53 protein-coding genes, 1 tRNA gene and 1 pseudogene are annotated in these 53,965 nt (G+C 59.0%); 23 read left to right on the forward strand and 32 right to left on the reverse strand.

Going from position 1 to position 53,965, the window contains the following annotated elements; all coding sequences use genetic code 11:
- Positions 1–130 precede the first annotated feature (130 nt).
- From ACVWVQ_RS09495 to ACVWVQ_RS09505, 3 genes are all read right to left on the reverse strand, one after another.
- Positions 131–2,674 carry a UPF0182 family membrane protein gene (locus ACVWVQ_RS09495; protein WP_457508167.1) on the reverse strand — a complete coding sequence of 848 codons (2,544 nt, stop codon included), beginning with the start codon at positions 2,672–2,674 and terminating at the stop codon, positions 131–133.
- Between the two features lie 4 nt (positions 2,675–2,678).
- Entirely contained in the window at positions 2,679–4,121 is a 1,443-nt protein-coding gene (locus ACVWVQ_RS09500; protein WP_457508168.1) for a TIGR03279 family radical SAM protein, read from the reverse strand.
- Positions 4,122–4,229: 108 nt separating this feature from the next.
- The gene (locus tag ACVWVQ_RS09505; protein ID WP_414373940.1) at positions 4,230–4,517 is read right to left on the reverse strand and encodes a DUF2103 domain-containing protein; all 288 of its coding nucleotides are present in this window, start codon (positions 4,515–4,517) and stop codon (positions 4,230–4,232) included.
- A 77-nt stretch (positions 4,518–4,594) separates the two neighbouring features.
- Here ACVWVQ_RS09505 and ACVWVQ_RS09510 point away from each other — a divergent pair, with 77 nt between their 5' ends.
- From ACVWVQ_RS09510 to ACVWVQ_RS09535, 6 genes are all read left to right on the forward strand, one after another.
- Positions 4,595–5,272 (forward strand): molybdenum cofactor guanylyltransferase, encoded by a 678-nt coding sequence (locus tag ACVWVQ_RS09510; RefSeq protein WP_457508170.1) that lies wholly within the window; start codon positions 4,595–4,597, stop codon positions 5,270–5,272.
- A 33-nt stretch (positions 5,273–5,305) separates the two neighbouring features.
- A complete protein-coding gene (locus ACVWVQ_RS09515) occupies positions 5,306–7,444 on the forward strand; it encodes an FAD-dependent oxidoreductase (protein WP_457508172.1) in 2,139 nt (712 codons plus the stop codon).
- A 765-nt stretch (positions 7,445–8,209) separates the two neighbouring features.
- Positions 8,210–8,548 carry a hypothetical protein gene (locus tag ACVWVQ_RS09520; RefSeq protein ID WP_414329426.1) on the forward strand — a complete coding sequence of 113 codons (339 nt, stop codon included), beginning with the start codon at positions 8,210–8,212 and terminating at the stop codon, positions 8,546–8,548.
- Between the two features lie 84 nt (positions 8,549–8,632).
- Complete coding sequence (locus ACVWVQ_RS09525) at positions 8,633–8,974, forward strand: histidine triad nucleotide-binding protein (protein WP_011432043.1); 342 nt, start codon at positions 8,633–8,635, stop codon at positions 8,972–8,974.
- A gap of 84 nt (positions 8,975–9,058) precedes the next feature.
- Positions 9,059–9,709: a precorrin-8X methylmutase gene (locus ACVWVQ_RS09530; RefSeq protein WP_414329433.1), complete on the forward strand. Its 651-nt coding sequence runs from the start codon at positions 9,059–9,061 to the stop codon at positions 9,707–9,709.
- Positions 9,710–10,023: 314 nt separating this feature from the next.
- On the forward strand, positions 10,024–10,416 hold the full coding sequence (locus ACVWVQ_RS09535; protein WP_457508174.1) for a hypothetical protein: 393 nt from the start codon (positions 10,024–10,026) through the stop codon (positions 10,414–10,416).
- Between the two features lie 103 nt (positions 10,417–10,519).
- Here ACVWVQ_RS09535 and ACVWVQ_RS09540 read toward each other — a convergent pair whose 3' ends face one another.
- The 7 genes and pseudogenes from ACVWVQ_RS09540 to ACVWVQ_RS09570 all read right to left on the reverse strand — a co-directional run.
- Positions 10,520–12,268, reverse strand: coding sequence for a diflavin flavoprotein (locus ACVWVQ_RS09540; RefSeq protein ID WP_457508176.1), 1,749 nt, complete (start codon positions 12,266–12,268; stop codon positions 10,520–10,522).
- Positions 12,269–12,383: 115 nt separating this feature from the next.
- Positions 12,384–14,150 carry a GTPase HflX gene (gene hflX / locus ACVWVQ_RS09545; protein ID WP_457508178.1) on the reverse strand — a complete coding sequence of 589 codons (1,767 nt, stop codon included), beginning with the start codon at positions 14,148–14,150 and terminating at the stop codon, positions 12,384–12,386.
- 46 nt (positions 14,151–14,196) lie between these two features.
- Positions 14,197–14,370: a hypothetical protein gene (locus tag ACVWVQ_RS09550; protein WP_457508180.1), complete on the reverse strand. Its 174-nt coding sequence runs from the start codon at positions 14,368–14,370 to the stop codon at positions 14,197–14,199.
- A 51-nt stretch (positions 14,371–14,421) separates the two neighbouring features.
- Positions 14,422–14,853 (reverse strand): DUF488 domain-containing protein, encoded by a 432-nt coding sequence (locus ACVWVQ_RS09555; protein WP_414400650.1) that lies wholly within the window; start codon positions 14,851–14,853, stop codon positions 14,422–14,424.
- The gene (locus ACVWVQ_RS09560; protein ID WP_011432050.1) at positions 14,850–15,467 is read right to left on the reverse strand and encodes a DUF488 domain-containing protein; all 618 of its coding nucleotides are present in this window, start codon (positions 15,465–15,467) and stop codon (positions 14,850–14,852) included. Before ACVWVQ_RS09560 ends, ACVWVQ_RS09555 begins: the two co-directional genes overlap by 4 nt.
- Positions 15,464–15,958: a dual OB domain-containing protein gene (locus tag ACVWVQ_RS09565; protein WP_414342098.1), complete on the reverse strand. Its 495-nt coding sequence runs from the start codon at positions 15,956–15,958 to the stop codon at positions 15,464–15,466. The genes ACVWVQ_RS09560 and ACVWVQ_RS09565 overlap by 4 nt, the downstream gene beginning before the upstream one ends.
- A 29-nt stretch (positions 15,959–15,987) precedes the next feature.
- A pseudogene (locus ACVWVQ_RS09570) lies at positions 15,988–16,431 on the reverse strand (BMP family ABC transporter substrate-binding protein); the annotation flags it as partial.
- Between the two features lie 401 nt (positions 16,432–16,832).
- On the opposite strand from ACVWVQ_RS09570, the gene ACVWVQ_RS09575 reads away from it, so the two are divergent.
- The gene (locus ACVWVQ_RS09575; protein WP_457508182.1) at positions 16,833–18,107 is read left to right on the forward strand and encodes an amidohydrolase family protein; all 1,275 of its coding nucleotides are present in this window, start codon (positions 16,833–16,835) and stop codon (positions 18,105–18,107) included.
- 3 nt (positions 18,108–18,110) lie between these two features.
- Here the strand turns inward: ACVWVQ_RS09575 and ACVWVQ_RS09580 are convergent, their stop codons facing one another.
- The 4 genes from ACVWVQ_RS09580 to ACVWVQ_RS09595 are packed head-to-tail and all read right to left on the reverse strand — an operon-like array spanning position 18,111 to position 20,423.
- Positions 18,111–18,569, reverse strand: coding sequence for an FxLYD domain-containing protein (locus ACVWVQ_RS09580; protein WP_414332474.1), 459 nt, complete (start codon positions 18,567–18,569; stop codon positions 18,111–18,113).
- A 31-nt stretch (positions 18,570–18,600) separates the two neighbouring features.
- A complete protein-coding gene (locus ACVWVQ_RS09585; protein WP_457508184.1) occupies positions 18,601–19,212 on the reverse strand; it encodes a 5-formyltetrahydrofolate cyclo-ligase in 612 nt (203 codons plus the stop codon).
- Between the two features lie 27 nt (positions 19,213–19,239).
- Entirely contained in the window at positions 19,240–19,704 is a 465-nt protein-coding gene (locus ACVWVQ_RS09590) for an FKBP-type peptidyl-prolyl cis-trans isomerase (RefSeq protein WP_457508186.1), read from the reverse strand.
- Between the two features lie 59 nt (positions 19,705–19,763).
- On the reverse strand, positions 19,764–20,423 hold the full coding sequence (locus ACVWVQ_RS09595; protein ID WP_238376855.1) for a VOC family protein: 660 nt from the start codon (positions 20,421–20,423) through the stop codon (positions 19,764–19,766).
- 97 nt (positions 20,424–20,520) lie between these two features.
- Here ACVWVQ_RS09595 and cobJ point away from each other — a divergent pair, with 97 nt between their 5' ends.
- Positions 20,521–22,440: a precorrin-3B C(17)-methyltransferase gene (gene cobJ, locus ACVWVQ_RS09600; protein WP_457508188.1), complete on the forward strand. Its 1,920-nt coding sequence runs from the start codon at positions 20,521–20,523 to the stop codon at positions 22,438–22,440.
- Positions 22,441–22,456: 16 nt separating this feature from the next.
- On the opposite strand, the gene modB is transcribed toward cobJ, so the two are convergent.
- A complete protein-coding gene (gene modB, locus ACVWVQ_RS09605; RefSeq protein WP_457508190.1) occupies positions 22,457–24,244 on the reverse strand; it encodes a molybdate ABC transporter permease subunit in 1,788 nt (595 codons plus the stop codon).
- Positions 24,245–24,281: 37 nt separating this feature from the next.
- Positions 24,282–25,043 carry a molybdate ABC transporter substrate-binding protein gene (gene modA, locus ACVWVQ_RS09610; RefSeq protein WP_041436131.1) on the reverse strand — a complete coding sequence of 254 codons (762 nt, stop codon included), beginning with the start codon at positions 25,041–25,043 and terminating at the stop codon, positions 24,282–24,284.
- 255 nt (positions 25,044–25,298) lie between these two features.
- Here modA and ACVWVQ_RS09615 point away from each other — a divergent pair, with 255 nt between their 5' ends.
- The gene (locus ACVWVQ_RS09615) at positions 25,299–25,508 is read left to right on the forward strand and encodes a TOBE domain-containing protein (protein WP_414373910.1); all 210 of its coding nucleotides are present in this window, start codon (positions 25,299–25,301) and stop codon (positions 25,506–25,508) included.
- A gap of 28 nt (positions 25,509–25,536) precedes the next feature.
- Here the strand turns inward: ACVWVQ_RS09615 and ACVWVQ_RS09620 are convergent, their stop codons facing one another.
- The 14 genes from ACVWVQ_RS09620 to ACVWVQ_RS09685 all read right to left on the reverse strand — a co-directional run bounded on the left by ACVWVQ_RS09620 (position 25,537) and on the right by ACVWVQ_RS09685 (position 34,519).
- Complete coding sequence (locus ACVWVQ_RS09620; RefSeq protein ID WP_414407054.1) at positions 25,537–27,189, reverse strand: helix-turn-helix domain-containing protein; 1,653 nt, start codon at positions 27,187–27,189, stop codon at positions 25,537–25,539.
- A 343-nt stretch (positions 27,190–27,532) separates the two neighbouring features.
- Complete coding sequence (locus ACVWVQ_RS09625; RefSeq protein ID WP_011430669.1) at positions 27,533–27,790, reverse strand: hypothetical protein; 258 nt, start codon at positions 27,788–27,790, stop codon at positions 27,533–27,535.
- A 99-nt stretch (positions 27,791–27,889) separates the two neighbouring features.
- Positions 27,890–28,216: a ferrous iron transport protein A gene (locus ACVWVQ_RS09630; RefSeq protein ID WP_457502046.1), complete on the reverse strand. Its 327-nt coding sequence runs from the start codon at positions 28,214–28,216 to the stop codon at positions 27,890–27,892.
- A gap of 80 nt (positions 28,217–28,296) precedes the next feature.
- Positions 28,297–28,596, reverse strand: a complete 300-nt coding sequence (locus ACVWVQ_RS09635) for a 2Fe-2S iron-sulfur cluster-binding protein (protein WP_414412557.1) — start codon at positions 28,594–28,596, stop codon at positions 28,297–28,299.
- A 42-nt stretch (positions 28,597–28,638) separates the two neighbouring features.
- Positions 28,639–29,004: a nitrogenase-stabilizing/protective protein NifW gene (gene nifW, locus ACVWVQ_RS09640; RefSeq protein ID WP_414355663.1), complete on the reverse strand. Its 366-nt coding sequence runs from the start codon at positions 29,002–29,004 to the stop codon at positions 28,639–28,641.
- Positions 29,001–29,264, reverse strand: coding sequence for a CCE_0567 family metalloprotein (locus ACVWVQ_RS09645; protein ID WP_414416376.1), 264 nt, complete (start codon positions 29,262–29,264; stop codon positions 29,001–29,003). The genes nifW and ACVWVQ_RS09645 overlap by 4 nt, the downstream gene beginning before the upstream one ends.
- 66 nt (positions 29,265–29,330) lie before the next feature.
- The gene (locus ACVWVQ_RS09650) at positions 29,331–29,786 is read right to left on the reverse strand and encodes a NifX-associated nitrogen fixation protein (protein ID WP_414373906.1); all 456 of its coding nucleotides are present in this window, start codon (positions 29,784–29,786) and stop codon (positions 29,331–29,333) included.
- Positions 29,783–30,199 carry a nitrogen fixation protein NifX gene (gene nifX / locus ACVWVQ_RS09655; protein ID WP_457508193.1) on the reverse strand — a complete coding sequence of 139 codons (417 nt, stop codon included), beginning with the start codon at positions 30,197–30,199 and terminating at the stop codon, positions 29,783–29,785. Before nifX ends, ACVWVQ_RS09650 begins: the two co-directional genes overlap by 4 nt.
- Before the next feature lie 74 nt (positions 30,200–30,273).
- On the reverse strand, positions 30,274–31,611 hold the full coding sequence (gene nifN, locus ACVWVQ_RS09660) for a nitrogenase iron-molybdenum cofactor biosynthesis protein NifN (RefSeq protein ID WP_099887422.1): 1,338 nt from the start codon (positions 31,609–31,611) through the stop codon (positions 30,274–30,276).
- Complete coding sequence (nifE, locus tag ACVWVQ_RS09665; RefSeq protein WP_457508195.1) at positions 31,599–33,005, reverse strand: nitrogenase iron-molybdenum cofactor biosynthesis protein NifE; 1,407 nt, start codon at positions 33,003–33,005, stop codon at positions 31,599–31,601. Before nifE ends, nifN begins: the two co-directional genes overlap by 13 nt.
- Positions 32,996–33,355, reverse strand: coding sequence for a Mo-dependent nitrogenase C-terminal domain-containing protein (locus ACVWVQ_RS09670; RefSeq protein ID WP_011430660.1), 360 nt, complete (start codon positions 33,353–33,355; stop codon positions 32,996–32,998). Before ACVWVQ_RS09670 ends, nifE begins: the two co-directional genes overlap by 10 nt.
- Before the next feature lie 3 nt (positions 33,356–33,358).
- Positions 33,359–33,583: a DUF2949 domain-containing protein gene (locus ACVWVQ_RS09675; RefSeq protein WP_011430659.1), complete on the reverse strand. Its 225-nt coding sequence runs from the start codon at positions 33,581–33,583 to the stop codon at positions 33,359–33,361.
- Between the two features lie 42 nt (positions 33,584–33,625).
- Positions 33,626–34,171, reverse strand: a complete 546-nt coding sequence (locus tag ACVWVQ_RS09680) for a ferritin-like domain-containing protein (RefSeq protein ID WP_457508197.1) — start codon at positions 34,169–34,171, stop codon at positions 33,626–33,628.
- A 54-nt stretch (positions 34,172–34,225) separates the two neighbouring features.
- Positions 34,226–34,519, reverse strand: a complete 294-nt coding sequence (locus ACVWVQ_RS09685; RefSeq protein ID WP_011430657.1) for an Asr1405/Asl0597 family protein — start codon at positions 34,517–34,519, stop codon at positions 34,226–34,228.
- Positions 34,520–35,290: 771 nt separating this feature from the next.
- Between ACVWVQ_RS09685 and nifB the strand changes: the two genes are divergently transcribed.
- The 13 genes from nifB (at position 35,291) to ACVWVQ_RS09750 (ending at position 47,196) form a co-directional block, all read left to right on the forward strand.
- A complete protein-coding gene (gene nifB / locus ACVWVQ_RS09690; RefSeq protein WP_011432078.1) occupies positions 35,291–36,727 on the forward strand; it encodes a nitrogenase cofactor biosynthesis protein NifB in 1,437 nt (478 codons plus the stop codon).
- 25 nt (positions 36,728–36,752) lie between these two features.
- The gene (gene fdxB / locus ACVWVQ_RS09695) at positions 36,753–37,046 is read left to right on the forward strand and encodes a ferredoxin III, nif-specific (protein WP_011432079.1); all 294 of its coding nucleotides are present in this window, start codon (positions 36,753–36,755) and stop codon (positions 37,044–37,046) included.
- Positions 37,047–37,080: 34 nt separating this feature from the next.
- Entirely contained in the window at positions 37,081–38,280 is a 1,200-nt protein-coding gene (gene nifS, locus ACVWVQ_RS09700) for a cysteine desulfurase NifS (RefSeq protein WP_041438416.1), read from the forward strand.
- Positions 38,281–38,336: 56 nt separating this feature from the next.
- Positions 38,337–39,248, forward strand: a complete 912-nt coding sequence (gene nifU, locus ACVWVQ_RS09705; protein WP_414355673.1) for a Fe-S cluster assembly protein NifU — start codon at positions 38,337–38,339, stop codon at positions 39,246–39,248.
- 277 nt (positions 39,249–39,525) lie between these two features.
- A complete protein-coding gene (gene nifH, locus ACVWVQ_RS09710; protein ID WP_011430651.1) occupies positions 39,526–40,404 on the forward strand; it encodes a nitrogenase iron protein in 879 nt (292 codons plus the stop codon).
- A 95-nt stretch (positions 40,405–40,499) separates the two neighbouring features.
- Complete coding sequence (gene nifD, locus ACVWVQ_RS09715; RefSeq protein WP_457465732.1) at positions 40,500–41,963, forward strand: nitrogenase molybdenum-iron protein alpha chain; 1,464 nt, start codon at positions 40,500–40,502, stop codon at positions 41,961–41,963.
- Positions 41,964–42,028: 65 nt separating this feature from the next.
- On the forward strand, positions 42,029–43,564 hold the full coding sequence (nifK, locus tag ACVWVQ_RS09720; RefSeq protein ID WP_457508200.1) for a nitrogenase molybdenum-iron protein subunit beta: 1,536 nt from the start codon (positions 42,029–42,031) through the stop codon (positions 43,562–43,564).
- 253 nt (positions 43,565–43,817) lie between these two features.
- Positions 43,818–45,005, forward strand: a complete 1,188-nt coding sequence (nifV, locus tag ACVWVQ_RS09725; protein WP_457508202.1) for a homocitrate synthase — start codon at positions 43,818–43,820, stop codon at positions 45,003–45,005.
- Positions 44,995–45,144, forward strand: coding sequence for a hypothetical protein (locus ACVWVQ_RS09730; RefSeq protein WP_011432085.1), 150 nt, complete (start codon positions 44,995–44,997; stop codon positions 45,142–45,144). Before nifV ends, ACVWVQ_RS09730 begins: the two co-directional genes overlap by 11 nt.
- On the forward strand, positions 45,141–45,404 hold the full coding sequence (locus ACVWVQ_RS09735; protein WP_011430646.1) for a nitrogen fixation protein NifZ: 264 nt from the start codon (positions 45,141–45,143) through the stop codon (positions 45,402–45,404). Before ACVWVQ_RS09730 ends, ACVWVQ_RS09735 begins: the two co-directional genes overlap by 4 nt.
- Positions 45,401–45,601 (forward strand): putative nitrogen fixation protein NifT, encoded by a 201-nt coding sequence (gene nifT, locus ACVWVQ_RS09740; protein WP_011430645.1) that lies wholly within the window; start codon positions 45,401–45,403, stop codon positions 45,599–45,601. The genes ACVWVQ_RS09735 and nifT overlap by 4 nt, the downstream gene beginning before the upstream one ends.
- Before the next feature lie 152 nt (positions 45,602–45,753).
- Positions 45,754–46,956 (forward strand): L-lactate MFS transporter, encoded by a 1,203-nt coding sequence (locus ACVWVQ_RS09745; protein ID WP_457508204.1) that lies wholly within the window; start codon positions 45,754–45,756, stop codon positions 46,954–46,956.
- Positions 46,957–47,112: 156 nt separating this feature from the next.
- Positions 47,113–47,196: transfer RNA gene (locus tag ACVWVQ_RS09750), tRNA-Leu, on the forward strand.
- Here the strand turns inward: ACVWVQ_RS09750 and ACVWVQ_RS09755 are convergent.
- Positions 47,197–49,386 carry a glycosyltransferase 61 family protein gene (locus ACVWVQ_RS09755; RefSeq protein ID WP_457508206.1) on the reverse strand — a complete coding sequence of 730 codons (2,190 nt, stop codon included), beginning with the start codon at positions 49,384–49,386 and terminating at the stop codon, positions 47,197–47,199.
- A 193-nt stretch (positions 49,387–49,579) separates the two neighbouring features.
- On the opposite strand from ACVWVQ_RS09755, the gene ACVWVQ_RS09760 reads away from it, so the two are divergent.
- On the forward strand, positions 49,580–52,276 hold the full coding sequence (locus ACVWVQ_RS09760; RefSeq protein ID WP_457508208.1) for a phycobilisome rod-core linker polypeptide: 2,697 nt from the start codon (positions 49,580–49,582) through the stop codon (positions 52,274–52,276).
- Positions 52,277–52,596: 320 nt separating this feature from the next.
- Here ACVWVQ_RS09760 and ruvB read toward each other — a convergent pair whose 3' ends face one another.
- Positions 52,597–53,733, reverse strand: a complete 1,137-nt coding sequence (ruvB, locus tag ACVWVQ_RS09765) for a Holliday junction branch migration DNA helicase RuvB (protein WP_011430641.1) — start codon at positions 53,731–53,733, stop codon at positions 52,597–52,599.
- Between the last annotated feature and the right edge of the window lie 232 nt (positions 53,734–53,965).

Genomic DNA, 53,965 nt, shown 5'->3' on the forward strand with positions numbered 1-53,965 from the left:
CGACGTTGGATAACAGTAGTCATGAGGTCAAACTTCCCTAAGGAAGCGCGAAGATTGACAACCTAAACTTAAAACATCCGTTAAGTTTCGTCAACCACCTGCCTCAAAAATGAGGAGGGGATCCCTTTCTCTATCGGCTGCCCCTCGGCAGAAAGAGGGCTTCTAAGGCCTGGCCGAGAGTCGGTTCCATCACCACCCGGTCTTCGTAGGCGGCGATCACCCGGGTGAGCTGGGGCAGGCGGCCCTGTTCTGCTTCGATGTAAAGGGGCTGAACATAGAGCAAAGAAGTCTCGATAGGAATGACCAGCAGCGTGCCCAGGTTCACCCGCGACCCATGCTGGTTCCAGAGGGAAATTTGCTCGGAGATTAAGGGATCCTGATTGACCCGTGCTTCCACCTGTTCCGGGCCATAGATGAGCCGTTGCTTGGAAAACTCGTACACCAGGAGCTTGCCGTAGTTTTCCCCGTCGCAGCGGGCCGCTATCCAAGCCACCATGTTCTGCTTGTTAACAGGGGCATAGGGGGAGAGGAGGACGAACTCAGGAGTGTGGTTTGCAACCCCTTGGGGATCCCTCGGCAAGGTGAGAATGAGATACTGCGGCTGCATGGGAATGCGCCGTCGATTGCGGAACTGGCCGGGGATCTGCCATTGATCCTCGCGGTTGTAGAAGAGGCGGGGATCCGTCATGTGGTAGGTGGCAAACTGCTGCGCTTGCAGGCGGAAGAGGTCTTGGGGATAGCGGATGTGTTGCCGCAGCGGCTCCGGCATTGCCTCCAGAGGCTTGAAGAGGGTGGGGTAGATGCGGGCGTAGGCTTGGATGAGGGGATCCCGAGGGTCGGCAATGTACCAATCGATGCTGCCGTTGTAGGCGTCCATCACCGCCTTGACCGAGTTGCGGATGTAGTTGAAGGGAAAGCCGGGCAGGTGCTCCGAGTAGGGGTAGCGGCTGCTGGTGGTATAGGCATCGAAAAACCAGTAGAGCTTGCCGCCTTGAATGACCAGGTAGGGATCCCGGTCGTAGAGCAAAAAGGGCATCACCCGACGGATGCGCTCGCGGATTTGGCGGCGATAGAGAAAGCGGGTGGCAGAAGACAGCTCGCGGCTGAGAAGGATGCGCAGATCGCCAAAATGCCAGGCGTAGAGAAACCGCTGCCAGAGGTGGGGAATGGGCACGCCACCGCTGCCCTGATAGCTGCTGTACACATAGCGCTCTGCTGCAGGGTAGTCCAATTCCCGCGCCTCAGCGCCCACGAAAACATCGGTGGTGGTCAGCTCGCCATAGTAGAGGGCCGGCTGCTCCACCCGCAAGACGGAGGCCACCTCAGGGTAGCGGGGAGAAACCCGCGGCGGGATATCCGACAGGAAAAAGTCCGGCAGGCCCTCAGGGGTCACCACATTCACCGGGCTGAGGGTGAGGCCATAGCCGTGGGTGTAGAAAAACCGCCGGTTAACCCAGGTTTGGGCGGCGGGGGGCACCTGGGCAAAGTCCAGCTCGCGGGCGGCATGCATAACTTGGCGCAATTCTCCCCCGATGCGGTAGCGATCCACATTCACATAGGGAAATTGGTAGTAGGGGCGGATTTCTTGCAGTTGGCGGTAGGTGGCCAATAGGGGATCCGCATCCCAGAGGCGCACGTTGCTCAGGGTGGATTGATTCTGCTGCAGGATCTCCCAGGTCAGGGATCCCTCTTCTGGGAAAGGGTGCACTTCCACCTGGCTAAGGCCAAAACCGGCGCGGGTAAAGCGGATGTTGTGCTCGATGTAAGGGCGTTCCAGCTCCAGCTCGTTGGGGGCCACCAAGAAAGTTTGCACCAGTTGGGGATAAAGTTGGGTGGTTAGCAGCCCAAACCCCAGGTAGGCCCCCCAGAGGATGGCCGGCGCCAGGAGAGAGCTGGCCCAGGAAGGGCACCAGGACTTGAGGAAAGGAAGGTTGAGGCGGATCCCCTGGCGGGCCAAAGCCCAGAATCCCACCGCCGTCAAGCCCGCCACCCCGCTCATCAAGGTCGTGGCCGGCAAGGTTGCATGCACATCGGCAAAACCGGCCCCAAACACAACGCCGCGGGTGGAATAGAGCAGCTCGTAGCGATCCAGCCAATGGCCCCAGGCGCGAATGAGAAACAGGGATCCCCCCAAGATCAGCAGGTGCCGCTGGGCATAGAGAGAGAGGGCCAAGGTCAGCCGTTGCTCGGAAAGCCCCAGCTCTACCAAGTAGATGAGGACAACGGCAATCAAGGTGAGCAGCACCAGGTTGAAGCACCAATGCTGCAGCGTCTCCCAGAAAGGCAGGCTGAAGAGAAAAAAGCCGAGATCGCGGTTGAAAATGGGATCCGACTCCCCGACGGGCCCCTGGTTCAGCCAGAGCAACAGCGTGAACCAGTGATTGGAAAGAGACCAAGCAAAGAAAACACTCAAACCTGTGGCAATCGCCCAGGCCCCGGTCAAGGTTGCCCCCCGCCAGCAGGAGCAGATGTTGGATCCCGTCACCGCCAGGGCAAAGAGGAAAGCGCCCAGGCCCAGCCCCCAGCGGGCAATTACCCGCGTCCACAGCACCGGCAGGGCATTCAGCTCGGCAAACCAGGCCAGATCTACGTAGAAAGCCGCCAAGCCCGTGATGGCCAGGATCCCCAGCCCCACCCCCAGCAGCAGAAACAATCCTCGCCGCAACCTCTGCATCGCCTCAGGATCCTCGGCTCAAAGCTGTTCTTGGTCGCGTCAGCGGTGCAGTTTCCCTTCGCCCGAGCGTTGCGGAACAACACAGGGTGCCGTAGGCATAGCCCTGTTCTAGCTGTTGCACCGCCTGCACCAAGCCTGCCGGCCCGCCGTCCACCCGCACCACCGGGATCCCCACCTGGGCCTGCAGATCCTGCCAGGTCAGATCGTCCAAAAAGCGCTCCCCATCCTTAAGGGCAATCTGAGGTAGCAGCAGCCCATCGTAGGCCGCCAAGTTTTCCACAGACTTCAGGGCATCCAAGATATCCTGCCCCGTCAGCAGCCCGGTCACCGTCAGGGTTTGGCCCCAAAATCGGCTGGCGATGGGCAGCAGCGTGAGCTGCAAATGGTGGATGCGATTCAGGCGCTGCACAATGGGCTGGAAGGCTTGCCCCACGGCATTGCCCACCACCCAAAGGGCCTTTACCGGAGAGGCCAAGCCGGCAGGCAAACTCACCTGCTCAAACTGGCTCAAAAATAGGCGCAGGGATCCCACGCCATTCCCCAGTTGGGGGTAATCTTCATAGTGCTCTGCCGGTGGCAGTTCCCGCCCGGCCAGCAGATACCACTCATCGGCCAGCCAGGCAAAGGTGGATCCCAATGTTTGCCGAAACCCGACCTGCAAAGTTTCCACCTGCTGGATCACTTCTCGGGCCTTGGCCGCATCGACAGGAACCAGCTCATCACCAGGGGGGCGAAAGCGCGTCAGCCCCATAGGCACCACTGCTGCCGAGAGGACGGTGGGGATCCCGTCTACGGGCCGGCGAAAGGCGGCCAAATCGAGGAGTGTGCGGGTGAGGTGATCCCCATCGTTCCAGCCTGGGCAGACCACCACCTGCGCGTGCAGTTGCAAGCGATGCTGGCGAAACCAGGCCAACTGCTCCAAAATCAGGCCAGCCCGCGGGTTTTTGAGCAAGCGGCTGCGCAGCTCCGGGTCGGTAGCATGCACTGACACGTAGAGGGGAGAAAGGCGCAGGCGAGCGATGCGCTCCCATTCGGCAGCAGGCAAGTTGGTGAGGGTGAGGTAGCTGCCGTAGAGAAAGCTGAGGCGGTAGTCGTCGTCCTTGAGGTGCAGCGTTGCCCGCATTTCCGGAGGTTGTTGGTCGATGAAGCAAAAGGGACAAGCGTTGGCGCATTGGATCAGGCCATCGAACAGGGCCGTTTCAAACTCCAGCCCCAGATCCTCGTCGATCCCCTTCTCCAGCTCAACTGTGCGCGGGATCCCTTGGCTATTCAAGATCTCCAGGCTTACATACTCCTCGGCGATCAGGAAGCGGTAGTCGATGAGATCGCGGGGGCGCTCGCCGTTGATGCTGACCAGGGCCTCTCCAGGTTGGATGCCCACTTCTGCTGCCAGGGATCCGGGTAAAACAGCGCTGATACGGGCGGGCTTGAGACTAGCACGAGACATAGCTAACTCATCCTCAACTGATGTGCCATTTGCCCCAGCAGGACGAAGTTCTGGGTCGGGACAGCGTTGTGTAGCAAGAACGAGGCTCGGTTGCGTTGCCAGAAGAGCTCACTGCAAACAGCGAAGAATGGCTGCCTCCAGCTCGGTTTGGCTGAGATCCGTTACCACAAACACCTCTTGCACGCTGCTTCCCTTGCGGGCCACCAGCTTGTACCCGCCCCGGATCGGCACCGAAACCCGCAACTGCAACTGGGGGATCCGCCCACGGCTGCAGGACAGAGCGCCCGGCGTCACGGTTTTAATGCCCGCCTGCCGGGTCAGGCGTTCCAAAACAGGGATCAACCCTGAGATATGGGTAGAGTGGTTCCAAACCAGACGACCAGAGGGCTCAGACATAGCGGCTAGAGTGAGGAGAGGATGGGATCCCTATCCTATTCCTCCACAAATACCTGCTGCTCGTTGTGGAAAACTGGATGTCCAAAATGCCTGAAGATTCCCCGCCTGCGGTCGTGGCTCTGATCTTGGCCGGGGGCAACAGCCGCCGCATGGGATCCGACAAAGCCCTGGTGCTTTGGGATGGGATCCCCCTGCTGCGACGGGTGGCTCAGGTGGCAGCAGCCTGCGCCGACGCGGTTTACATCCTCACCCCCTGGCCGGAGCGCTATGCGTCGGTGGTGGATCCCGGTTGGCATCTCTGGCGGGAAAACGTTCACAGCCGCGACAGCGTTGCAGAGCAACACCGAGGCCCGCTGCTGGCCTTTCAAGAGGGGATCCGGCGGCTGCAAACCCTGGCCGTTCCCCCGGAGTGGATCCTGCTACTGGCCTGCGATCTGCCCTGCTTGCAGGAGCAGGTTCTTGGGGATTGGCGACGGCGCCTTGCCACCCTGCCCCCTCAGACGGTGGCCGCCCTGCCCAAAAGTCAGCGGGGCTGGGAGCCCCTGTGTGGCTTCTATCGCCTGGCGCAGCTAGGTTCTCTGGAGAGTTTCTTGCAGGCAGGAGGAAGATCCTTTCAGGGCTGGTTGTCCCAGGTGCCAACAGCCATCCTGCCCCTGACCGTTCCCGACAGCGGGACGGAGTCCCTTGAGAGGATGCTCACCAATTGCAACACCCCTGCAGATCTGCAGCTCGGGGAACAACTGGGTAGAGGGTGATCCCCGGGATCGGCAAGGGGAAGGGATCCCCTCATGTCACAATGGGTAAAGATTTGCTCGGTTTCTTATCTCGGCGCCGTGCTTACTTCCCTTTACTACCGCGAGATCCCTTGCCCCGATAGTGCTCAAGTGCTGCGCTGGCTACAGGAGTGTATCCCCCTGCCCCAAGGCAGCCAGAAGGTTCTTACCCCCACGGGCCTGCGCCTACAGGGATCCGGCGCTGAGCTGGCCCTTTTCTTGTGGTCGGGGCTGAACACTACCTATCTCAAGGTGTTCCAGTGGTCGGAGCAGCCCTTCCCCCGCCAAGCTCGCTGGCTGGGAGAGCTGGAACAGGCCATTCAAAGCCAATTTCCCCACCGCTACCCGCAGTTGCCCCAGATCGACCTGAACCGGGGATCCATCTTCGATCAGCTTGAGCCTTTCTACCCGCAAACGGTGAAGTATTTTCGCCGGATCCCCAATGGCGAGTTCGACCTACAGCGGGTGTACTGGTGGGAAAAGCGCTGGCGGGAAGAAGTACAACATTGCCACGCAGCCCACCGCTCTGCTCAGCCGGTCTTGTTTCGCCAGCCTGCCCCTGAGCCGGCCCCGGTGGAGTGGGATCTGGCCATCGTGGGAGGAGCGCTGGGAGCCATCTATGGAGCGGCCATGGCTCGCTTGGGCTACCGCGTGGCCTTGGTGGAGCGACTCCCTTTTGGCCGCATGAACCGCGAGTGGAACATCTCCCGGCGGGAGCTGCAAACCCTGGTGGATTTGGGCCTTTTGAGCGCCGAGCAGATGGAGAGCTTGATCCTGCGGGAATACACGGATGGGTTCAACAAGTTTTTTGACGGCAATAGCCCGGTTCGCGCTCCCGTTTTGCACACGCCGACGGTACTCAATCTGGCCATTGACGCGGAAAAGCTATTGCAGCTCTGTGGCCAAATTCTCACTTCCTGCGGGGGAGCTATCTACGAGCGCACCGAGTTTCAGCGGGCCTATGTTGGCGAACAAGGCGTCACGCTGGTTTTGAAGGATTTGCCCACCGGCGAGGAGTTTCGGCTGGGATCCCGCCTTGTGGTGGATGCTATGGGAACAGTCTCTCCCATTGCCCAGCAGCTTTACCGCCATCGGGCTTTTGATAGCGTCTGCCCCACGGTGGGGGCTACCATTGCGGGGGGGTTTGAGCCAGGGGTATGGGATCCCCAGTTTGGGGACATTCTGGCCAGCCACGGGGACATCAGCCGCGGTCGGCAACTCATTTGGGAGCTGTTCCCCGGCCCAGGCGAAGATCTTACCTTTTATCTGTTCCACTACCACCAGGTGCATCCGGAAAACCCCGGATCCCTGCTGGAACTGTACGAAGATTTTTTCACCATTCTGCCGGAATACCGCCGCTGCGACCCAGAGCGCTTGCAGTGGAAAAAAGCGACCTTCGGCTATATCCCCGGACGATTTGGCCAGCCCCGGCACCCTGTTGGCGGCAGCGGGGCGGAGTCCTCGGAACCCTTTGACCGGGTGCTGCTCATTGGGGATGCGGCGGCTATGCAATCGCCCCTTAGCTTTACCGGCTTTGGATCCCTGGTGCGCAATTGCCCCCGCCTGTGCGATCTGCTGGATACGGCGCTGCGCCACGACCTGCTCAGGGCGGCGGACTTAGCCCAGATCCGGGCCTACCAGGGCAACTCGGCCGTCACCTGGCTCTTCTCGCGGGGGATGATGGTGCCCACCGGCAAGGTGCTGCCCCCCGAGCGCATCAATGCCACTCTCAACAGCTTTTTCGGCATTCTCGCCACCGAGCCGCCGGAGGTGGTGGACGATTTCATCAAAGACCGGGCTGGCTGGCTGGCCTTTAACCGCATGGCCATCAAAGCTGCCCTGCAAAACCCACGGCTGCTGCTGTGGATCTGGGAGGCCGTAGGGGCCAAAGGCTTTGCCCAGTGGCTACCCACCTACCTCAGCTATACCGGCCTGGCCTTGACCTCTGCTTTGTTCAGGGGCTGGCTTCCAAATCTGCTGCGTCGCCTGCAGCCCTGGCTAGAAGCGCGTTACCCCCGCCTGTGGCTGCGCTGCCTGCAGTGGAGCTACACCCTCACCTATGGGGTAGGGCAGCCGCGCATCCAGTTTCAACTCCCCCCCACTCAAGAAAAGGCCCAAGACGCAATACCGACTTGGGTAGAGGAGAGGGCTTGAGCTGGTGGCGCGGTCGGAGAATGCGGCCACGCCAGTTTTTTGATGCCTGTGCTTTTGCTTGCCTCAAGTCACAATCTTCAATGTCTGCTTCAATGTCTGCAGAAAAGGCAGGTGACAATACAGCCTGTTCACAAACTGGGGGATACAAAAATCGTGTTTCCGAGGCTTGACCCCAACGAGGTTTAAAACAAGCAGGTTTATAGTCATTTTAAACAGAACTGAAAGATTTCTGTTGTATTGCTTCCTAACTCCCCTCTCCCTTTGGGAGAGGGGTTGGGGGTGAGGGATGACTCCCTCTGGGAAAGGGGCTGGGGGTGGTCGCGGCAGCGGCGCGGAACGCTTGGGGAGTGTCTCAATTAGCCTAGAATGACCATACAACCGTATCCCGTGGTCCCTTAGTGGGCTGTAGTTGTGTAGCTAAAGCCAATTAGCAAAAGATCCCATTGGATGCTAGCAGTCCTCACTTGTGTTTGCTAGCAGCTTTACCTCTTATCTGCACAGATTTCTGCACAGATTATTTACACAGAGCTGAACGAGGGAGTGCCCATCAGGCAAAGCCTTCCTCTGTGGCGCAAAAGTATTTCGCCACGCAGGGATCTGCCTGTCCTTTGCCTTGGCATTTTGCCCAAGTTGAGTATAATCAATACCTAACATCCAGGATCAGATCGAGGATAGTTGGGAAGGGATCCCAACCTTGATTTGGTTGTGAGACTGCTAGTCCCCTTTTTAGGATCTTTCGCAAAAAACTCTGTAGGACTGAGCCCAATGGTTTACACCTTCGAGATCATCGGCATCGCCCCTGCTCTGCAGTTCTTTCATCAGCAACAGAAGCTGGCCCAGCGGCCCTGTGGGGTGGAATACCTGGGTACCAGCTCCTGCACCCTCGATGCGTTGCTGGGATCCGTGGAGGAAGTGCCGGCCCGGCGCGGCTGGGACTTGGATCAGTTGGTCGATGCTGTTATCCGCTTTTGGTGCAGCAACCCCGATTTGGTGAGTTTGTGGCGCTCTCGTTTTCGCGATGCCGGGCGAGATGCGCTGTTGGTCTCGCGAGTGGGGCATATTCAATCACTGCGGCAGGAATTTGAATGGCTGCTGAAGCAGTAGGTGCCGAGCGCCACTCTCGCCACCTGGGTGGGAGAATGTGCGGTTAGCAGGTAGGCTAAGGGCAGAACTAATTTGTGAGCACCCATGAGCGACACAGTTTTCGGCAAGATTATTCGCAGGGAGATCCCTGCACAAATCGTTTACGAAGACGATAGAGCCCTGGCCTTCAAAGATATTGCCCCCCAAGCCCCTGTCCACATTTTGGTGGTGCCCAAAGAGCCCATCCCCGGCATTTCCCAGGCCAAGCCCGAACATGAGGCATTGCTGGGACATCTCCTGCTGACCGCTCAGCGGGTGGCTGCCGAGGCAGGTTTAAATAAAGGCTACCGATTGGTGATCAACGAAGGAGAGGACGGCGGGCAAACCGTCTTTCATCTCCACATTCACGTTCTGGGCGGTCGGGGGATGGGCTGGCCTCCGGGCTAAGCAATGGCTTTTCCCACCAACTGAAGCCTCTGCAGGTACAATCCTGTCATTACGGAGGTAAACAGCGGGTGGGGTCTGGAACCGATGGAGTGGCACGTAACCGATGCAGAGAGTTTGATGATCATCGACCAGGAGGTGGGCAAGCACGAGCTTTCTCCTGCTGAGTATGAGGTGGTTCGTCGGGTTATTTATGCTACTGCCGACTTTGAGTACTTGAACCTCATCCGTTTTGGTAACGAAGCCTTACAGGCTGGGGCGGCGGCCTTGGCAGCGCGTACCACCATTGTGGTCGATGAGCCGATGGTGCAGGTGGGCATTGCCTGGGCTGTTCAGAACACCTTTTCCAACCCCATCTATTGCAGCAGCGAAGCCATTACCCGTCCCCAAAGGGACAAGACCCGCTCCGCTTGGGGCTTGGAAACCCTGGCCCAACGCTACCCTGAGGCGATCTTTGTGATTGGCCAATCCCAGACTGCCCTCTCCACCTTGGTGCAGCTGATTAGAAAGAAGGAGGTGGCCCCTGCTCTGGTCATCGCCACGCCGGCTGGGTTTGTGAACGTGGTGCAAGCCAAGCAGGAGCTAGCCGATTCCATGGTGCCCCACATCCGCACTGAGGGACGCAAAGGAGGCCCGGCAGTGGCTGCAGCGGTGTTGGATGGCCTGCTGGACTTGGCTTGGCACGCCTATGTACGGGTCAGCAGCGCAGACTATCCTGGCAAATCCGCCGTTTCTTGACATGCTCCTTGCTCTACTGGCTGGCTAAGCCAAGGCAAACTGCGCAGCGGTAGAGCAGGGCTTTAGACCCCATTTCTAGAGTAGGTCTGCTGATCTGATCGAGATCACTCAACTGGGGGGATCCCGAGCACCCGGCCTTCAAGTCGGCATCGGCAAGATGGGAGCTGTGCTCTCAGTCCTGCCCTTGAAAAATGGCCTGAGAGACGACTGGGTTGGGCCTATGGAGGGATCTTCCCATGCGGTGTGCCATCTTCTTTTGCTGGCTTGCCTGGGTTTTTGCGCCGGGGGCTTGGGCACAAGCTGAGCCATGCCCGATGGTCGTCCTTTCGCCCTCTTCACAGTTGCAGTTGTCAGAATCGTCAACACTTGCCTCTACTCTCTCGACAGCCCAGAAAGTGCTCCACACTGCTACTGCACTCGACAAGGCAGAGGTTATCGCTACGCAACATTTTCGCGAACCGGTCAGCCCCTACCAGCGCTGGCGACAGAGGTATGCCCCCTCAGATCCCCTCTCTTCGGGTTTGGGCAGCGTCCCTTATCGGCCAGCCCAGCAGGGATCCCAAAGGATTCAACAGGGAACAGAGGGGCTGCCCTTAGGGCCTGCGACCCGCCAAGGGGAACAGCTGGAGCAGATCGGGATCCGCCTGGGAGAAGACAGCCCTTTTTTCCTACATCCCGATGGCTTGGTCTATCGGCAGTCCTATTGAATTTGTGAGTCTGTTCGCTACAGGGATCCCAGCTTCCCCAGGGAGAAGGGCTGGAGGTGAGGGATCATCTCTCACTTCTCCCTTCTCACTGCTCACGCCTCAATCAGTAATGATTCCCCACCTTGCGGTGGTGGATGGCGGTGAGGCCCTCTGGGCTGGAGACCCGACCAGCTTCTAGGGTGCTGTACACCACCCAGTGATCGCTGGTTTCCAGGCGGCTCACCACACGGCACTCCAGGTAGGCCAAAGCATCGGCCAAGATGGGGGATCCGTTGGCAGCAGGGTAGGTCTTGATCCCGGCAAAGCGGTCGGCTCCCGGTGGAAATCGCTTCAGGAAGTGGCGCATCAAGGGTTGGTAATGGCCTTCTTGCAGCACATTTAACACGAAGGTATCTCCCACCTGCAGGAAGGATTCGATGGCCCGATCCTTGGCCACCGCAATGCTGATCCCTGGCGGATCGGTGCTGGCTTGGGCTACCCAGGAGGCAAGCATGGCGCTGGTGGCTTGCCCTTTGCGGGCAGTGATGATGTAGAGGCCATTGCTAATGCGGCCCAGGGCGCGATCCAAGTCGGCATCCAAGGCTTTCATCTGCTGAATGTTGCGATCCCGCGTCAGCCACTGCCCCAGATCGGTACCTGCTTCTTCGGCCAGTTGCAGCAGAGCCTCGCCGGCAGGCTGCTTAAGCAGAATGGGGGCAAACACCTCTTTGGCGCCGATCTCCTGCAGGGTGTTGCGGCAGAGGTACACCGACTCATCATCTTCGCCGCCCGACTCAAACAGACCAAAGCCTTGCTTGCTGTGGGCAGAGGCCAAAAGGGTTTTCAGCAGCACTTGAGTGGTGGCGGCCTCAGGCCCCGATTGGGGCGGCATGCCTATCACCACACCGGCGGCCAAGCTCATCAGCTCCCGCACCTCGTGGGCATCCACCAGCCGCAAATCTGCCAGCTCCACCTGGATGCCGGTTTTTTGGATCCCACGGGCAATGGCCTGGGCCAACGCTTCCGCCTTGCCATATCCCGACAGGTAGAACACTGCCACCATCCGCTCGGCTTTGGCCTGCTCGAGGCTCCAGGTGCGATATTGCCCCACCCAGTCGGACAGGTGATGGCGCAGTAGGGGGCCGTGGCCGGTAGCAATGGCAGCGATGGGAGGCAAGGCTTCCATGCGCTTCAGGGCAGACAACACCGAGCGGGCATTGGGCCCCATGAGGCAGTCGTAGTAGAGCTTAAAGTCCGCCTGCAGCAGATGGGGATGCTCATCCCAGGCAAAGTCGTCGCAGTAGTGCATCCCAAACACGTCGCAGGTGTAGAGGATCTGGGTGCCGTGGTCGTAGGTGAGGATGGTGTCGGGCCAGTGCAAGTTGGGGGCCGAGATGAACTCCAGAACGTGCCCTTTGCCCAGATCCAAGCGATCTCCCTGTTTCACCACCAGCCGCCGGAAGGGCCGATGCACCAGATCTTCCAGAAATTGCATGGCCACCTTGGAGGCCACCACCGTCATCTGGGGTGCCAACTCCAGCAGATCACCGACTAGGCCGCTGTGATCTGGCTCGGTGTGGCTGACCACCAGGTAGTCGATCGCAGTGGGATCCACGATCCCTTGCAGGCAATCCAAGTACAACTGGCGAAACTTCTCGTGGGAGGTGTCGATGAGGGCCACCTTCTCGCCGCGAATCAAGAAGGAGTTGTAGGTGGTGCCATTTTCCAGAGCAAATTCGATGTCAAATCGATCCCGATCCCAATCTTGGGAGCGAATGGCAAGGGTGTCGGCCCCGATGGGCAGAGTTTGCAGCGTCAGATGGGGCTGGGCCAGGCGAGGTGCGACTTGAGGTGCAACTGCAGTGGTGGCCATGTTCTCTCCCTAACTTTAAGTCGGGTCACAATCCTGATCTCAATGTAACTGAATGTTTATGTTGACGGCGGATGAAGATGAGCTATGCAGGTTTGGAAATCCTTATGGAATGCTTTTAGGGATCTCTGGGTTCCTGACTATCGAAGGGGTTGGGGCTTAGAACTGCAGCAAATTGGGCCAGGGTGTGGCGCAACTGATCCAGGTTTTGGCCGGTGGCGGCGGAAACAAACAGGGCCTTCGGGTAGAGCAGGCGCACATCCTCTACCCATTCGGGATCCAGGCGGTCGATTTTGTTAAACACCAGTTGCCGGGGACCAGTGGCCAAGGGCATCTCGTCCAGCAATGTTTCCACCGCCTCGATTTGCCCCTCCCAGTTGGGGTGGGAGAGATCCACCACATGTAGTAGGGCATCGGCTTCCGTCACCTCTTCCAGGGTGGCTTGAAAGGCATCCACCAGTTGGTCTGGCAATTCGGTTAGAAATCCCACTGTGTCGGTCAGCAGGACCGCCTGCCGGTTGGGCAGCTCCAGCCGCCGCGTGGTGGGATCCAAGGTGGCAAAGAGTTGGTCGGCCACGTAGACCTGGGCATGGGTGAGGGCATTGAGGAGGGTGGATTTGCCGGCGTTGGTGTAGCCCACCAGGGCCACCACGGGAATTTGGGATGCCTCGCGCCGTTGGCGCAGCCGCTGGCGGTGGCGGCGCAGCTCTTCCACCTCTTGCCGCAGCTTGCTGATGCGCCGCTGGATGGCCCGCCGCTCCATTTCCAGTTGGGTTTCCCCCGGGCCACGGGTGCCGATGCCCCCACCTAGCCGAGACATGGTGCGACCGCGACCGGCCAAGCGAGGCAGCAAATACTGCAGTTGGGCCAGCTCCACCTGCAATTTTCCGGCCCGGGTTCTGGCCCGCTGGGCAAAAATATCCAGGATCACCTCGCTGCGATCCACCACCCGCACTCCCAGGGCCTCTTCCAGGGTGCGCACCTGGCTGGGGGTAAGTTCCCGGTCGAACACCACCAAGTTAGCGCCCAGATCCTGGACCAGCAGAGCCAGCTCTTGCACCTTACCGGATCCGATTACCGTGGCCGAATTGGGGCCTTCCCGCCTCTGCCAGAGGGCTTGCAGCACCTGTCCGCCGGCACTCTCCACCAGGCGGCTCAGCTCCGCCAACCCATCCATGAGATCCTCGTAGCTCTGCCCGGACTCCTGCAGCCCCACCAGGATGGCCCGATCCTGATCCAGATCCACCTGGCGGGCGGTCAACTGGCGCCGAAAGCCATCTTCTAGCTCCGCCACCAGCTCCTGCAGATCCTGTTCTGCCAGGATCCCCAAAGGCAAAGGCTCAGAAACCTGCCAACGGCGCTCTCCCTCCGGCAGCAGATGGGCCAGATAGGCCCGGTGAACAAAGCCCGTAGCCGCTCCTCCCCGGCGTCGGTGCCCTCCTGACTTGGACACGGAAAGGGTGATGAGGGCATCCAAACGCTGCAAAGCCATGGCCGTCAGCGCTTTTTGACCGGGGCCCCCCTCCCCCATTTGGGTGGTGATGCAGCGGATCCCGGATAGGCGCTCGGCCCCCTGGCGGGGCAATTCCCAAGCGGGAATCTGGGTTTCAAAAGGGGATCCCACCCCTACGCGGATCACCTGGCCGCGCCGGTTGAGGTAAACGCTGATGGGCCGGCCTTCCAACTCTTGGGTCAGGGATCCCAGCCGTTGGGCAAACTCCACCGTCACCAAGCGGTCGGGGGGTAGGCGCAGTTGATAGAGCCGTTGCAGTTGCTTTTGTTGGTGGGGCTTTAACCCTTTGGCCTGTTCGCGAAAGCCTCGCGTAGCGATAGCAGAGCTGAAGCGGGGGTCGGTCTGATGGCGAGAGGTGCTAGCCCTGGGCATAGGGACGGGGAAAGACCCAAAAACAAGCTTTCATCTACCATACACGCTAGCTGACAGCAGGAACTTGGGATCCAAAAGCAACGGTGGCAAACACTGGCCCAGTGTTGGAGCTGCCCAAGCGGGGATCCCTGTATTGAGCTTGCTGTCGGTGAGAGAGTTTCCAAATCGGTTGGGCAGTCAGGGATCCCTTTCGCTCCGTGTTGCCAGAACCCTGCTGCAACTTGGAATAGCTGCATAAATCGGAAAAAGCCGTAGTGCCAGCTCTTGGTTTTTATAGATGCACGATTTCAACATCACCCCATTTTCTGCGCAAATATTCAGCAACCAGCCTACGATGACAGTGCTCAGGTGTAGCTTCACTACAAAGCAGACATCCTCCATCGAGAATACTTTTATCCACTTGATCTTCAATGCGACGCTCGGCCATCAGCGACAAAAACTGTCTCTCGTAGTTAGACCATTCACCACTGGCTTTGTAAGCATCGAGAATCTCTTGAGTTGGTGCAAGTTCCGGCAAATGAACATATCCAAGCTTGCAGATCTCGTGAAGAAAAAACTCTAGATCCCTCTTTTTCGTGAATCCCGCCAGTTGCGAGGTGTTATTAAGTCGAGTATCAACAACTCGAACCAGACCAGGCTGTTTTAAGCGATTAAAAAATTGCTCTGCACTTTTCTTCGTAAACCCTATCGTAAATATCTTCATGGCCTCGCGCTCCGCTCATCACTTTTTGACATTTTCTCATCTCGATAGGCGACACGCCTGCCTTGAATGAGATAGGCTTCGGCTATAAACTCTTCCCGACTTCTAAACAAGTCCCCCTCTGGAAGTTTGCAAAGGGCAAGAAGACGAGATTCTAGAGCCTCATGAGTCTCCAAAGAGCCATTGGCCAAGATGTGGTTGACCGGAATCCCACTTTGAAAAAGTTTACGCGCCACCAGCAACGATCTATGACATTCAATAGGGTCTTTCTCAGCACACATCAGTGCGATCCGATACCGACTAGAACCTTGGATCAGACGGTCGATCCCTTCGAGGAAGGCTGGCTCATTTGCCAGTCGTTCATACTGAATCCTACCCTGATCATAGCAGCTCGGATTTTCGCTACGTCCTCCCAATTCTTTGCCCAGAAAGACGTAAGCAATACCTGCTGCCGCTAAAGCACTTTTCAACTTTTCTTGTGAATATTGAGGGACGTAACGGCTATATGGACGTGAGCGAACGTCGCCAATACCGGTGATGTTGTACTGGCGCAGTAAGTCTATGAAAAAATCAATCTCGTGGTTTGAGTGACCAATCGTGTAGATCTCTGATTTCATATGAGTCGACCTGAGTAGAGAACAGCCGCTATCAGCTTGTAGTAATAGCCCAAGTAGGGATCGCTAAGGCTAACACACAGCACCGGATCGGGGATGTCATATTGACCGTCTTCGCCCATTAGGAAATCCCGTTCAATCACAGGATCGGTAACATCCATGCAGTATTTTACTCCCTTGTATACAAACTCGCCGCGTACTCTACGCTTAGAATTCGGGTATCCTGGTGCCTTGTAACCAACCAACAGACGCAAATGCTCGACCGGTACAAGGTAAAGAGAAACTCCGCTTTCTCGCCCGACACTTAACCGGTTGTTCCACCCAGCATAGCTGCTCTCGCCAGTGCCCCAGAGATTCTCAGGGTTGTCTAGCCAACTGTTGATATCCTCCCAAGGCAGGTGGCCAACTTTTTTCCAGCGGTGCTTTGGATTGATAACGTGGTTCTCCCTCTGGTGAGGCAGTGGCTGAGGTGTATCACAAGAGACACAGAGAATATCAAGAAGTTCTGGGTCGCCACCGCTTAGGAAGGCTCGTGGATGTAGTTGTCAAACACGGCAAAATTGCTCAGGGCAGGATCCGGCTTGAGGCTGGATCCCATCAAAAAGCTGACCTTAGGATAGTCTTTGGCCACCTCCCGCGCTTCCCGCTCCACCCCAAAGACCTCACCCACCAGCAGTTGGACGCCGCTCTCGGCATACTGACGCAGCACCCGTGGGTAGTCGGTGTTGGAAACTGACTCCGACCAGGTATAGTCAATATCCCCCCGCTCCTGGGCGGTCATCAAGGCTTTATGGATCCGGCTCACCCACTGCTGCTCAATGGGAACCGTATAAACCCCAGCCACTTTCAGCTTGGTTCCTTGAGCCACCGCGGCATCGCGAACCAACCAGCGGCTCCCCATCAGGCCAGCCACAAAAGCCCCAGAACGCAGGCAGAAGTCCCGCCGGGAGAGTTCTAAACGTGCCATAGTCGCTTCTGTTGAGGTTAGTTCGAGATCGGGTTACTGACCGGTTTATCGTAAAGGGGGGATCCCTGAAAATATGTGTCCTGAAATACAATTTTTTGAGAAGGAGCTTGTTTGTAATGGACAACGAAGTTTCGCTGACGGTTGGAATGGATGTAAGGGCCAAGTCCTCTCAAATCAGCTCTCGATAGATTATCCCTCTGACTACTTGGTTGATATCTTGCACAACCGGATGCTGTTGGGGACTACAGCCCTCTTTTATAAAGTGAGCAATAACCCAATCAACTGGTTTCCTAAATTCGGGCTTTGAGGTAATTTAAGACATCTTTATCTGATTTGGCCTATCATTCAGTCAACTGTAGTTGCTTCTTTCCATCCTAAGTTCAAACAAATAGCCACAACATATGGATCTCATTTTGCGCCGGGCCAATTTGCCGGATGGCCGCAAGGGAATCGATATCGGTATCCAGGGGGATCGCATTGTGGCTCTGGAAAGCAACTTACAAGCCACTGCCCCCCAAGAAATTGATGTCAGCAACCGCTTGGTGTCGCCCCCCTTTGTGGATGCCCACTTTCACATGGATGCCACCCTCACCTATGGGATCCCGCGCATCAACCAATCGGGGACGCTGTTGGAAGGGATCGCCCTCTGGGGGGAGTTGAAGCCGCTGTTGACCCCCGAGGCGGTGATGGAGCGGGCCTTGACCTATTGCGACTGGGCGGTGGCTCGTGGGATCCTGGCCATCCGCACCCATGTGGATGTGTGCGATCCCAACCTGTTGGCGGTGCGGGCGCTGCTGGAAGTCAAGCAAAAAGTGGCTCCCTACTTGGATTTGCAACTGGTGGCTTTTCCCCAGGATGGCTACTATCGCTCGCCAGGGGCGGTGCAGCTCCTGGAGAAGGCTCTGGATTTGGGGGTAGAGGTGGTGGGCGGGATCCCCCACTTCGAGCGGACGATGGCCGAAGGGACGGCTTCGGTGCGGGCCCTATGTGAAATTGCAGCAGCGCGGGGTCTGCGGGTGGATCTGCACTGCGACGAGACCGACGATCCGCTTTCGCGCCATGTGGAAACCTTGGCCTACGAAACGCTGCGGCTGGGCTTGCAGGGGCGGGTAGCCGGATCCCATCTAACTTCCATGCACTCGATGGACAACTACTACGTCAGCAAACTGATCCCCCTGATGGCCGAGGCAGAGCTGGGGGTGATCGCCAACCCGCTGGTCAATATGGTCATCCAAGGTCGCCACGATACCTACCCCAAGCGGCGGGGGCTAACCCGAGTGCCTGAGCTGATGGCTGCAGGCTTGACGGTAGCCTTTGGCCATGACTGTGTGATGGATCCCTGGTACCCTTTGGGCAGCGGCAACATGCTGGAGGTGGCCCACATGGGGATCCACGCCGCCCAACTGACCGGCTATGAGCAGATGCGCCAGTGTTTTTTGGCGGTTACGGAAAACCCGGCCCGCATTCTGGGGTTGGAAGGCTACGGCCTGAAACCCGGCTGCTATGCCGATTTGGTGGTGCTCCAGGCTGCTGATGCCGTCGAAGCCATCCGCTTGAAACCGGCTTGTTTGTATGTCTTCCGGCGGGGACGGCTGATCGCCCAAACGCCACCTGTGGTTGCCCAACTCCATCTGCCTGAGCGCCCCACCCAGGTGGAGTTCACCCGCCAGCTTTAGACGTTAACGACGCACGGTGCCGCTGAAGCCGCTGGCTTTGAATTGCTCCAGGGTGAGGGGCAGGGGGCTGGTTATGGGCACCGAGATGCGAATTGAAAAAGGGCTCTCGCCGGGAGGAACTTCTGCAATGGCCCCCAGGCGGGTACGCTCCGGCAGAACCTCGTTGCCGTTGGCATCGTAAAGCCGACCGAAGACATCCGCGTTCAGCAGGGTATTTTTGGAGCGGTTGACCACTGTGCCTTCGACGAACAGGCACCTGGCCGGTATGGGGTTGCCGTTGCTGGTCACCAGGTTGGTGTATTCGGGGGTATCGGGACAGGGGGTGACGTGGAGATCCTTCAGTTGCAGGGGGATCGCCCCAAAGCCCATCAAGAGCACCGCCAATGCCACACAGCCAAAGCTCATGCAGACAAGACGCAGCTTTTGGGTTAGCCACTGCGCCGGCTTCCAAACTTGGCTCATCGTTTTTCCTCCAAGGCCCACCCTCTTTAGTCTAGGGGATCCCCGTCTCGTAGAACCTCTCCTCGGTTTGGATCCCATCCAGGCGCTGATCCCAAGGATCCTGAGGTAGAGGCTGCTCCAGTAGGCAGGCTTGGGGGACAATGCCCCACTTGGGCACACTGGGATCCGGCAAAGCGGCCAAAAAGCGGTCGTAATAGCCGCCGCCATAGCCCAAACGCCTTCCCCACCGATCGCAGGCCAGGGCGGGCACCAGGATCAAATCCGCCTTGCCAGGGTCGATAACTGTGCTGCCGGGAGAAGGCTCCAGCAAGCCCCAGCAGTTGGGGACAAGCTCAGCCGGCTGGTAGCGGTGCCACTGCATTTGCCGCCGCGGCAGACAACGGGGGATCCCCCACTGCTTCTCTGGAAAAAGGGCAAACAGGGATCCCAAGTCCACCTCGGAGCCGAAGGCCACATAGGCCAGGATGGTTTTGGCGGCCAAAAGTTGGGGGCAAGAGGCCAAATGAGCCACGATCTTCTGGCTGATAAGGGATCTGTCCAACCTCTGCCGTAGCTGGCGAAAGTGCTGCCGCAGTTGAGACTTCTCTGAGGCCGGATCAAATCCCTTAGATCTCTCTGCTGGGACGGGCTGCACGGCTGGCACAGGGGATCCCTCAAGCACCGTTCCAGCCTACTGAATGCTTAGGAGTTCCACTTCAAAATCCAAGGTGGCGTTGGGGGGGATCACCCCGCCTGCCCCGCGGCTGCCATAGGCCAACTCCGGCGGAATGCGCAAGTAGCGCTTGCCCCCCACCCGCATGGTGGCCAGCCCTTCCTCCCAGCCACGGATCACCTGCCCTACTCCGTAGGTGAAGACAAAAGGCTGATTGCGCTTGTAGGAGCTATCGAAGATGGTGCCATCCTGTAACTTGCCCACGTAGTTGACCACCACCGTTTGACCCGGCTGAGGCGAAGGCCCACTGCCTTGAGTGATGTCGTAGTATTGCAATCCCGACTCGGTGGTGATGAAGTCCTTGGCTGGGGATTGCACGCTCACCACCGGATTGTCTTTGGCCCGCGACAGAGCCACGGCCGGCTGGCCGCCCCACACCCCGAGCCACAGCAAACACAGCACCAGCAGCAGCACCCGTTTCATCGTTGGCATCCCCCCGCCGCCGACTTTTGGCTTTCCTTTACCAATCTTAGAGGATCCCGTCAGCCTTTCAGTTCGGCAAATTCGATAATCTGACCCTGGTGATCCCGCACCCAAAAGACGAAGGGCTTCTCGGAGCGAATGCTGTTGCGGATCCCTTGTTTGTTGATTCGCTTCAGAAGGGCCTTAAGGGACTCCCGCTCATAGCTGACATGGCGATAGCGAACGCCGCTGCTGCGGCCCGCTGCCGGTACAGTCCCGTAAGCAGAAGCAGATGAGGAGCTAGGCCTAGAGGCGTTGCCGTAGGAACCGGACCCCGCATAGGGATCTGTAGAGCCAGGGATCACGTGCAATTGAACATTGTCGGAGAGTTGGTACCAAAGTCCGGGGGTATCCAATTGGGTGGGCCCAGAGGTGGGACGGGCTTTGGCATCGAAGCGGGGACTGAGGCCAATATCCCCTGGAAAGTAAGCGGATCCTAGGCTGTAGCCGACCATGCTTTGCTCGTAGCCGTAGTAGTACTGCAGGGGCAGCTCCGCTTCCGGCAGTTTCAACACCTTCTCGTAAAACCCTCTGGCCTGCTCCAAGTCCGGCACGATGATGGTGTGGACGCGGGGAGCGCCGCTTAAGAATGTCCACATGGCCCCCCCATAGGCCGATAGCAGCAAAAACATCAGCCCCTTCGTGGAGAGCAAAACCTCCAGGGGGATTAGGGGCAGCATCAGTCCAGGTGGGATGACCATCGGCACTTGTCCCTTCGCGGGTGGCTCTATGTCCAGTATAGGATCCGGGGAGAATCCTGGCCTTGGCCCACGCTCGATGAAGCTTGCTCTGTTTGCCCCCAGCCCGCGCGCCCGCCGGTTGGCCGACTCCCTGATCCCCCTCCTAGGCAAGGAGGTCATCTGCTGGAGCAAAGCTGAACCGCAGGGGCTGCCCTCCCCCTGGCAAGCCTACGGGGATCCCAAGGATCCCACAGCGCCAGGCTCCCTAGCAGAAGCCGTTGCCCAAACCTGGCCCCAGGTGCAGGGCTGTCTCTTCATCTTGGCCGCAGGGTCGGTGGTGCGGCTCATTGCCCCTCTCCTGCAGGACAAGCAGCGGGATCCAGCGGTGGTGGTGGTGGACGAAGCCGGTCGCTGGGCCATTAGCCTGTGCGGGGGACATGTGGGGGGGGCCGATGCCCTGGCGCGGCAGGTGGCCGCTACCTTGGGAGCCCAGCCGGTTCTCACCTCTGCTTCCGAGGGGCTGGGGATCCCGCCTTTGGATTTGCTGGGGGATCCCTACGGCTGGCGGCGGGGCGCTGGAGATTGGAACGGGGTGGCAGCCGCCTTGACGCGGGGAGAGCCGGTGGCCGTTCACCAGACCTGCGGCACGCGGCTTTGGCGACAAGCTTGGCCGGCAGATCATCCCCTAGTGGCCTCCTCTCCTCCCCATCCCGTTGCCCAGATCTGGATTGGGGAATACCTCTCCCCTCCCACGGGGATCCCGACAGTGCACTGGCATCCGCGGGTGCTGTGGGTGGGGGTGGGCTGCGAGCGGGGCACCACCCGCGCTTGGCTAGAGGGATCCCTGCGCCGCCTGCTGCAGGCCCATGGGCTGGCGTTCGAGGCCATTGCCGGCTTGGCCACCTTGGAGCTGAAGCAAAACGAGCCAGGTCTTCTGGAGCTGGCCCAAGCCTATGGCTGGCCCATTGAGTTTTTCCCGGCAGAGGCTTTGGCTGGGATCCCGGTTCCCCACCCTTCGGAGGCCGTTCGGCAGGCGGTGGGCACCCCCTCGGTAGCGGAGGCGGCTGCCCTCTTGGCAGCTCAGACTTGTCAGACTTGGGGAAGAGGTGACAAGGTTCCTGAGAGGCCATCCTGTGTTGCGGAGAAGGTAGAGCCCTTTGGGGGAGCAACCCTCCTCTGCCCCAAGCAGGTCTTCACCTCGAAAACCGAAGGGGCCTGTACCCTGGCCATTGCCCGCGCTGCCCGGGAATATTCCCCTCGCAGCGGCCACCTCTGGCTCATCGGCACCGGCCCTGGGGATCTGGGTCAATTGACTTTGGCTGCCCGTATGGCTTTAACTCAGGCCGATGTGGTTGTTGGCTACCAGCTTTATCTGGATCTGGTGGATCCCCTTTTGCACCCCGGCCAAATCCGGGAGGCCTCTCCCATTACCCAAGAGCTGCAGCGGGCCAAACAGGCCATCGCTTGGGCGCAGCAGGGGCTGAAGGTGGCGGTGATTTCTTCGGGGGATGCGGGCATTTACGGCATGGCGGGGCTAGTGTTGGAGTGCTTGGTCCGCTCTGGCTGGGATGGGATCCGCCCTTCTCTGGAGGTGCTGCCGGGGATCTCTGCCTTCCAGGCGGCTGCTGCCCGGCTGGGGGCTCCGCTCATGCACGACTTCTGCGCCATTTCCCTCTCGGATCTGCTTACCCCTTGGCCGGTGATCGAAAAACGCCTGCAGGCGGCTGCCCAGGCGGACTTTGTGGTGGCCCTCTACAACCCCCGCTCCCGGCAGCGGGTGGATCCCTTCCTCAAGGCTCTACAGATCTTTTTGCAGGCCCGGCCCGCCCATACCCCTGTGGCTTTGGCCCGCAACCTCTACCGCCCTGGCGAAACTCTCCGCCTTACCACCCTGGGGGAGCTGGATCCAGAGGAGGTGGACATGCTTACCCTGGTCTTTATCGGCAACTCCCAGACCTTTCGCCATGGGGAGCGGCTGATTACCCCGCGGGGCTACCGCTTGGGCGAGCCCACCTGACTCCTGGGCTCCAGACTCAAAACACCCTCAGATGCCGGGGATCCAACTGTAGCCACCAGGGGGATCCCCAACCTTCCACCTCTCGCCAGCGCTCCCGCCACACCTCGGCTTGCAGGTGGTAGTCCTGGCTGTGGGCAGGAGGGCTGCCCAGCTTAAAGAAGAGGGTCAGCCGGTGGGGGGTCTCGCTCCACTTCACCAGCCAAGCGGGAAACGTGTTGGGCAGCTTCCCGTCGGTCCGGAAGGTGAGGTGGTGGGCGCGGATGGCGATGTATTCTCCCGCTGGGGATCCCTGTACCTGCAGCTCACAGCCCCAATCCAAGGCCAGCACCCGTTGAGGGCCCAGGAGCTTGGCCCGCGAGATGTTTTTGCAACCCGTCAGTTGCGCCACACTAAGGCAGGGGGGAGCCTCAAATAGCTGACGCTTGTCCCCCTGGGCAATGATTCGCCCCTGCTCCATTACAGCCAGATCCCCGCAGAGGCGGAAGGCTTCCTCAATGTTGTGGGTTACCAAAAGCGTGACTCCCTTGTAGCCCGCTAGGATTTCCCCCATCTCCTGCTCCAGTTGGCTGCGCAGGTGGGCATCCAAAGCAGAAAAAGGCTCATCCAGCAGCAAGATCTCCGGCTCAGAAGCCAAGGCTCGCGCCAGGGCCACCCGCTGCTGCTGTCCTCCGGAGAGCTCCGTGGGATAGCGGTTTTCCCAGCCCTTCAGCTTGACCAACCGCAGCTGGGCCTGGATCCGCTCTTGTTTTTCCGCTTCGCTCAAGCCCGCAGGGATCCCAAAAGCGATGTTCTGGGCGACGGTGAGATGGGGAAACAGAGCGTAGTTCTGGAAGATCACCCCTACCCGTCGCTGAGCGGGGGGCAGCCGGATCCCCTGTTCGGCGTCAAACAACGCCCGCTCGTTGAGCAAAATGCGCCCACCATCCGGGGTTTCGATCCCGGCAATGCAGCGCAAAAGTAGGCTTTTGCCGGATCCAGAGGCCCCCAGCAAGCCCAGGGGTCGCCCATCGCAGCTCAGTTGCGCCTGCAGCTCAAATTGGGGCAGCTTCTTGTCAATGTCCACCCAGAGGCGGGGGGCCGGAGTTGAGAAATCCAGATCCCTTCTGGCCAGAACCCGCAGGGGGCGAGGGGGAAGCTGCTGCAGAGGCTGTCGCTGAAACCAAAGGTTAACTGCCGTCATCACCCCCAAGGACAACCCCAAGACCAGGGCCGAGCTGATGGCCGCCCCCCGCATATCCCCCGCCTGAACGGCAAAGAAGATGGCCATGGATAGGGTTTGCGTGCGGCCTGGGATATTGCCTGCCAGCATCAAGGTGGCGCCGAACTCCCCCAGAGCGCGGGCAAAACTGAGGGTAATCCCCGCCAGGATCCCTGGTAAGGCCAAAGGGATCAGCACCTGCGTAAAAATCTTGGCCCTGCTTGCCCCCAGCGTGCGGGCTGCCGCCACCAGCGTCGGGTCAATCTGCTGGAAAGCTCCCAGGGCCGTGCGGTACATCAGGGGCAGGGCCACCACCGCTGCCGTGATCACCCCGGCATACCAGGTGAAGATGACCGACAAGTTCAGCGAGGCCAAAAGTTGTCCCAGAAGGGTTCGCCGGCCAAACAGCAGCAACAATAGGAACCCCACCATGGTGGGCGGCAACACCAGCGGCGCCAACAAGAGGGCCTCGATGAGAGAGCGCCAGCGACCTCGGTAGTGCAACATCCCGTAAGCCGCCAGCGTCCCCACCCCAAAGGTGATGCCCGTGGCCAAGCCGGCAATCCGTAGGGAGATCCAAAGCGGGGATAGGTCGTAGTCGCTCATTTGGAGTAACTCATCCGCGCCATTGCAGAGGGATCCCTCACAGGCGGATAAAGCCGTACTTCACAAACACCTCTGCCGCTTCCCCTGAGGTCAAAAACTCCAAGTAAGACCGTCCGGCGGGAGTATCGCGCACCAATGCCACCGGGTAGATAATTGGCGTAATGGGATCCGCCGTAGCCACTACTCGCACCCGATTTGAAAGCTGAGCATCCGAGGTAAACAGGATCCCGGCGTCGGCATTGCCCTGCTCCACCGCCGTCAAAATTTCCCGCACCGTGCTGGCAAACACCATCTTGGGCCGCAGCGTCTCAAACACCCCCGCCTCGGTGAGAATTTCCTGGGCATAGCGTCCGGCGGGCATGGCCTGCAGATCCCCAATGGACAGAACCCGGATCTCTTCCGCCACCAAGTCGGCAAAATCCTGAACCTTGGTTCTGGCATTGGCAGGCACAATTAAAGCCATGCGGTTGCTGAGAAGATCTCGCCGGGATCCCTCCACCAGCAGGTTTTGCTTGGCAAGGGCGTCCATAAAAGAGGCGGCTGCGAAAAATACCACGTCCAAAGGAGCCCCCTGCTCCACCTGTTGCTGGAGAGAGCCGGAATTGGCGAAGTTGTACTCAACCTTGATGTCGGGATAGCGGGCGGTGAACAACCGGTCGATTTCCGTTAAAGCCGGTTGCAAGCTCACCGCAGCCCCCACCAAAATGGGCTGAGATTGCGCCAAGCCGGGAGCCGACCCCCACCTCAAAGCCAGAGCGGCCAGGATCCCCAGGAATAACATTGCAGTTCTTCGTTTCATAGCCATTCTTCTTTGACCCGTGACGACTTTCAGAACAGGAAAATCCACCAATCGCTCGGTACTTTGACCATTAGAGGTTGCAGTTTGTATCCCTAAGATACATAATCTAGACTATTGGCAGCCCTTCCTCCCCAGAGGCAACGATAAGCATCTGATAGTATTGAAACCAATGTTGAATGGCCATCTGCCGAGATCCCTTCTTGTTCAGTTTGGTCAACACCCCTGTTGCTTTAAGTGTTCAACAAAGGAGAAATCATGCAAATCAGCACTCGCAACTTGTTTAAAGGAACTGTAAAAAGCTTCCAGGTGGGCATGGTCAATGCCGAAATTGTTCTGGAAGTTGCACCAGGCATAGAAATAACAGCCATTATTTCTAAGCACTCTGCCGAACGGTTGGGTATAGCAGTTGGAAAAGAAGCGTATGCTGCCATTAAAGCCTCAGATGTGGTCATCGCCGTGGATTAGTGGTGGATTAGCAAATTGAGTGACTGTCCTAGACTTGCTGTTGCCTGGGATCCAAATACAGGGCTTTGATAAGGCGCTGGCGATCGTTTAGGCTGATCTGAAGCCGCCCATTCTCTACATCCCGCACCCAGCTCTGGCTGCGCCCCAGCCTCTGGGCCAATTCCCGCTGGCTGATTCCCTTTTGCTGGCGTGCCGCCGAGATATCCGCTCCACGCAAAGCTTTGCTTGAGGGGAAGTCTTTTGGGTTTTCGGGAGGGCCAGGGAGATCCGAGTCTGTTGCAACAGGCGCAGACTTTGCCCTACGCTGCCGCCGAGATCCCGATTCTCGGGTTGGGGATCTGGCTTCTTGAACTACTCGACGATGCCAGTCGGAGGGCAGATGAAATCGTTGAATGCGAGCCTGCATCAAGAGTCCCCACTTGCCCCGCGGCCCGGCAGCCGTCAGCAAGCCACCGTTGTTGGCATCTTCAATCCAAAAGTTCAATGCCTCGTCCGCATCCTCGGGCACAGCTTCCAGGCGAGCCCACAGGGGTTGAATGGAAGAAGGATAGGTGAGGGGATCGAACTCCGGCTTGAGGCCGTAGTGGTTGAGAACCTCCAGATCGCTTTCAAAGGTGCGCACCAGCCGTTTGCGTTCTTGGAGATTGAGATAAGCTTCCTGCAGTCGCTCTTCCCCGTAGGCCACTCGCATCAGGGTGGGCACCGTCAGACGCTGTTGCCGCCCCATCCTCACTTTGAACAACAGCCACAGCAGCAGGCGCATGGCTCCTTCATGGTGTTGCCAATGGCTCATCACGGCCTGCAGCAGGGATAGGGGCAGGCTGCTGTACTGATAAAAGGCTTGCCCCTGGCGGCACCCTTGTCGATTGAGAAAGTACCGTGTCCATTCGCCGGGCTGAATCGCCCAAGTCAGGCCCACCAGATGGTTGCAGCCCTGCTCATCTTTTTGAAAGTGGCGATGCATCTTGAGCAGCCTCCACAGAGGGCCAGCCGGTACCGAAAACCCCTTCACCCGCCCCTGATCCGGCCAATCGATGGAGACTTGAATCCGACAGAGCTGCTCTATCCAGGTCATGAACAGGTGGAGACGGGTCATCTTGCTCAGATCTTTACGTTTATCCCAGCCCAAATAGGACTCCAATTGTGAGTCGGTGAAAACAAAGGATTCCTTCCAGGGGCTATCCAACCCGGCGGCATAGGCAGCAAAAATAAGATGCAAACAGGCAGTTCGCACATCGATCGGAGCACTTTGTGGGATCCCGTCCAAACATAGAGTTAGGGTCAGAGATCCCTGGTTGTGGCCAACAGATTTCTGATAGCAAACCTGGTTATCTCCCTGCTTTTGCAGATTGAGAGATTGAAATTGAGATAGGAAATTGCAAGCTTCCCAGACCACAATTGACGAAGCAAAAGCCTGGCTATGGCCGTTCAAAAATAGAGGTGGACTGCTGCGAATGCGGGCCGTGACCGTGCGGTTGCGCCCCTTCATGGCTTCATAAGGCTGCGGGGCAGAACCGGGACACAGGCTAACGCACTGAGGTTCTGGGAAGAAACCTTCGCAGTCATTGCACAACAGAGGATTAATCCAGTATTCCCCATCCTGAACAACAATAGCTTTCGTAGGACAGCTATCTACACAAGCGTTGCAACCGATACAATCCCCTGAGATTTGATAAGCCATAGCCCTCAAACTCCATAACGTTTCCCTGTAGCTCTCCCTCGTTCACACCTGCTATCGCATCTGCGCAACCCTAAACCCGGCCATGGAGACCTTCCTCGCAAAGCCGTGGCAGCCCGGCGAGAGACCTTAGTTTAAGGTCTGTTTCCTAAGCTCAATTCGTGAACTGGATTGAACGATACCTCAAAAGATCCCCGGCAGGCCAGGGAGATTTGGTCTAGGGTGAACCTTCTGGAAAGCTTTGTTTTCTCTTAACTTCTAATGTTTGCAGTGAACTTTTGAGATGGCTTTGCAGGCTACTCCTCCCCCCTTGAGAGCCTTTTAGGGATCCGAACTGCAACAAGTGTCAGGCGAAACGCTCAATAACCAAGCCGACACAAGGTCGTCCGCCCACCCAATACGCCGATTCATCGGCCAGGTTGTGGCTTGGCTCCAGATGCCAACCCAAGGGATTGGGTTCTAGCTCCAGCGCCCGCACGATTTCCTCTGGGCTGAGCCCTGTGCAGAGTTGAATGTGTTGCAACTTGGGAAATGGCTTTTCCACAAGGCTAAGCTCTTCAGCAGCTTTAAGGATGGAGCCCAGGTGCAACAAACAGGTGTTCATGGCTTTGCTCCCAAATCAAGATAGGTTATGAAGAGATGAGCTTCCCTTACTTTGAGTGTCCCTCATTACAGGTTAAAAATTGGGTAAATAGACTACATTTTAGAAGGCTCTTGGCAAATTTAAGATTGTTTTCTTATTCGGTTCTTGGGGAGGCGCTAGGGTGCAACGGGGATCCATGTAAACCCAGATGGGTTTAGCTAAATGAGCAGGAAGGGAAAGTTGGCCACTGGGTAGGAGTAGGATCCACTCAGGGTGACGTTGGATAACCTGGAGATAGGTACCTGGAGTGAGACCCATTTGCTGCAATTGGGCGCAAGCAGCTTCGGATCCGCGCAGTTGGTAGATGCGACCTTCTTCTCCAACCTTCATGAGTTGGAGAGGAGATATGGTTATTGAGATCTTAGGGACGGTGGGCGGTGCCAACATATAGGGATCCCTAATTCTAGAAAAAAATAGAAAAAAGGCTGCTTAAGCCTATCGGCGAGCAACTGGAGAGCAGCCGTCTATCAAACCAAGTAAGCTTCCTGGTGAGTGCGAATCGTACAATTGGAGCGAGGTCTGGCCACGCAGAGCAGCACAAATCCTTTGGCTATTTGCTCCTCATCCAGAAAGGTTTGCTCCGATTGATCGACTTCTCCTTCTACCACTTTGGCCACGCAAGAGGAACAACTACCGGAGCGGCAGGAAGAGGGCAAGTCCACATCTTGATCCTCAGCCGCTTCTAGGATGGTTGAATCTTCATCTACTGAGATATAGGTATCAAGCTGTCGTTTTGGGTTAACCAAGTGAACTGTGTAGGTAGCCATGATGGAGTCTCCAGAGAGCTGACGAGGGGTAAACAAGGGAGCTTAGGCAGGGATCCCAGGGCTGCATTCGCCCCGCTCTCCCAAAGAGCTGCAGCCGGCACAGCCGCCGACAGCATCTGGACAACCGTAGTCTTGAAAGACTCGGAATAGCTTCTCCTGCTGCGGAGTAGAGGTGAGAAAGGTTTGGTACGCTTTTTCCAGCGCTTGCCGAGCTTGCTCCAATCGCTCTTCTTCGCTGCCCTGGAAACACTCCAGAGGGCCTAGATACTGAGCGAATTTGCGTAAGATATGCAGGCGATTCACGTTGACCACCCGCGGATCGTAGGGGAGCTCGAAAAAAGCGAAATAATCCTCGGCATTGACTAGGGCTTGGAAGTCTTTCCAACGGCGGTTGTGGTTCCAACTCATCGGCAGGTCTCCAGGGTTTTCAAGCGTTGTCTGAGGGTGTGCAGCCGGGCAAATAGGGCGTAAGTGCGGGCTGCCAAGTCGGGGAGTCGCTCGAACCCGTCGGGTAGCCCCTCGGCCAGATCGTGCAGATCCATTTTCAGTTGGCCTGCTTTGCTGTTTAGGCGCTTGATCTCGCTGCGGAGCTGGTCGGCAGAGAGGTGTTCGAAGGGCTCGAAATCCAGGTCGTTCACAACATTCTCAACGTCACTCTCATTCAACATGGGCAAGGCACTCCTAATTGCTGAAGAAAAAGAAGAAAAAATGGCTGCCGGGACGGAGACAAGCGGCTACAGTCGGCCCACCTCAGGGTAGGTTCGGGCCAGTTGGATCCCTTTGTCGATAAGGGCAGTAGCTTTTTCAGTGAGCTGTTCGAGAGACTCGAAACCGAAGCGATGGGCGTCTCGCAGGGTGTTGACCACCAACAACAGCCGCCCTGAGAAGACCAGCACCCAACCAAAGCCTTCGCTGTTGAGATCCAGCACCACCTGAGCTAGGAGGCCCGTTTCCTTTTCAATCAGGGCGGCAATGGCGCGGTAGTAGATGAGAATGCGGCTCCGCACCCCGGGATCCACCTCCCCTTCGAGGGATATCTGGCGTTTTTGGGCTTTGGTGACGACAAAGGGCTTGAGCAGCAACTCATCACTCCAGGCGCGGTAGGTGCCGTAGGGATCCGCCGCCCGCATCTGGCGAACGATCTCTTGCAAGATGGGGCTGGTCGAGGGAGAGAGAGGGGTGACGGTCATGGCTGAGCCTCCACAACTGGAGTTGAGGACTCCGGTCTGCTGACGCGCTCGGCCAAGAGCACTTTGCGCAGCCAGGGGGGAGGGTTGTGCAGGGTGGATACCAGGCGCTGCAGCAAGCTCTCGATGGATTCTTCTTCCGACTGCACTTTGATGGGGGTGATGCGGCGGTTGATCAGGCGGGCGGCGGCACTGCTGCCAATGGCAGCCACGTAGATGAGGGTGACATCGGCCAAAGCCTGCAGCTTGGGCACCAGCTTGTCCTCGTTGCCATCTGCCTCCAAGTTGCCCCCAAAGGTGAGGGTCTTACAAAATCGGTAGCCTTCGGGGGTGACTTCGTAGAGGTCGATCTGGTTGGCCCAGCCAAAGTGGGCATTGACGTGCTTGCCGTCGCGGGTTGTAAAGGCCACTTGCATAGGCGTTCTCCTTAGAACCGTGAACTTGAGGGTTTAGGGGAGCTAGGGGGATCTAGCTCGAAGCTCTGGATCCCTTAGAATCCATGCCCAGAAACCTGGGGTGGGCTGGGGTGACGGGCTTCCTCCTGCTCCATCAGCAGGTTGCCGACAGCAAACAGTTGGGATAGGGTGCCGCGATAGCCCACCTGACAGATGTGGTTGGCCCCCAGCCGGTCGAAGATAGGGATCCCCATTCGATGCACTGGGATCCCCAGCCGCTTGCCCAGGCGCGCCACGTGGGAGTTGCCCACCAGCAGGTCAGCCCCGGGTGCCAGCTCCTCCAGATCCCCCAGATCTCCCACCCGCACTGCCTCAATGGGAAGGGTGGTCAAGTGGGGATCCGGTGTGGGACTGATGGCCGCCTGGATCTGACAGCCCATATCCAGCAGCCAGTCCACCCACCCCCAGAGCAGATCGGCTTCCAGGGCCAGGGCAATCCGCTGGTTGCCGAAGAAAAAGTGGCAGTCCAGGAGGGCATCCTGGACTTGGCTGCGCTGGCGGCGGTAGCGCAGGGGCACCGGCTGTTGGCTGTAGTCGGCCAAGGTTGCCAAAAAGGGATCCACAGCCTTGAGACCGGTCAGGTGGGGGAAAACCCGATAGGGGGTGCCAAAGCGCTGGGCCAGGATCTGAGCGGCAGGGCGCATGCTCTCGCCGACAGCTATGGTGAGGCCGGAACGCCCGAGCTGGCGCAATTGCTCAAGGGTGGTGCCGCCGTCTGGGGTCGCCCTAAAGCCGGTGCCCAAGTGTCCGTCCAGGGAACCCGCGGGATCCGGCACCAGGATCGGCTCTAGGCCAAAAGCCTCTGCCATTTCTTTGATCTCCTGGGCGTCGGCAGGGGTGAGGGCAGGCCCGCACAGCACCGTTACCTGGGCAGGGCGGACGGATCCCGACGGCGATTCCGGCAGGGTGCTGACCAAGCTGTTGACGGCGATGGCATAGCCGTCTTGCAGGGATCCCTTAAAGTCAGGCGTGGAGGCCAAGACGATGGGCAGATCCTGCAATTGCGGCTGGCGTCGGCGCAGCTCCCGCAGGATGCGCGGCATATCGTCCCCGCGGGTTTCCGTGAGGCCGGTGGTCAGAAGACCAATCAGCTCCGGCTGGGCCTTCTCCACCAAGGTGAGGATGGCAGCTTCGACATTCTCCTCCCCCCCCAAGATGGTGTCCACTTCGGACATGGCAGTGGTGGACATGGGAATGGCCTCGCGGAAATGACGTACCAGCAGCGCTTTGGCAAAGGCCGTACAGCCTTGGGAACCGTGGAAGAGCGGCAGACAGCCCTTGATCCCCAGAAAGGCCAGGGCCGCCCCCAGCGGAGCGCTGAGTTTGAGGGGGTTGACGCTGAGGGGCTTGCGTTCTTGAATCAACTGGGCCATCCTCCCACCTCCTTTGCTGCTGAGGTCTCCCAGGGGGCAGGCCGTCGCAACTGCTCCCAAATGGGACTGTGGAGGGCGGCATCGATCTCCCGCGCCAAGTTCACCAGGCCGCGATAGCCGGCATAGGCATGGTGCCGCTCCTGGTTGATGTCCAGAAAGGGGATGCGGGCCTTGAGGGCGGTGTACTGGTTGCGTCCGCCGGCGATGAGCAAGTCCGCTTTCGTGCGCTCCACCACCTTGAGCAGCTCTTGCGGGCTGCCCTTGTCCAAGAGAATGCCATCCTGGCCAAGCAGCTCGCGGATGCGGGCTTTGTCTTCTTCGGTGCTTTTGCGGGTGCTGGTGGCCGTTACCTGCATCCCCAGATCTCGAGCGGCGGAGATGATCGACCAACTTTTCACCCCGCCGGTATAAAGGACAACTCGTTTGCCCGCCAGCCGCTGCCGGTAGGGGGCCAAAGCCGCCTCGGTGGCGCGAGTTTCCCGCTCGATGAGGGCCTCGGTACGCTCCTGCAGTTCGGGATCCTTCAGCCCTTGGGCAATGGCCCGTAGGCAGTGGTTCATCTCCTGCAGCCCGTAAAAGGAAGCCTCAATGTAGGGGATCCCGTAGCGCTCCTGCATCTTGCGGCCCACATTGAGCAGGGCTTTGGCGCAGATGAGGACGTTCAGCTTGGCCCGGTGGGCGGTACAGATCTCGCGGTAGCGGCCATCGCCGGTGATCTTGGCCAAGATGCGGATCCCCAGCTCGTCAAACAGAGGCAAGACATCCCACAGCTCGCCGGCAATGTTGTACTCGCCGATGAGGTTAATGTCGCGGCGGGTGGTGTATTCCGGGGAGGCCGTGCCGATCACATAGTCCAGCAGGGCTTCTCCGGCCAGACGGTTGCCTAGGTTTTTGCTGCCCACAAAGCCGGGCGCATTCACCGGAATGACCGGGATCCCAAGCTGGCGGCTGGCCCGCTGACACACGGCCTCCACATCGTCGCCAATGAGGGCAGTTATACAAGTGAGATAGACGAAAATGGCGGCAGGCTGGTATTTGGCCTGCAAGTCAAGGATGGCCTGGAACAGCTTCTCCTCCCCTCCGAAGATGATCTCGTTCTCGCTCAGATCGGTGGTGAAGCCCACCCGATAAAGCTGGGGGCCAGAAGAGAGGCTGCCCCGCGTCCCCCAAGAGTTGCCGCTGCAGGCGATTGGCCCATGTACTAGATGGGCGGCATCGGCGATCGGCACCAGGGCAATCGAGGCCCCGTCAAAGGCACAGCCTCCCTGCGCTCCTCCGGGCTTGGCCTGCTCGGCACAGACTTTGTTTTTGCCTTTGCCGTCTTTCTTGTGGTTGTGCTCGCAGGCGGTCTCGTTGAGCAGCTCCGCCACTTTGGTTCGGCTGATCATGGGCATGATGGGATCTCCTGAGAAGAGGGGGGCTGGGGTTGAGCCGCAGCTTCGGCCAGATAAGCCGCCGCCCGTAGCCGCAGGGCGATGATCTCCTCGTAGAGGGGGTTGATGCGACAGAGGGCCGGAATGTGGACGGTGCGGGATCCCAGTCGGATATCCCGCTCAAAGGGACAGGAAGCCGGGATCAAACGACAAATCCAACGGGCCTGCCGGGATCCCCGAATTTCAATGCTGTTGAGCCAGCGGCGTGGCCACTTCAGGGCGGATCTGAAAATTGAGTTCAAAACCAGGCCGAGCCATCCCAAAGGGTTGCCGACTCTGGGAAAGGGAAGAGAAGGGTAGGGATAAGTCATGGCTTAAACCTCCGAATGGGTAGAATTGGTAACAAGAGGAGGGGGAGCACACCATTCAAAAATCTGCTCCAGTTGCTCCAAGGAAATCAGCCCGTAATGCCAAAGAATCATGGGCAAAGGGCCCTGTTCACACCCATGCCGTTTCAGGGCGAAGGTGAGGGCGGATTCCGGGATCCCAAGCTCGACTTGCAAAAACTGCAGCAGCGGCGCCCGATCGGGGGTAAGCATGGCAGAGTCTCCCAAAACGAGGGGTGGGCGTAGATGGGCAAGCTAGGATGGGGACAAGCCCAAAACCAAGCTGTCGGCAGCCAGAAAGTGGGCCAGGTGAAAGGCCCGTTCTTCCGTCCGCAGCAAAATCTGCTCGTAGAGGTGACGGGTGGCGCGATCCCCAACACTTTCCGCCAGAGCCGCCTGGCGACGCAGCAGATCGATTAGGCTTTGCTCGGCCCGCAAATCCGCTTCCAGCATGGGCCGCACAGCCAACGCATCGTCCCCTTCTGGGCTGAAGCAGCACAGCTCCGCCAGCTTGGCAAAGCTGGAGGCCGGGATCCCACCCAGGCCGTTCAGGCGCTCCCCCACCTCATGGGCGTGGTTCTGAACTTCCTGTAGACTTTCGTTGAAAAATTGGTGAATTGAGTAGAACTCTGCTCCTTCGACAACCAGATGGTGCTTCAGATACTGCAAATACAGCCCCTGAAGACTGGCCCAAGCCAGGTTGAGGCCCTCGCAGATGGGAACCGTGATCTCCCGTCCCAGGTGAACGGGGTTGTCTCGGACTTGTTGGAAGGAGCGAGTTGAGGGGGATGGAGTGCTCATTGGCGCTACCAAAACGAGGTGAACAGGAGAAGCAAGAAGGCAAACGGCAGAGGTTCAGGGGTGGTCATCCCCTCCTGCAGATCTCTCAGGGGGATCCCAGGTTTGGAGAGACCAGCAGCGATCCAACCAATTCAGCCAGCCAGAGCGGTCAAGGGCGAAAAGGCGGAGCACACTGTGGACGAGGAGGGCTTCGGTGGGGGTGCGAATCATCACCCACAGTTGGCCGGTCGGGGTACAGCCACAGGTCAAATCCAGCTCCTGCAGACGGTAGAGAATCCGCCAGCGATCGCAACGGGGCACCTGCAGCACTTCAGCCGTTTTCGGTGGGGGAGAAACAAGGGGGGACATAAGCTCACCGGTTGGGAAGCAGGAGGGAGTCTCAGCAGAGGGCAGAACCGTTGGGTTTCTGTTCCCCCGCTTATATCCCCCGCTTATAGCAAGCGGCTGCAGGGGCTCAGGCTTGGCAGCGGGCGATCAGGATTGATTGAGTTATTGCCGATGTACTCAAACCCTGGAAGCTTGGCCCAGAGGGCAAAAAAAGTTTTTCTGAGGGCAGGGGGTTGAGTCTTTTGCCCGCAGGGATCCGGTATTTTTGGGGAAGGGTATGGGTATTTGAGCGAGTACATCCCCCCTGTCACAACAAGAAAGTCCGACGGCCTGCCGCCGCAATAGTCTTCACTTCCTTGGCGAGGACTTTGCCCCAGGGGGATCTTTCCTCAAACTCAAACGGCTATTTTCAATACACTTTTGGGCTGATACGATATTAAATCGTAGCAATTGATGCAAAACGCAGCCGAGGCTGCGGCGCTTGAGTGCATCTGAGCAGATTTTTAGTATTTCCTAAGCATTGCCCCAAGCCCTTGTCGAATCAGGGATTCCGGGGATCCTCCCCACAGCCGGATCCCCCGCCCCTTTGGGTCAAAATACGGCATCCCCGGCCTTGAAAAACCAGACCCTTGACCCCTAAAAAAAGTTGGATTTGGCCTGCCATCAGGCTTTGCAGGTCTTGAGTACAAAGCCAATAAACTCGATCAGTTCTACCGGGCTGAGTGCAACGGAGCGGGCAGAGGGCGGTTGATATAACCGCCAGTAACGTTCTATCCCCTGGTTGACCCCACTATGCCGCCCCTTTCAACTCCGCCCCGCCAGGGATCCCCCTTCCCATCGGCCTGCGCTTGCAGCAGCAGCCCCCGCCAGGCTCTCCCCCCTCATCTGCAGCAACGCATCGCCACCCATCCCTGCTACAGCGAAGCAGCTCACCATCACTACGCCCGCATGCACGTGGCGGTAGCCCCCGCCTGCAACATCCAGTGCAACTACTGCAACCGCAAGTTCGACTGTGCCAACGAGAGCCGGCCCGGTGTGGTCAGCGAGCTGCTTACCCCGGCGGAAGCCGCCCACAAAGTGCTGGTGATTGCCGGCAAGATCCCGCAACTGACGGTGGTGGGCATTGCTGGGCCTGGGGATCCCTTGGCCAACCCCAAGCAAACCTTCGAGACCTTTGCCCGCATTGCCGAGAAAGCTCCGGATCTCAAGCTTTGCCTTTCCACCAACGGCCTGATGTTGCCGGACTACATCGACGAGATCAAACGGCTGAACATCGACCACGTCACCCTGACCATCAACATGGTGGATCCAGAGATCGGAGCCAAGATCTACCCCTGGATCCGCTGGCGGCGCAAGCGCATTCGAGGGGTGGAGGCAGCCCGCATCCTGCACGAGCGGCAGATGGAAAGCCTGGATCTGTTGCGGGAGGCAGACATCCTCTGCAAAGTCAACTCCGTCCTGATTCCCGGCATCAACGACACCCACCTGCTGGAAGTGAACCGGGTGATTCAGGAGAAAGGGGCTTTCTTGCACAACATCATGCCCCTGATCTCGGCGCCTGAACACGGCACCTACTTCGGCCTTATCGGCCAGCGGGGCCCCACCCCTCAGGAATTGAAAGCCCTGCAAGATCGGTGCTCCGGCAACATGCGGATGATGCGCCACTGTCGCCAGTGTCGGGCGGACGCGGTGGGCCTTCTGGGGGAAGACCGCAGCCAAGAGTTCACCAAGGAGCGCTTTATGCAGATGACCCCCGAATACGACCCCGAAAAACGCCGCCAGGTACAGGCAAGCATTGCCCAACTGCAAGCTCAGCAGCAGGCAGCCCCGACCCACTGGACAGCCGACCTGCCTCCCGACAGCCCCTCCATCCTGGTGGCCGTGGCCAGCAAAGGCGGTGGCTTGGTCAATCGCCACTTCGGCCATGCGCGGGAGTTTTTGATCTACGAGGTCAACGCCCGTGGGGCGCAGTTTGTCGGCCACCGCAAGATCCCGCAGTACTGCCACGGGGGATCCGGGGAGGACAACAACCTAGAGCAAATCCTGGATCTCATCAGGGATTGCCGAGCCGTGCTGGTCTCCAAGATCGGCGATTGCCCCATGAAGCGTATTCGCGAGGCCGGCATCGAAGTGGTGGAAGACTACGACCTCATCGAAACGGTGGCCCTCAAGTTTTACCGCACCTGGTTGGTCAACCAGGCCCTGGACAGCAAATCTTCCCGATCTTGAGACCTCATCTTTTGGAGACGCGGCCATGGCTACTGTAACTGCTCTCACCAAAGGCGGACTGCCCTGGATCCCACAGTTTATCGAAAGCCTGGATATCAGCCGCTGCCTCGGCTGTAGCCGTTGCCTCAAAGTCTGTGGCCGTGGTGTGTTTGCCCTCAGAGCCCTCAACGAAGACGGCGAGTTTGTCGACAACGAAGAGGAAGAGGAAAGCGAGCGTAAGGTGATGACCATCCTCAACGCTGCCCTCTGCATCGGCTGTCAGGCTTGCGCCCGCATTTGCCCAAAGCAGTGCCATTCTCACGCTCCGCAAGCCGTTTAACTTTGCCCAACCCCTATCTTGTACCGGAGCCTGTATGAACCCTGTGATCTACCTGGACAACAACGCCACCACCGCTGTGGATCCCCTGGTTCTGGAGGCGATGCTGCCCTATTTGCAGACCTTCTACGGCAACCCCTCCTCGATGCACAGTTTTGGCGGCCAGGTGGGGCGTGCCCTCAACCAAGCCCGCGAACAGGTGGCAGCCCTTCTGGGAGCCGACCCGACGGAGATCGTCTTCACCAGTGGCGGCACCGAAGGCAACACCACGGCCATTTATGCAGCCTTGGCAGCCCAACCCCAGAAGCGCCACATCATCACCACGCAGGTAGAGCACGCCTCGGTGCTCAACGTCTGCAAGCACCTGGAAAAACAAGGCTACCGCGTCACCTACCTCTCGGTGGATGAGCAAGGCTGCCTGGACTTGCTGGAGTTGGAAGCAGCCCTGACCGGCGATACTGCCCTGGTGAGCTGCATGGCCGCCAACAACGAGACGGGCGTGCTTTTCCCCATCGAGGCAGTGGGATCCCTGGCTCGCAGCTATGGGGCTGTTGTCCATGTGGACGCAGTACAGGCGGTGGGCAAAATCCCCCTCGATCTGCAGCGCCTGCCAGTGGATCTCCTCACCCTTTCCGGGCACAAGCTGCATGCCCCCAAGGGGATCGGCGCCCTCTATGTGCGGCGGGGCTTGCGCTTCCGTCCTTTGCTGCTGGGAGGGCATCAGGAGCGAGGCCGCCGCGCCGGGACGGAAAATGTGCCGGGCATCATCGCCCTGGGCAAGGCAGCGGAGCTGGCCCAAGCCCACCTGGGGGATCCCCATGAGCGGCTGCTGCGGGATCGCCTGGAGCAGGGCTTGCTGCAGCGGATCCCGGATGTCCAGGTTAACGGCCACCCCACTCAGCGGCTGCCCAACACCACCAACTTGGGCTTCAAGTTCGTGGAAGGGGAAGCGATCCTCTTCTGGCTGAACAAATACGGCATCTGCGCCTCCTCCGGCTCCGCCTGCACTTCCGGATCCCTGGAACCCTCCCATGTGCTGCGGGCCATGCGCCTGCCCTACACCGTTTTGCACGGCTCGATCCGCTTCAGCCTCTCCCGCTTTACCCAGCCGGCAGAGGTGGAGCGGGTGCTGGAGGTTTTGCCGGGGATCATCGAGCATTTGCGGGCCATCTCCCCCTTCAGCCACGAGGCGGAAGACTGGCTGCAACAGCAGGAACGGGAACTGGCTCGCCGCTGACCCCCCTCAAACTCATCTTCCCTCGACCGTTAGCATCCTCAACTCAGGATCCAGCCATGTGGGACTACAGCGAAAAAGTTTTGGAACTCTTCTACCACCCCAAAAACCAAGGGGCAATGGATCCCAGCTCCGAGCCTGGTGTTCGGGTGGTGGTTGGAGAAGTGGGCAGCATCACCTGCGGCGATGCCCTGCGGCTCTACTTAAAGGTGGACGAGGCCAGCGAGCGCATCTTGGCTGCCAGCTTCCAAACCTTCGGCTGCACCAGCGCCATCGCCTCTTCCTCGGCTCTGACGGAGCTGATCACCGGCCTCACTCTGGATGAAGCCCTGCGGATCGACAACCGCCAAATCGCTGACTACCTAGGCGGCCTGCCCCCCGCCAAGATGCACTGCTCGGTGATGGGGCAAGAGGCTCTGGAGGCAGCCATCTACAGCTATCGCGGCCTTCCTCTGCCTGACCACACGGATGATGACAGCGCTTTGGTCTGCTCCTGCTTTGGCGTCAGCGAGCAAAAGATCCGCCGCTTGATCCGGGAAAACCACCTCACCTCCGCTGAGGAAGTAACAGCCTACAGCAAAGCGGGTGGTGGCTGTGGTTCCTGCCTGGCCCAGATTGAAGACCTGATCGCCGCTGTTCTGGCCGAGACTGACGCAACCCCTTCAGAAGATTCAAGAAATTCAAAAGGGAACTCCCAAAACCAGACAGAGCCCTCTCCCGCTGCTCCCTCTCCCCTCACCACCTTGCAAAAGATCGCCCGCATTCAGGCCGTCCTGGAGGAGGAAGTTCGCCCGCTGCTGTTGGCCGATGGCGGCGATGTGGAGCTTTACGACCTGGAAGGGGATCAGGTGTGGGTGCGCCTCAAGGGATCCTGCACCACCTGCCCCAGCCAGCAAAACACCCTGCGGTTGCTCATCGAAACCCGCCTGCAAGAACAGGTGTGGCCCACCTTAACCGTGCATGCCCTCTAGTTCCCCATTCTCGATAAGCCTGAGAGCCCTATGATCTGCCCCACTGTTACTCCCCGTCGCTTCCCCCATCTCCTGCCTCGATTCGGGAGAGCCCCACCGTTCAACCGGTTTGCTTTTGGATTCCAAGGGATCCAAGGCTGCCTTCCCGCGAGCTGAAATCCTTTGCAGTAAGGATCCCGTCTCGCTAATGCGACCAGTTGCGCCCATTGGCAAGAGATTTCTAACCCTTAAGTCGCCCTCAAGTTTTTCCTCAAGTCTTCATTAGGAGAACTGAACCATGAGACAAATTGCATTCTACGGCAAAGGCGGTATCGGCAAATCCACCACCTGTCAGAATACCGTTGCCGGTATGGCCGAATTGGGACAGCGGATCATGATCGTCGGCTGCGACCCGAAGGCCGATTCCACCCGCCTCATGTTGCACTGCAAAGCCCAGACCACCGTCCTTCACCTGGCGGCTGAGCGGGGATCCGTAGAAGACGTGGAGCTGGAAGAAGTGGTTCTCACCGGCTACAGAGGGGTGCGCTGTGTGGAGTCTGGTGGCCCCGAGCCTGGCGTTGGCTGTGCCGGACGAGGCATCATCACCGCCATCAATTTCTTGGAAGAAAACGGTGCCTACGAGGATCTGGACTTTGTCTGCTACGACGTGCTGGGGGACGTGGTCTGCGGCGGTTTTGCCATGCCCATTCGGGAGGGCAAGGCCCAAGAGATCTACATTGTTTGCTCCGGCGAAATGATGGCCATGTATGCGGCCAACAACATCGCCCGCGGCGTGCTGAAATACGCCTACTCTGGCGGCGTGCGTTTGGGTGGCCTGATCTGCAACAGCCGCAAGGTGGATCGCGAGATCGAGCTGATCGAGGCTCTGGCCGAAAAGCTCAACACCAAGATGCTGCACTTCATCCCCCGCGACAATGTGGTTCAGCACGCAGAATTGCGCCGCATGACGGTGATCGAGTACTCCCCCGACTGCAACCAAGCTGACGAGTATCGGGCCTTGGCCAAAAAGATCATCAACAACACGGATCTGAGGATCCCCACCCCCATCTCTATGGATGAGCTGGAACAGTTGTTGATAGAGTTCGGCGTTTTGGACGACGACCAGAAAATCGCCCACCTCATCGGCAAAACCGAAAAAGAGCTGGCCCCTGTCTGATCCCCGAAAAGACGGGCTGGGGGTAGCTGGTTTCCTCCCTCAGCCCCCCTTCGCACTGTGGCTTTTATCCATGACACCCAATAGCTGAGGTTCTCATGACTACTCTGAAAAGTACCCTCAAAGAGGAAACCCGGAAAATCGTAACGGAGGTTCTGGAAACCTACCCCGAAAAAGCTCAGAAAAAGAGAGCTAAGCACCTCAACGTCTATGACGAGGGCAAAGCAGATTGCGGAGTAAAATCTAACATTAAATCCATCCCCGGCGTCATGACCACCCGCGGCTGTGCTTACGCCGGTTCCAAAGGAGTGGTGTGGGGGCCGGTCAAAGACATGATCCACCTCAGCCACGGCCCCGTGGGCTGCGGCTACTACTCCTGGTCGGGACGGCGCAATTACTACGTGGGAATCACCGGGGTGAACACCTTCGGCACCATGCAGTTCACCTCCGATTTTCAGGAGCGGGATGTGGTGTTTGGGGGGGACAAAAAACTGGCCAAACTCTTGGTGGAAGCCAGCGAACTCTTCCCCTTGGCCAAAGGCATTACCATCCAGTCCGAATGCCCCGTCGGCTTGATCGGGGATGACATCGAGGCAGTGGCCAAGAGAGTTTCCAAAGAAATTGGCAAGCCGGTGGTACCGGTGCGCTGCGAAGGCTTTCGGGGGGTCTCCCAGTCCCTGGGCCACCACATTGCTAACGATACGGTGCGGGACTGGGTTCTGCCCATTGCTGACAAGAAAGCGAAGGAGGGATCCCTCAACTTTGAGCCCGGCCCTTATGATGTGGCCCTGATTGGGGACTACAACATCGGCGGCGACGCTTGGTCTTCCCGGATTTTGCTGGAGGAGATGGGCCTGCGGGTAGTGACCCAGTTTTCCGGCGATGGCACCTGGAACGAGATGCTGCTTGCCCCTCGGGTGAAGCTGAATCTCATCCACTGCTACCGATCCATGAACTACATCTGCCGCCACATGGAGGAAGCCTACGGGATCCCCTGGCTGGAGTTCAATTTCTTTGGCCCTACCCAAATTGCCAAATCCCTGCGGGCCATCGCCCAGCGGTTCGACGAGACCATTCAGGCCAAGGCGGAGCAGGTGATCGCCAAGTACCAGCCCCAGAGCGAGGCTGTCATTGCCAAGTACCGTCCCCGCCTGGAGGGCAAGCGGGTGATGCTGATGGTGGGCGGACTGCGGCCCCGCCACGTCATCCCGGCCTTCCGGGAGCTGGGCATGGAGGTGATTGCCACCGGCTACGAATTCGGCCACGGCGACGACTACAAGCGCACCACCCAGTACATCGACGACGGCACCCTCATCTACGATGACGTGTCCGGCTACGAGTTTGAAGAATTCGCCAAGAGGTTGAAGCCAGATCTCATCGCCTCCGGCATCAAGGAGAAGTACGTCTTTCAAAAGATGGCTTTGCCCTTCCGCCAGATGCACTCTTGGGACTACTCCGGCCCCTACCACGGCTACGACGGCTTTGCCGTGTTCGCCCGCGATATGGATCTGGCCTTGAATAGCCCCACCTGGGATCTGGTCAAAGCCCCCTGGAAGTCTTAGCTTGCCGCCGGGATCCCAAACGCGAACGGCTCTTCCTTCCCCTGCCCCTCATTAGGAGACCGACCATGCCGCAAGATATCCAAGACATCAAAGATCACGCCCGCCTGTTTCAAGATCCGGAATATCAGGCGCTTCTGCAGTGCAAGCAAACCTTTGAAGATCTCCCTTCCCCAGAAGAAGTGGCCCGGGTGGCCGAATGGACAAAATCTTGGGAATACCGGGAGAAGAACTTTCAACGGGAGGCCCTGACGGTAAACCCCGCCAAAGCCTGCCAACCCTTGGGGGCCATCTTCGCCGCTGTCGGCTTCGAGGGAACTTTGCCCTTCGTCCATGGATCCCAGGGGTGCGTGGCCTATTTTCGCACCCATCTCACCCGCCACTTTAAGGAGCCCTTTTCGGCGGTCTCCACCTCGATGACGGAAGATGCGGCGGTGTTTGGCGGCCTCAAAAACCTGATCGAGGGACTGGAAAACGCTTACACCCTCTACAAACCCAAGATGATCGCCGTGTGCACCACCTGCATGGCAGAGGTGATCGGGGATGACCTGGGGGCCTTCATCACCACGGCCAGAAATGAGGGAGTTATTCCCCACAACTTCCCGGTGCCCTATGCCCACACGCCAAGCTTTGTGGGATCCCACATCACCGGCTACGACAACATGCTCAAGAGCATTCTCAGCACCCTCACCGAGCCGGTGGGCCGCACGGGTAGCAATGGCTACATCAACGTCATCCCCGGTTTCGATACCTACATGGGCAACTTGCGGGAGATCAAGCGCATCTTCGGCTTATTCGGGATCCCGCTGACCCTGCTGGCGGACAACTCCGACTATTTGGATTCGCCCAACGACGGCACTTTCCACATGTATCCCGGAGGAACCCCTTTGGAGGCGGCTGCCCAATGCCTCAACGCCGAGGCTACTTTTTCCTTCCAGCGCTACACCACGCCCAAGACCCTGGAGTTTCTAGCAGAGGCCTCGGGTCGGCCCACCCTGACGGCGCGGCCAGTGGGTATTCGGGGCACGGATGAGTTTTTGATGCAGCTATCCCAGTTAACGGGCAAGCCCATTCCCGCCGAGCTGGAGATCGAACGGGGCCGGGCGGTGGATGCTTTCACGGACTCCCAAGCGTGGATCCACGGCAAGCGGGTAGCCCTGTATGGGGATCCGGATCTGGTGATGGGCTTGCTCAGCCTGTTGCTGGAGCTGGGAGCGGAGCCGATCCATGTGGTGGTGACCAACAGCAACGAGGAGTTCGAAGCCGAGGCGCGGGCACTGCTGGCCTCCAGTCCCTATGGACAGGGGGCAACCGTCTGGGGGGGCAAGGATCTCTGGCATCTGCGCTCTCTGATGTTCACCGAGCCGGTGGATCTGCTGATCGGCAATTCCTACGGCAAATACCTGTGGCGGGATACGGGCACGCCTTTGGTGCGCATCGGCTACCCCATCTTCGACCGCCACCATCTGCATCGCTATCCCACCTATGGCTATGTGGGGGCGCTCAACCTCCTTAACTGGATTGTCAACACCCTTCTGGATGAGGCCGATCGGCGCAGCATCATCCCCGGCAAAACCGACATCTCCTTCGACTTAATTCGTTGATGGCCAGAGCAGCGGGATCCCAAAGGCCGGACTTTGTCGGACTTTGTCAAGGATCCCCTGCTCCAAAGACTCCACCCCGCTAAGAGGAACAGCCAAGCCTTACAGGAATCTGATGAATTCTGCGGCAACTTGGTTGAGCTTTCTACCCTGGACATGATTGCCCTGACGCAACCGGGGTCCCGCTAGCGGTGCGGAGCACCATCGACGGTTACCGATTGCCTAGGCGGGCCGTAGGTCTTGGAGGATGGATCCCATGAATTCCTCTATCACCATCAACGACACCACCCTACGCGATGGGGAGCAAGCGGCAGGGGTAGCCTTCCAAATCCCCGAGAAAATCTCCATTGCCGCCCTCTTGGATGCCATTGGCGTACCCGAAATTGAGGTGGGGATCCCGGCCATGGGCGCCGTGGAAACGGAAGCCATTCGCGCCATGCTCAGCCTGGGGCTGCGGGCTCAGCTGCTGGGGTGGAACCGGGCTGTGCCCAGCGATATCCTCGCCTCTATTCGTTGCGGCCTCAAGCGGATCCACATCTCCGTGCCGGTCTCGGATCGGCAAATCGCTGCCAAGTTCCAAGGGGATCGCCCTCGGCTGCTGCGACAGTTGCGCCAATGCGTGGAGATGGCCTTGGAGCAGGGGCTGTGGGTCTCGGTGGGGGCAGAAGATGCCAGCCGCACCCCCCTGGAGCAGGTGATCGAGCTGGCCCAAATGGCCCAAAGCTGGGGCTGTCGGCGCTTCCGCTACTGCGATACGGTGGGCGTTTTGGATCCTTTTAGCACCTACAAGCAGATTCGCCGTCTGGTGCGGGCCATCGATATCCCTGTGGAGATGCATACCCACGACGACCTGGGCATGGCCACTGCCAATGCCTTAGCCGGAATCCGCGCCGGCGCTCAGTCGGTGAACACCACCGTCAACGGCTTGGGGGAACGGGCCGGCAATGCCCCCTTGGAAGAGGTGGTGATGGCTTTGCGCTACACCTTGGGGATCGATGTTGGGGTGGATACCCGCCGTTTGCGGGAGCTGTCTCAACAGGTGGCGCGGGCCAGCGGTGCTCCCCTCCCCCCCTGGAAGGCCATCGTTGGCGACAACGCCTTTGCCCACGAGTCGGGCATTCATGCGGCGGGAGTGCTGCGGGATCCCCAGACCTATGAGCCTTTCCCACCAGAAGCCGTGGGCGGCCAGCGGCGGCTGGTGTTGGGCAAACACTCCGGCCGGCATTTGCTGCTGCAAATCCTCAAGGAACACGGGATCCCTGTCGAGCAGATCCCACCTGGCCAACTGGAAAAGCTCCTGGAACAGGTGCGGCAGCACGTCACCCACTGCAAGCATCCGATCCCACCGGCGGAACTGGCCCGTTATTGCCGCGCAACGCTGACGCAATGGGCGCAACACACTCCAGAACCCATCCCAGAGGAGAGCCATCCCGATGTTGTCTAACCGCTTGTCCGGAAAGGAAACTTCCAAATCTCAGGCCATTTTGGCAGCCGTGTCTCGACGGGCGCGCCAAGTAGGCCGCAGCCTAACCCGCCAAGAGCTTTGTCAGGTGCTGGCAGAAATCACAGGAGGTACCCCATGAGCGACGAACTGGAGCTGGATCGCCCTCCCCAATTTGAGCTGGGCGACAAAGTCCGCATCCGTAAGGTCATCCGCAACGATGGCACCTTCTTCGGCCAGCCGGTGGGGAAAATCTTGGCCGTTCCCGGCGACGAAGGTTACGTGATTTCCATTGGCACCTTTCTACAACGGTTTTACGTCTATGCCGTCCACTGCTTGGCCAAAGGCTTGGTGGTGGGGTGCCGTGCCCAAGAGCTGGAACTTGTGGAGAAAGGGCTATGAAAGTCATCCTGCACGAAAGTGCCTACGGGCATTTGATGGTCTACGTTCCCAAAAAAGATCTGGAAGAATCGGTTGTGGCCACCCGTTCAGAGGCCGGGGAAACCATTTTCACCTTGAGCAACGGTTGGGAATTGTCCATCCCGGAGCTGCCGGAGCCTTTGTCTCTGCCCAAGACGGTAGAGGCCAAACGCCTCTAGCCAACGGTTGGCTGAACAATTCAAGCAATTCTATTCCTATCGGCTCATCCCCGAAAGGGCTGAGAGAATGGGTTGAACTCAGCTCCAACAAGCTCTAGATACCCATGAAAAGGGTTGGATTCCCCGTTACTTTGTATGGACAACCGGCCCATATGGGGAGATGGCTTTTCATCCTCCAGGGGCTCCTGGTTCTTCTTTGCTTGGGAACCGTCTATTCCTGGAGCATTTTCCGCAAGCCTCTGGAAACAGAGCTGGGGATCGGGGCCAGTGAGAGCCTGCTGCCCTACACCGTTGCCCTCGTGTTTTACGCTACCCTCATGCCCATCACAGGGTTTGTCATCCCCCGCTGGGGATCCCGCCGAGTACTGGCTCTGGGGGGCAGCTTGGTGGGCCTGGGCTATGGGCTGGCCAGCTTCGCCCCCTCCATTGGGTGGATTGCCCTCTGCTATGGAGTCATTGCCGGCAGCGGTGTGGGAATAGCCTATGGAGTGCCAATGGCCGTGGCAGCCCGTTGGTTCCCGGATCGCAAGGGATTGGCCGTGGGATCCACCATTGTCGGCTTTGGCCTATCTCCCCTGCTCACTGCTCCCCTGGCCAACTGCTTGATCGAGGCACTGGGGGCTCGGCCTACGCTGCTGATTTTGGGGATCCTCTTTGCAGCGGTGATCTTGGGGATCGCAACCCAACTGAGATTTCCTCCTCCCGATTGGATCCCTTCCTCACCTTTTCCAAGAAAATCCACGAATGGCCCAGATCGCTCTCCGTTGACTTCTCGGCGCTCTCTCCCTCTGCTGAGGAACCCCTCCTTCTATGGCCTGTGGATCTGCTACGCCATCGGCACCCTGGTTGGTTTAAGCGCCATTGGGATTTCTGGTCCTGTGGGGGAAGAGCTGATCGGCCTGGATCCCCCTGCGGCTGCCAACAGTGTGGCTCTCTTCGCCCTTTTCAACGGGCTCAGCCGTCCTCTGTTTGGCTGGTTGGCCGATCGATTACATCCCCATCAGGTCACTACGGGCTCCTATGGGCTGATCCTGCTGGCCTGTGGGCTAATGCTCCTGCCTCCTCAGGGATCCCTTCTGGCCTACTGGGTAACTTTTTCCTTGCTTTGGTTTTGCCTGGGGGGGTGGCTGGCCATGGCTCCCGCCCTGACCCTGCGCTTGTTTGATCCCGAACGCTACGCCCAGAACTACGGCATTGTGTTTACCGCCTATGGAGTTGGGGCCTTGGTGGGAACGATGATCACGGGGCAAATTCGCGATAGGCTGGGCAGCTATAGCTATACCCTTTATGGGATGGCCGCCTTGGCGGTGGTGGGGATCTGGGTGGCCAACGTTTTTTTGAAAGAGAAGTTGTAGGAGCTTCAAGCCAGCGGGCACAGCAGGGATCCCATCAGCAGGGGCAGCAATCCCCTACTTCATACCCTCCACTGCAGGGCTGGGTGAACCAACTTAAAGACTTGCCCCCCCAAGGCAAGCAGTTTGGTAGAGTAGTACGGCTATTGCCGACAGATTGGGATCGTGGCGGAATGGTAGACGCTACGGACTTAAAATCCGTTGTTCCTCAAGAACGTGAGGGTTCGAGTCCCTCCGATCCCATCATCCCTTGATCCCTGTCTGTTCCAGCACATTCAGCAAGTCCGGGATCCGAACCCAGGCATCTTCTCGATCCAAATCGGGGCTGGAAAGAAGAGCCACCAAAGCCGGATCGCAAACAGGCGCCACCAAGGGGAAATACCTTAACCCTGCCACCTGAGCAATACTCCAAAAATAGGGAAGCACTGCATTGCTGGGCAAGATCTCGATGACGGTGGTGCCGGGTTGACAAAAGGCGAGGTTGGTTAGGCCCGCCCCGTGGATCCCGATCACCGCCTCTGCCCCTTGCATTAGGGCTATTTGCTCTTGAAGAGAAAGGGTTTCCATCGGCACCGGTGCAAATCCCCAAGGGTGCAAACAGGCTAGCACCTCCGCTTCGTTGATCACCCGCCGCCAGCGGGCAGAGCGACGGCTGATGTAAATCCGCCGCGGCTGCAGGGGGTCGATGGAGAAACTCGGCTGGGCCAGTTGCCGCAGCACCTCCAATCCCCTAGGCGTCAAGCACCCCACCGGAGCGCCTGCTGAGGGCACGATCAGGTTTTGGGCTTGCAGATGGGATCCCCCCAACTGCTCAAAGCTGAGGATGCGCTCGACTGGGATCCCCAAAGCAGCCAAGCTCTGCACCTGAAAGGGCTTTCTTTGATACCCGTGGATCAAGATGGGAATGTCCTTTTCCAGGGCGCCCGACCGCTGCAGGATATCGAGGGCCGGCAGAGTATCCACCATCCAGTGAAAGTAATTAACTGCCCCCAAGGGCAAAAGGGCAACGGGGCCATCCAGTGGGATCGGTGGGGGGAGATGGGGCAAGCCCAGCAGGGGGTGGTGTCGCAGGTGATCTGGCCTGTAGTCCCAGTCGAGGAACTCCGGCGGCGGCAAGCTCAGGGATAGATCGGCGAGCAATTCTCCCCGGCGGGTGAGCACCCCGCTGGCAAAGCTGGCGTAGAGGTGGCGGGGATAGTGGCCCACGTGGACGGATCCTCGGGGGATCTGGGCGACAAAGGTCTCTGCCAAGGGGATGCGCTGCGGGCGCAACTTTTGCAAAATGTCGGGATCAGCGGCAGGGGGCGCTTTTAGACAGAGAACCCCCCCTGGATCCAGCAGTTGGTAGTCCCCTTCGCCCGTGGCCTGATGCCACTGCCGGGTGGTGAGGTAGCCTTGGGTTGGCACCGGCCAGAAGTCGGTTGTAGGGGGGGTGTTCTGGGAAAAGGAGTCTGCTGGAGGGGCAACGCCTTCTGGAGCCCAACGCTGCCGCCAAGCCGAGTACAGCAGGCAATCGGGGCCCTCCCCTCTGCATGCCTGCTCCAGTCCAGATCGCAGAGGGCTTTCTCTGCCACTGCCCTCGCACCACGCCTGCACCCAATTCTGTTCCGCTGCCACCGCTCGGCAAACCTTCTCCCAAGCCGCCTCAGGGTGAGCCAACCGCACTTCCGCTTCCGCCCAGTAGCTGTAGAGTTGAGCTGTCCCGGTGCCCCGCGCCTCAGCCGCCTGGAAACACCCCACAGCCTGAACTGGATCCTGCAGATCCAGCCACGCCAAGCCCATCTGTACCCAGGGATCCCCCCACTCAGGGCGCAGCCGCGCAGCCTCCTGCAGAGGGGAAATCGCCTCTCGCAAACGGCCCAGCTTCATCAGGGCCAAGCCCCAGCGCCAAAAACTCTCTGCCGCCGTCGGATCCTGCTGGCAAGCCCGCTCAAACCACTCCGCTGCCGCAGCCCACAGCCGGCTCCGCTCTTGGGTCAGGCCAATGCGGTGAGCAGCCAAAGCCTGGCCAGAAGACAGCTCCAGCCCAGAAAGCCCATCCCCCACCTCCAGAAGCTGCCGATACAGAGCTGCTGCCTGCGGCCAATGGCCCTTCTCCCACAGGCTTTCCGCCAAAGCCTGCAAGCTCCTCAGCAGGTGGTAGACGGCCTCGGATTCGGCCACCCCCCCCGCTTGCAGCATCGCCAAGCCCTCTTGCCACACCAGCTGCGCCTCCAGTTCCCGACCCAGCAGGAGATAGGCGGCTCCCAGCTCCCAATACAGCTCTGGAGAGGGGGATCCCTGCTCGAGCTGTTGCTGTAAAACCTGGGTAACGCGTTCGTAATGTCCCTGCTCCCAATCCTCAAGGAGAAAAGCGGAAGACAACAGATGGGAGGGTAGAGCTGGGTTGAGAGCCATGTCTTTGTGGATGAGAAACAGTGTTACAAACTGCAACAACCTCCCCACTCTGGGCCCGTGCCCCTAGTATTCTAGGCTTGGCTTCCCCCTCAGGGATCGGGCATCGATCCTTCTCAGCTCAGAGAGGGATGCTCCTCCAGTCGTGGGTCAGCCTCTTCACCCCCTTCGATGGCACTGTCCTCGGCCTTTGTCGGCAGTTTTTTCGATCAAAACGGAGTTTAAAAGATCGATGGGTATCAACGTATCCGCTGGCGCAGTCGTTTCCAACCCCCGTCTCTACCAAACCGTGCCTGTATCGACCATCTCCCAGGCGGAACAGCAGGATCGCTATCTGGGACGCACCGAGCTGGATCGCCTCGAGGACTTTTTCTCCAGCGGCCTGAAACGGCTAGAGATTGCCGAGGTCATTGCGGCCAATTCGGAAATCATCGTCAGCCGGGCAGCCAACCGCATCTTCACAGGGGGCTCGCCCATGGCCTATCTGGAGCGGCCAGAAGCGACCCAAGACGAGAAAGAAGCCTTCAAGCTGGGTACTGCCTTCTACGTGGAATCCACCGGCGGATTCATTGAGGCCATCCGCAACATCTTTAGCGCCAGCGGTGTGGAGATTCCCCCCAATTTCCGCCCCATCAACATCTCCCGCTACGGAGCTGCCAACATGCGCAAATCGCTGCGGGATCTGAGCTGGTTTTTGCGCTACGTTACCTACGCCCTGGTGGCCGGGGATCCCAGCATCATCGCCGTCAACACCCGCGGCCTGCGGGAGATCATCGAAAATGCCTGCTCCGCCGAGGCCACCATTGTCGCCATTCAAGAGATGAAACGGGCGGCGGCTGGCTACTTCCGCAAAGATGCCGAAGCGGTTGCCATCATCAACCAATATTTCGATGTCTTGCTGAGCGAGTTCATCGCCCCCGCCCCTTCCGACAAGCTGCGGCAGCGCAATGCCAGCACCGCCGACGGGATCCCTCTGCAAGGGCTGCAGCTACCCCAGATCTACAACTTGGCTGCCGAAAAAGTTCCCGTTTTTGCCATGAAGCCGGGGCTGTCCAACGCCGAGAAAGAAGAAGTCATCAAGGCCGCCTATCGACAGGTGTTTGAGCGGGATATCCGCCGCGCCTACGGCCTCAAGCTTTCCGACCTGGAGTCGAAGGTGAAAAACGGCGAGATCTCCATGAAGGAGTTCATTCGCCGCCTGGGCAAATCGGAGCTGTATCGCAAGCAGTTCTACGAGCCTTACATCAACAGCCGCGTCGTGGAGCTGGCCTTCCGCCACTTCCTGGGGCGGGCCCCTGAAACCCGCGAGGAAGTGCAGACCTACTTCTCCATCGTCTCCAGCAAGGGCCTGGCCGGCCTGGTGGACGCCCTGGTGGACAGCCGCGAGTACGGGGACTACTTCGGCGAAGAGACGGTACCCTACCTGCGCAAGCTGGGGATAGAAGCCCAAACCAGCGCCAACTGGGGAGCCAAGTTCGACCTCTACACCTACGCTGCCCCCCGCCGCAAGGTGCCCCAGTTCATTACCCTCTTTGCCCGCTACAACCGGCCTCTGCCGGATCAGCATGCCTATGGCTCCGGCAACGACCCGCTGGAGATCCAATTTGGGGCTATCTTCCCCAAGGAAACCCGTTCCCTCAGCGCCCGCCCTGCTCCCTTCAACAAAGATGTCAAGCGCATCCTCATCCGGCGCGGCTTTGCCCTGACCAACGAGCGCACCAATCCCAGAGCAGCAGGGGATCCCGGCAGCCTTGGCCCGAAGGTTTTCAAGCTCACCCAGACTCCGGGAGATCGCAGCCGGCGGCTAGGGGTGCGGGCGGGGATTGTTGGCAGCGAAGTCTCGACGCAAGCGGTGATCCGCGCCTGCTACCAGCAGGTGTACGGTTACATGCCCTACGAAGGCCAACGGCTAACCCGTTGGGAGATCAAGCTGGAGTCGGGGGAAATTCCTGTCAAAGAGTTTATTCGCCAACTGGCCAAGTCGGATCTCTTCCGCAACAAGTACTGGTCCAGCTTGTATGTCTGCAAAGCCATCGAGTTTATCCACCGCAAGCTGCTGGGCCGACCCACCTACGGGCGCCAGGAGATGAACCGCCTATTTGACATCGCCTCCAAGAAAGGGTTCTACGCCGTCGTGGACGCCATCCTCGACAGCGAGGAGTACCAGCAGGTCTTCGGGGAAGATATCGTGCCCTATGAGCGCTACCTCACCCCCGGCGGCCTGGCGCTGCGGCGGATGCGCCCCGGCTCCACCGACATGGCTGTTGCAACCAAGCCCATTCGCACCGACGACGACATCCCTCTCTTTGTCAAGTTGGGTCAGCCTCGGGATATGCCTTCCGGCGAGCTGGAAATCCAGCGGCGGGCCCAGCAGGGGGTGCCCAAGGTACGCCAAGAGATCCCTGTCTTCAAGCTCACCAGCCTGGCCAACAAAGCGGAAGTCAACAACCTCATCCGCGCCGCCTACCGGCAGGTCTTCGAGCGGGATATGGACATCTACAACATCAGCGGCGAGCTCAGCTCTGCCGAGTCCAAGCTGCGCAACGGCGAGATCACCGTCAAGGAGTTCATCGAGGCGCTGGGGTGTTCCGAGCTGTACCGCTCCGAGTTCTATGCCCCCTATCCCAACACCAAGGTGATCGAGCTGGGCACCAAGCACTTCCTGGGCCGTGCTCCTCTCAACCAGCAGGAGATCCGCAAGTACAACCAGATCTTGGCCACCCAGGGGGTGAAAGCCTTTGTGCGCGCCCTGCTGAACACCCAGGAGTATCGGGATCTCTTCGGCGAGGACACGGTGCCCTATCGCCGCTTCCCCACCCTGCCGGCGGCCAACTTCCCCAACACGCAGGAGCTGTACGGTCGCCTTACCAAGCAAAACCGCGAGCTGGTGGTGCCCAGCTTCAGCCCTGTGGGCAATGACCGCAGCTAGATATGGAGCTGATACATTCACGCTGAACTCTCCTGAACATGGTTCAGGAAAGAAGCGATCGCATCCTGCCTATCTCTGAGCAGGAAGGCGGTATCCCGCAAAGCCCTGAGGAATACCCCCCGAGCGCTTTCCCCCTTCACTTCCCGGCAACCGTTGCGGTGGACTCAAGGATCAGGGGGAAACTTGGTCTACTATATCCCTCTCAATGACTTTTGCCAAACCGCCTAAAGCTCAGTAAATTCAGCAAAGTTCAGGGTTTTGGGGGTTAGAGGCATGCTCTCAACCCCTTCTCTCCTTTTGTGGGAGAGGGAAAAGACAAATTAGCTCCACAAAGGCAGAGGAGACTGGGCTTCATAGCCCAGATGCCGTAGCGCAGCAGGGGTAACCACTCGACCCCGGGGCGTGCGCTGCAGGTAGCCGATCTGCAGCAGATAAGGCTCATACACTTCTTCAATGGTTTGGGGATCCTCACCCGTCACCGCGGCCATCGTCTCCAAGCCCACTGGCCCTCCACCGAACTGCTCCACCAGCACCGTCAGCAGCTTGCGATCGATCCAATCCAAGCCCATGGGATCCACCTGGAACAGCTCCAGAGCGGCTGCTGCCACTTCTTGGCTAATGTGGCCATCCCCTCGCACCTGGGCGTAATCTCGCACCCGCTTGAACAGGCGGTTGGCAATGCGGGGCGTGCCCCGAGAACGGCGGGCGATCTCTGCAGCCCCTTCTGGATCGGTGGAGACATTTAAGAGGCGAGCCGTGCGCAGCACGATCTGCACCAGCTCGTGAGGCTCGTAAAAGCGCAGCCGTTGCACGTGGCCAAAGCGATCCCGCAGCGGAGAAGTGAGGGCGCCAATGCGGGTTGTGGCCCCGATGAGGGTAAAGCGTTCCAAGGGCAGAGAGGTGATGCGAGCAGAGCGACCTTTGCCAATGGTGATATCAAGACGAAAATCCTCCATCGCCGGATAGAGCAATTCTTCTGTAACCTTGGGCAGGCGGTGGATCTCGTCAATAAACAACACATCCCCCCGCTTCAAGCGCACCAAATACCCGGCAATGTCGCGGGGGCTCTCCAAAGCCGGCGCGGTGGTCATGTAGAACTGGGATCCCATTTCTGCCGCCAGCACTGCTGCCACCGTGGTTTTGCCTAGACCAGGCGGGCCGTAGAACAGCAGGTGATCCAGAGGCTCTTGGCGAGCGCGGGCCGCCGCAATGGCAATGGAGAGCACTTCTTTAAGTTCCGTCTGGCCAATATATTCCGCTAGGGTGCGCGGGCGCAGGGATTCTTCCTGGGCTTCGCCAGGGTGGGCTTGCGGCTGCAACAGGGCAGAGGGATCCGCTCCCCTTTCCCCAGCAAAGCTCAACTCTCTGCCTTCTTTTCTCCAGGCTGAAGACTTTTGCTGCCGCCGCTTGGGGCCCTCAGCGTTCTGGCCTGTATCCCGAGAAGAAATGATTGCCATATCCCTAAGTCACAGAGGCAATGGCCCCAATTTAACTCTAGAAAAGCTCTGGGAAAGATCACCCCAGCAAAGAGAACAAAAAAATCCCCCAGACCAAGCTGGGGGATCCACCAATGCTGTTGAAGCGTCAGGTCAGGCCATCAGCCACGCACCGCAGGCGCTACCTCCACCGCCGCCAAATCCAGCGGGAAGTTGTGCGCATTCCGCTCGTGCATCACTTCCATCCCCAGGT

The sequence above is a fragment of the Thermostichus sp. MS-CIW-36 genome (assembly GCF_054059035.1).

Coding starts and splice junctions, on each gene's coding strand:
- ACVWVQ_RS09625 (WP_011430669.1), bottom strand. CDS start 27,790: ATGAACACCTGTTTGTTGCACCTGGGCTCCATCCTTAAAGCTGCTGAA.
- nifS (WP_041438416.1), top strand. CDS start 37,081: ATGAACCCTGTGATCTACCTGGACAACAACGCCACCACCGCTGTGGAT.
- ACVWVQ_RS09650 (WP_414373906.1), bottom strand. CDS start 29,786: ATGACCGTCACCCCTCTCTCTCCCTCGACCAGCCCCATCTTGCAAGAG.
- ACVWVQ_RS09525 (WP_011432043.1), top strand. CDS start 8,633: ATGAGCGACACAGTTTTCGGCAAGATTATTCGCAGGGAGATCCCTGCA.
- ACVWVQ_RS09630 (WP_457502046.1), bottom strand. CDS start 28,216: ATGTTGGCACCGCCCACCGTCCCTAAGATCTCAATAACCATATCTCCT.
- ACVWVQ_RS09590 (WP_457508186.1), bottom strand. CDS start 19,704: ATGAAACGGGTGCTGCTGCTGGTGCTGTGTTTGCTGTGGCTCGGGGTG.
- ACVWVQ_RS09745 (WP_457508204.1), top strand. CDS start 45,754: ATGGGGAGATGGCTTTTCATCCTCCAGGGGCTCCTGGTTCTTCTTTGC.
- ACVWVQ_RS09615 (WP_414373910.1), top strand. CDS start 25,299: ATGCAAATCAGCACTCGCAACTTGTTTAAAGGAACTGTAAAAAGCTTC.
- nifX (WP_457508193.1), bottom strand. CDS start 30,199: ATGCAAGTGGCCTTTACAACCCGCGACGGCAAGCACGTCAATGCCCAC.
- nifU (WP_414355673.1), top strand. CDS start 38,337: ATGTGGGACTACAGCGAAAAAGTTTTGGAACTCTTCTACCACCCCAAA.
- ACVWVQ_RS09535 (WP_457508174.1), top strand. CDS start 10,024: ATGGTCGTCCTTTCGCCCTCTTCACAGTTGCAGTTGTCAGAATCGTCA.
- ACVWVQ_RS09495 (WP_457508167.1), bottom strand. CDS start 2,674: ATGCAGAGGTTGCGGCGAGGATTGTTTCTGCTGCTGGGGGTGGGGCTG.
- ACVWVQ_RS09515 (WP_457508172.1), top strand. CDS start 5,306: ATGTCACAATGGGTAAAGATTTGCTCGGTTTCTTATCTCGGCGCCGTG.
- ACVWVQ_RS09500 (WP_457508168.1), bottom strand. CDS start 4,121: ATGTCTCGTGCTAGTCTCAAGCCCGCCCGTATCAGCGCTGTTTTACCC.
- fdxB (WP_011432079.1), top strand. CDS start 36,753: ATGGCTACTGTAACTGCTCTCACCAAAGGCGGACTGCCCTGGATCCCA.
- nifN (WP_099887422.1), bottom strand. CDS start 31,611: ATGGCCCAGTTGATTCAAGAACGCAAGCCCCTCAGCGTCAACCCCCTC.
- nifK (WP_457508200.1), top strand. CDS start 42,029: ATGCCGCAAGATATCCAAGACATCAAAGATCACGCCCGCCTGTTTCAA.
- nifB (WP_011432078.1), top strand. CDS start 35,291: ATGCCGCCCCTTTCAACTCCGCCCCGCCAGGGATCCCCCTTCCCATCG.
- ACVWVQ_RS09680 (WP_457508197.1), bottom strand. CDS start 34,171: ATGAGCACTCCATCCCCCTCAACTCGCTCCTTCCAACAAGTCCGAGAC.
- hflX (WP_457508178.1), bottom strand. CDS start 14,150: ATGCCCAGGGCTAGCACCTCTCGCCATCAGACCGACCCCCGCTTCAGC.
- ACVWVQ_RS09735 (WP_011430646.1), top strand. CDS start 45,141: ATGAGCGACGAACTGGAGCTGGATCGCCCTCCCCAATTTGAGCTGGGC.
- ruvB (WP_011430641.1), bottom strand. CDS start 53,733: ATGGCAATCATTTCTTCTCGGGATACAGGCCAGAACGCTGAGGGCCCC.
- ACVWVQ_RS09540 (WP_457508176.1), bottom strand. CDS start 12,268: ATGGCCACCACTGCAGTTGCACCTCAAGTCGCACCTCGCCTGGCCCAG.
- nifV (WP_457508202.1), top strand. CDS start 43,818: ATGAATTCCTCTATCACCATCAACGACACCACCCTACGCGATGGGGAG.
- ACVWVQ_RS09510 (WP_457508170.1), top strand. CDS start 4,595: ATGTCCAAAATGCCTGAAGATTCCCCGCCTGCGGTCGTGGCTCTGATC.
- ACVWVQ_RS09595 (WP_238376855.1), bottom strand. CDS start 20,423: ATGCTGCCCCTAATCCCCCTGGAGGTTTTGCTCTCCACGAAGGGGCTG.
- ACVWVQ_RS09675 (WP_011430659.1), bottom strand. CDS start 33,583: ATGCTTACCCCCGATCGGGCGCCGCTGCTGCAGTTTTTGCAAGTCGAG.
- ACVWVQ_RS09635 (WP_414412557.1), bottom strand. CDS start 28,596: ATGGCTACCTACACAGTTCACTTGGTTAACCCAAAACGACAGCTTGAT.
- ACVWVQ_RS09620 (WP_414407054.1), bottom strand. CDS start 27,189: ATGGCTTATCAAATCTCAGGGGATTGTATCGGTTGCAACGCTTGTGTA.
- cobJ (WP_457508188.1), top strand. CDS start 20,521: ATGAAGCTTGCTCTGTTTGCCCCCAGCCCGCGCGCCCGCCGGTTGGCC.
- nifH (WP_011430651.1), top strand. CDS start 39,526: ATGAGACAAATTGCATTCTACGGCAAAGGCGGTATCGGCAAATCCACC.
- modB (WP_457508190.1), bottom strand. CDS start 24,244: ATGAGCGACTACGACCTATCCCCGCTTTGGATCTCCCTACGGATTGCC.
- ACVWVQ_RS09685 (WP_011430657.1), bottom strand. CDS start 34,519: ATGTCCCCCCTTGTTTCTCCCCCACCGAAAACGGCTGAAGTGCTGCAG.
- ACVWVQ_RS09530 (WP_414329433.1), top strand. CDS start 9,059: ATGGAGTGGCACGTAACCGATGCAGAGAGTTTGATGATCATCGACCAG.
- ACVWVQ_RS09645 (WP_414416376.1), bottom strand. CDS start 29,264: ATGTTGAATGAGAGTGACGTTGAGAATGTTGTGAACGACCTGGATTTC.
- ACVWVQ_RS09555 (WP_414400650.1), bottom strand. CDS start 14,853: ATGAAGATATTTACGATAGGGTTTACGAAGAAAAGTGCAGAGCAATTT.
- nifD (WP_457465732.1), top strand. CDS start 40,500: ATGACTACTCTGAAAAGTACCCTCAAAGAGGAAACCCGGAAAATCGTA.
- ACVWVQ_RS09575 (WP_457508182.1), top strand. CDS start 16,833: ATGGATCTCATTTTGCGCCGGGCCAATTTGCCGGATGGCCGCAAGGGA.
- ACVWVQ_RS09730 (WP_011432085.1), top strand. CDS start 44,995: ATGTTGTCTAACCGCTTGTCCGGAAAGGAAACTTCCAAATCTCAGGCC.
- ACVWVQ_RS09560 (WP_011432050.1), bottom strand. CDS start 15,467: ATGAAATCAGAGATCTACACGATTGGTCACTCAAACCACGAGATTGAT.
- nifW (WP_414355663.1), bottom strand. CDS start 29,004: ATGAGTTGGAACCACAACCGCCGTTGGAAAGACTTCCAAGCCCTAGTC.
- ACVWVQ_RS09505 (WP_414373940.1), bottom strand. CDS start 4,517: ATGTCTGAGCCCTCTGGTCGTCTGGTTTGGAACCACTCTACCCATATC.
- nifE (WP_457508195.1), bottom strand. CDS start 33,005: ATGCCCATGATCAGCCGAACCAAAGTGGCGGAGCTGCTCAACGAGACC.
- ACVWVQ_RS09520 (WP_414329426.1), top strand. CDS start 8,210: ATGGTTTACACCTTCGAGATCATCGGCATCGCCCCTGCTCTGCAGTTC.
- modA (WP_041436131.1), bottom strand. CDS start 25,043: ATGAAACGAAGAACTGCAATGTTATTCCTGGGGATCCTGGCCGCTCTG.
- ACVWVQ_RS09760 (WP_457508208.1), top strand. CDS start 49,580: ATGGGTATCAACGTATCCGCTGGCGCAGTCGTTTCCAACCCCCGTCTC.
- ACVWVQ_RS09580 (WP_414332474.1), bottom strand. CDS start 18,569: ATGAGCCAAGTTTGGAAGCCGGCGCAGTGGCTAACCCAAAAGCTGCGT.
- nifT (WP_011430645.1), top strand. CDS start 45,401: ATGAAAGTCATCCTGCACGAAAGTGCCTACGGGCATTTGATGGTCTAC.
- ACVWVQ_RS09670 (WP_011430660.1), bottom strand. CDS start 33,355: ATGACTTATCCCTACCCTTCTCTTCCCTTTCCCAGAGTCGGCAACCCT.